This window comes from Streptomyces sp. NPDC032091 (assembly GCF_055580265.1).
Genome location: NZ_JBVILR010000039.1, coordinates 1 through 47,420, shown reverse-complemented (window position 1 = coordinate 47,420; position 47,420 = coordinate 1). Strand labels below are relative to the sequence as shown.

The following is a 47,420-nucleotide window of genomic DNA, read 5'->3' as shown; positions in this document are numbered from 1 at the left end:
CAGTCGCGAGGGTCTCCAGGTTTGTCGTCACAAACGAACCAACGAGACCCTCGCTTCATGCGCCCGAAGACTTCGGAATTACTCGTCTAGGCCGTGCTGCGAGCGAGGAGCAGCAGGACGTCGGCCGTCGCCACCGCCATCACCCCCAGGAACGGCGTCCGTCCCGGGGCCGCGGCCGTGCCCGCGAGCAGGGCGGCGGTCAGGGCGAGGAGGGTCCAGCCGTACGGGGTGACGTGCCCCGGCGGGCCCAGGACCAGGAGGGCCGCCGAGCCGGCGACGAGCAGCGCGGCCAGCGCCGCCGAGGGGCGGGCCCCGAGCCGGTGCGGCAGGCCGCGGACGCCGGTGGCGAGGTCGTCGGCCAGGTCGGGCAGGACGTTGGCGAAGTGGGCGGCGGCGCCGAGCAGCGCGGCGGCGGCGGTGAGCCAGGGCGGCGGCCAGGGCGCACCCGGCAGGCCGAGCGTGACGAAGGCCGGCAGCAGCCCGAAGGCGAGGGCGTACGGGAGCCAGGAGACGGCCGTGCCCTTGAGCCACAGGTTGTACGCCCAGGCGGCCGCGACCCCGGTGAGGTGCGCGGCGCCGGCCGCCGCGCCGGCCGCCAGCGACAGCGGGACGCACAGGGCCAGCGCCGTGAGGGCGGCGGCGGTCACCGCGCCGGCCGGTACCCCGCCCGTGGCCAGGGGCTTGTCCCGGCGGCCCGCGGCCCGGTCGCGCCCCAGGTCGACGCGGTCGTTGCACCAGCCGACCGAGAGCTGCCCGGCCGCCACCGCCCCTGCCGTGAGCGCGGTGCCCGCGGGGCCGCGCCCGGCGGCGGCCGCGAGGATCCCGGCGACCAGGGTGACGGCGGCCGCCGGGAGCGGGTGGCAGGCGCGCAGCAGGCCGCCCACCGGGACCGTCGGCAGGGGGAAGGCGGAGGAGGGGGCGGGCACGGCGTCACGCTACGCCGTGGCGGCAGGTTCCTCGGCCGCCCCTCGCGCGCTTCGCCCAGGTTTGCCCTGTTCTTCCCTATGTTGGGCCAATGACCCGTGTCCTGGCGGTGAGCAGCGTGTTCCCGCCCCACCTGTACCCACAGGCCCAGATCACGGAGGCGCTGGTCCGGTGCCTGCCACCCGGCGCCGACGCCGCCCTGCTGCGCCGGGTGCACGCCTCGGCGCGGGTCGGCTCCCGCCACCTCGCGCAGCCGCTGGAACGTTACGGCGGCCCGGACGCCGACTTCGGCACCACCAACGCCCTCTTCCTCCGCACGGCCCTGGAGCTCGGCGCCGAGGCGGTCGGGTCCGCCCTCGCGGGCGCGGGCGTCGCGGCGCCGGACATCGGTGTGGTGGTGTCCACGACCGTCACCGGGCTCGCCACCCCCTCCCTGGAGGCCCGGCTCGCGGAACGGACCGGGCTGCGGCCGCACGTACGGCGCGTCCCCCTCTTCGGGCTGGGCTGCGCGGCGGGCGCCGCCGGGCTGGGCATGCTGCACGAGCAGCTGGCCGGGCGGCCGGGGCAGGCCGCCCTGCTGCTGTCGGCGGAGCTGTGCTCGCTGACCCTCCAGCCCGCCGACACCTCGATGGCGAACCTGGTGGCGGGCGCCCTCTTCGGTGACGGGGCCGGGGCCCTGGTCGCGGTGGGCGCGGAGCACCCCCTGCACGACGGCCCCGGCGGGCCGTGGGTGGTGGACGCGCGCGGCCGGCTCTACCCGGGCACCGGGCACCTCCTCGGCTGGGACATCGGCCATTGGGGCCTGCGCATGGTGCTGGGCCGGGAGCTGCCCGAGCTGGTCGGGCTGCACGTGGTCGAGGAGGTCGAGTCCTTCCTGGCCGGACACGACCTCAAGCCCGCCGACGTCGACGTCTGGATCTGCCATCCGGGCGGCCCCAGGATCCTGGACGTGCTGGCCGGCTCCCTGGGGCTGCCCGAGCACGCCCTCGCCGCCAGCCGCCGTTCGCTGGCGGCCGTAGGGAACCTGTCCTCCGCCTCCGTCCTGCACGTCCTCGGCGCCGTCCAGGCCGCCGGGCCGCCCGCGCCCGGATCGGTGGGCCTGATGCTCGCCTTCGGTCCGGGCTTCGCCTCCGAACTCGTCCTGCTGCGCTGGTGAGGTGCCCATGCCGCTGATGCTTTCCGTCTCCGCCGCCACCCCGCTGACCTGGTACTTCCTCCTCCTCGCGCTGGTCGCCGCCGAACGGCTGGCCGAGCTGGCCACGGCCCGCCGCAACGCCGCCTGGAGCCTGGCGCGCGGCGGCCGGGAGTACGGCCGCGGCCACTACCCCGCCATGGTCGCCCTGCACACCGCGCTGCTCGCGGGCTGCGCGGTGGAGGCCGTGCACCGGCCCTTCCTGCCCGCGCTCGGCTGGCCGGCCCTCGCCGTGGTGGTGGCGGCGCAGGGGCTGCGCTGGTGGTGCGTCCTGTCCCTGGGCACGCGCTGGAACACCCGGGTCATCGTGGTGCCCGGGCTGCCGCTGGTGGCGGCGGGACCGTACCGGCTGCTGCGCCACCCCAACTACGCGGCGGTGGTACTGGAGGGGCTGGCGCTGCCGCTGGTGCACACGGCGTGGATGACCGCGCTCGGCTTCACCCTCCTCAACGCCCTGCTGCTGCGGGTGCGGATCCGCTGCGAGAACACCGCGCTCACGTACGCCCGTACCGCCGATCCGCTGCTGGGGCTGGTGCGGTGATCGACCTGCTCGTGGCCGGCGGCGGCCCGGCGGGGCTGGCGACCGCGATCCACGGGGCGCTGGCCGGGCTGGAGGCGGTGGTCCTGGAGCCGCGCCCCACACCGATCGACAAGGCCTGCGGGGAGGGGCTGATGCCGGGGGCCGTCCGGCGGTTCGAGGCACTGGGCGTGACGGTGCCGGGCCGCGCCTTCCGCGGCATCCGCTACGTGGACGGGGTGACGGGGCTGCGCGCGGAGGGGCTCTTCCGCGCCGGTCCGGGGCGCGGGTGCCGGCGTACAGAGCTCCAGGCGGCACTCGCCGAGCGTGCGGCGGGACTCGGCGTACGGGTCCTCGCGCGGCGCGCCGGGGAGGTCCGCCAGGACGGGCGGCGGGTGTGGGCGGCCGGGCTGACGGCCCGCTACCTGGTGGCGGCGGACGGGCTGCACTCGCCGGTGCGGCGCGGGCTGGGCCTGGCGGTGCCGGCCGCTCCGGGGCGGCCGGCCCGGTACGGGCTGCGCCGGCATTACGCGGTCCCCCCGTGGAGCGACCTGGTCGAGGTGCACTGGGCGCCCGGCGCGGAGGCGTACGTGACCCCGCTGGGGCCGGACCGGATCGGGGTGGCGGTGCTGACCTCGGAGCAGGCGCCGTTCGACGTCCAGCTGGGCCGCTTCCCGCTGCTCGCGGCCCGGCTGCCGGCGCCGCCGTCCGGGCCGGGTGCGGGGGTGCGCGGGGCCGGACCGCTGCGCCAGCGGACGCGGAGCCGGGTGGCGGGGCGGGTGCTGTTCGTGGGGGACGCGGCGGGGTACGTGGACGCGCTGACCGGGGAGGGGCTCACCCTGGCGGTGGCGGCGGCGGAGGAACTCGTACGCTGCGTGCGCGCGGGCCGGCCGCAGGAGTACGAACGGGCCTGGCGCAGCCTCTCCCGCGACTACCGCACCCTGACCACGGCCCTCCTGTGGGCCCGCCGCCGTCCCCCGCTGGCGACCCGCATCGTCCCGCTGGCGGCGCGGCTGCCGGGGGTCTTCACGGGCGCGGTGAACCTCCTGGCGGACTGACCCGCCGCCCTTCCGCCCGCCCCCGCGCGGGGGGCTCAGCCGGCCAGTGCGGGCCGGCACCCACCTGCGGCGTCGGCGACAGCCGGGCGTTGCCGACACGGCGCGCCCTTCGCTGCCGCGGCGGTGCGGGGTCCCGACGGCCGGTGCGGGCCGTCACCCACCGGCCCCGCCGGGCACAGCCGAGCCTCGCCGCGGCGACGCACGCTTGGATGCGGCGGCGGGACGCGGCCGTGCCTGGTCCCGCCGGCCGGTGCGCGACGCCACCCCACGGCCCCCTCGGGCACCGCCGAGCCTTGCCGTGCCGACGCGCGCTTGGATGCGGCGGCGGGGCCCGGGCCCGTGCGGGGTCCCGACGGCCGGTGCGGGACGTCACCCCCGGCCCCCTCGGGCACCGCCGAGCCTTGCCGCGGCGGCGCGCGCTTCGATGCGGCGGCGGGGCCCGGTCTGCGGGGTCCCGACGGCCGGTGCGGGACGCCACCCCCACGGCTCCGTCGGGGACAGCCGGGCGTTGCCGTGGCGTCGCGCGGGTACGGGGTCCCGCCGACCGGTGCGAGACGCCACCCCCGGCCGCCTCGGGCCCGGCCGGGCATTGCCGTGCCGGCGCGCGCTTCGATGCGGTGGCAGAGCGCGGCCGTGCGGGGATCCGACGGAGCTTTCCGCCCCGGTGCGGGGGGGAACCCCCGGGCGCCTGCGGAGGGCGGCCGGGGGTTCTCCGGCGGGGTCAGGCTCCTTCGTCCTCGTGGGGGCGGGACGGGCGGTACGCCAGTGCGAGGCCGGCCAGGACCGCTGTCGCGCCGGCGCCGAGCACCGCCGCCACACCGGCCCACGGGTACGGCGCGCCGAGGGTGCCGTCGAGGGGGTTGAAGAAGGCGACCCCTGCCACGATGTGCAGCGTCACCACGGCCAGCGCCGCCACCGCCGCCCCCCGCCACACCGCTGGGGTGTCCCGTACGGCCAGCAGGGCGCCGAGCGGCAGGCAGAGCAGTGCCACCGCGAGGGGCGCCAGCCGGCCCGGGGCGGGCGGCTCCGCGAGGTTGCCGGGAAGGTGCAGCAGCCCGCAGAACAGCAGGGCGGCGGCGGTCGGCCAGCGCAGCACGTGGCCGAGGACGCCCCCGCGCCGGGCCGCGCGATCCGCTATGGCGTCGGCCGTGGCCGTGGCGGGCACGGGCCGGGCCGCGCGGACCGGCGGGGGTTGCGGGACGGGGTCGGGCGCCGGGGCCGCCGCCCCGGTCGGGGGACGGTCGGGCCGGACGGCCACGTCAGCCGGATCCGCCGGGCCCGCCGACCGCGCCGCCGGACCGGAGGCGGGGTCGGACGCGGAGGGGTCGGCGCCGTCGGGGCCGGGCGTGGGGGCCGCGCCGGGCCCTTCGGGGTCGAGGATGGTGGCCAGCAGTGCCACGTCCTCGATGGGCCGGCCGATGGCGGCCGCACGCAGGGTGATGTCCGCCTCGGCCTCCTCGTCGGGGTGCTCGCCCAGCAGGGCGACCATCCGGCGGACCTCGTCGACCGGCCGGGCGACGGCGGCCGCGCGGAGGGCGTCGTGCCCGGGGTTCGCGAGCCGGCCCGATTCCTTCAGGAGGCCGACCAGGGCGGTCACCTCCTCGACGGGCCGGCAGGTGGCGGCCGTCTCCAGCAGGGTGCGCAGCGGCTCGGCGTGGGGAGGGGCCGGGGCCACGGGACCCGGTTCCGGGGCCCCGGGCTCGGGCCCCGCCGCGTGGGCCGCGTGGGCCGCGGGAGCGGGTGTCGGGGGTTCCGAGCCGGTCCCGGCACGGTCCCACTCCGCAGGCCGCTCCTGTGGAATCCGCTCCACGGGCGCCTCAGTGAGGGGCAGGGCGTTGGCGCGGAGCGCGGAGTCGGCCCGATCGACGGAAGCCTCCGCGAGGGGCCGGAAGTCGGCGTCGAACCCGCCGCCCGAGCCGGTCCGGTCCCCCGAGGGGTCCCGAAGGGGCCGGAGGCCGGCGCCGGAGCCGGGGTCGGGCCGGGCCGTGGAGGCCGCCGCGAAGGGGCGGTGGGCGTCGTGGGGTTCCGCGGGCCGGGGGGCATCGTGGGGCCCTGGGCGGTGGGGTACGGGCGCCGGGGGCTGTTCGAGGTCGGGCCGGGGCGACGGCTCCGGCCGGTCCGTGGTGGCCTCGGGGTACGGCCGGAGGCCGGCGTCGAGCGCGGGGTCGCGGGCCGGCCGGGCCGCGTGGGGGTCGAGGAGGGGGACGGGTGCGGGAGGTTCGGCGAGGGCTGGGGGCGGGGGTGCGGGAAGGGCGCCGTCGGTCGGTTCCGGGGTGGGGGCGTGGATGCCGTCGCGGTCGCCGGGGTCCGTCGCCGCGAGGGTACTGGGGTCATTCATGGAAAGCTCCGTCTCGCCGACGCGCGGGTCTACGCATCGCACGCCGGTCATCGTGCGTCATGGGACGCGCACGCTTGGTCACATTCAGCGGCACGGGCCCGCACTGCGCCATTCGGGGCGGGCAAACGGGGGGCTCCCCCGGCGTGTCCGGGGCGACCCCCCGGACACGCCGGGCCCAAGGCGGCACGCGAAGCGGTGGGCGGGGCACAGTGGCAGGGTCCCGGCCCCGCACCCCGGGGCCCGTCGTCCCGTTCCCGCCACCGCCCGCGGGCCGACCCCGTACGCGGCGCACCGCCGGCGCGCGCCGCCCGCCCGGCCCGTACGAGAAGCCGCCCCACTGCACCGGGCCCCGCAGGCCACGGGCACCGAAGCGGTCGGAGCGTGGCGGCGGGCCCGCTCCGCACGGGGCGCTCGCCGAGGAGGGCCAGCCTCCGGAAGGGACGTCAGCCATGCCGGATCCCCGCACCGACCCCACCCCCCACCACGACGACGCCACCCCCGGCATCCCCGCCCGGTCCGGCCCGGGGCGCCCGGGGCGCGGGGTGTCAGCGGTGCTGCCGGCCGTGCTGGTGCCCGTGGTGCTGCTGCTCTGCGCCGTGGGGTCCGGGCCCACCGGCGGGGGGCGGGGCGCCGGGACGGCCGGCCGGCCCGTCGTGGTGACCGCCGAGGGGCCGGTGCGGGGGCGGGCGCACGGGGCGTACGACACCTTCGAGGGGATCCCGTACGCCGCCCCTCCGACGGGCCCGCTGCGCTGGCGGCCCCCGCGGGCCGCCGCCCACCGCGGCGGCGTGCTGGACGCGGGGGCGCCCGGGGCCCGCTGTCCGCAGCTGCCGGCGGTCGGGCCGGGCGGGATCAGCGGCTCGGAGGACTGCCTGTACCTGAACGTGACCGCCCCGGCGGGCCGGGATCCGGGCCGCCCCGTGATGGTCTGGTTCCACGGCGGCGGCTTCCGCTTCGGCTCCGCGGACCCCTACCGGGCGGAGCCGCTGGCGGTGCGGGGCGACGGCGCCGTCGTGGTGACGGTCAACTACCGGCTCGGGATCCTCGGCTTCTTCGGCCACCCCGAACTGGGCGGCGCCCCCGACTTCGGTCTGGCCGACCAGCAGGCGGCGCTGCGCTGGGTCCGGGCGAACGCGGCGGCCTTCGGCGGCGATCCGGGCCGGGTGACGGTGTTCGGGGAGTCGGCCGGCGGACTCAGCGTCTGCGCCCACCTGGTCTCCCCCGGCTCGGCCGGCCTGTTCCAGCGGGCGATCGTGCAGAGCGGGTCCTGCTCGACGACGATGCCGCCGTACTCGGTGCTGCCGACGGTCGGGACGTACGAGCCCTTCGTGCCGCAGCGGCGGGTGGCCGGGGCGGGGGCCGCCGCGGCGCGGGAGCTCGGCTGCGGCGACCGGCCGGCCGGCCGGGTGCTCGACTGCCTGCGCGGGCTGGACACGGCCCGGCTGGTGACGGCCGAGCTGATGGAACGGTTCTCCACGGTCGCCTACGGCAACGCCCTGCTGCCCGTGGAACCCCGCAGGGCGCTGGAGGACGGCCGCTTCCACCGGGTTCCGGTGATGCAGGGCACCACCCTGGACGAGATGCGGCTGTTCATGGCGCAGACCCTGACCTCGTACCCGGTGGGCGGCGGGCGGGACTACGGCGAGCGGCTGCGCACCTCCTTCGGGGCCGCGGCGCCGGCCGTGGCGGCCGCGTACCCGGAGGCGGCCTTCCCGACGGCCGCGATCGCCTTCGCCACCGCGCTGTCCGACGCCTCGTTCATCTGCCCGACGCTGCGCGACAGCCGTGCGCTGGCCCGCCACGTGCCCGTGTACGGCTATCTGTTCAGCGACAGCGGAGCGCCGAACTTCACCGGCCTGCCGGAGCTCGCGGGCTTCCCGTTCGGCGCGGCCCACGGCTTCGAACTGCCGTACCTGTTCACGACCGTGCCCCTGACGGCCCCTCAGCGGGGGCTCGCGGGGCGGATGGCCGGGTACTGGACCCGCTTCGCCCGCACGGGCTCCCCGGCCGGGCCGGGAGCGCCGGCCTGGCCCCGGTTCGGGGGGAGCGGCCCGTCGGTGCTGAGGCTGGCGCCGGGCCCCGGGGGGACCCGGCCGGTGGACGCGGCGGCCGCGCACCACTGCGCCCTGTGGGACGGCCTGCCGGCGGGCGGGGCGGGCTCCTGAGCCGCCGCTACAGCCGGACGTCCCAGGTGACGGTGGAGGACAGGGCGCGGGCGAGCTCGGGGTCGCGGACGGCGGGGGTGCGGTCCTCGACGGTCACGGACAGCTTGTGGGTGCGCAGGTCCAGCAGCCACAGCTCGGCGACCTTGACCTGGGTCCGGCCGGCGAAGCGTCCCAGCTCGCGGCCGTCGAGGTACCAGCGGACCGTCGGCTGCCGCCCGTCGGGGGTGGCCAGGTGCGCGACGGCGGCCTTCGCGGTGCGGCCCAGCCGCAGGGTCCGGTCGGTGGGGGTGAGGGGGGTGACGAGGCGGGTGTGCCGCTGGAAGCCGGCGATCATCGCCTCGACGCCGGGGAGGTTGAAGGGCTTGCCCAGCACCCTCATGATCGAGTTGTCGGTGGGCCGGTAGAGGCCGGTCACGAAGTAGCCGCCGCCCTCGTAGGCGCCGACGGTGCCGCCGTCGGGAGAGGTCTCGCCCAGCCAGCGGTACCACTTGGCGTGCTGCGCGGCCATCGAACCGGCGTCCAGGGTGGAGGTGTTGGGGTCGGCCGGTTCGGGACCGGTGTACTTCTCGTAGTCGGGGACGCCGGGGTAGAAGTACTCGTCGGCCAGCTTGCCGAGGGAGTGTCCGGTCTCGTGGATGGCCACCTGGCCGGATTTGGGGTGGCCGGCGGAGGCCGTCGAGATGCCCTCGTAGCCCAGGGTGGGGCTGGGCTCGTTGTAGCCGGCGCCCCCGTACTTGGCGCTGTTGGCGAGGACGATGACAAGGTCGGCGGCGGGGGCCTTGGCCACGTACGCGTCCACCTTGGGCTGGTCCACGCAGAGCAGCCGCTCGATGGACCCGCACCAGAAGTACGAGCCGAGGGCGGTGTCGCGGACGGTGTCCGGGCCCGGGTCGCCGGAGACCCCGGACTGGGCGGAGACGGCGTCGACGGTCCATACGTTGAAGAGGTCGCGGTAGGTGGTGTACGGCTCGACGGCCGTGACCTCCGCCCATTTCGCGCGGACGTCGGCGTGGAAGCGGTCCAGTTCGGCGGCGGTGTAGCCGTCGCCGACGAAGACCACGTCGAGCCGGTCGGAGGTGGGGCCGTTGTCGACCGTCTTGGTGACCTGCCCGTCGGCGGCCCGCGCCGACTCGGAGAGGCGGCCCGCGGGCTTGCCCCGTCCGGCGGCCGGTACCCGGGTGCGGCCCGATCCGGCTTCGCCGCCGTGTTCCGGCCCGGGTATCTCGACCTCGACGCCCGGCCGGGCGGTCGGGCCGGGCGGCGGGGCCGCTCCGGCGGGTACGGCGGACGCGGCCAGGAGCGCGGCGCTCGCACAGGCGGCCGCGAGCGCCGCGCGCAGGGCCGATCGGACGGTTCTCTGCATGAAGTCCTCCGCCGGGGCAGGGAGTTGAGGGGGGTTAAGTGCTCAGTTAACTCGACTGAACCGGCTGCTTAAACTAAGGGGCGCCCCAGGGCGTGCGCAATGGCCGGCTCCCGCCGGATACTGGGGAGTTGGGAAAACCTCGTGGACAACAGGGGGAGTTCATGGACGAACCGGCCGAGATCGGACGCCGGGTTCAGCGGCTGCGCGGCGAACGCGGCCTGACGCAGCGCCAGTTGGCGGAGCCCGCGTACACCCCGGCGTACGTGTCCACCCTGGAGGCGGGCAAGGTCCGGCCCTCGGAGACCGCGCTGCGGTTCCTCGCCGGGCGGCTCGGCACCTCGTACGAGGAGCTGGCCACCGGGCGTCCGGCCACCCTGGCCACGGAGTTGCGCCTGGCCCTGACCGACGCCCAGCGGACCCTCGCCACCGGCTCGGCCCGGGAGGCGTCGGGGCACTTCCGGCGGCTGCTCGACGAGGCGGAGCGGCTCGGGCTGGCCGACGAGCGGGCCGAGGCCCTGCTGGGGCTCGGGGACTGCGCCTTGGAGGCGGGTGAACTGACCGAGGCGGCCGGGCACTTCGAGGCGGCGGAGCTCCTGCTGGCCGGCGAACCGCTCCCCCGCCGGGCCCGGCCGATCCGCGGCCGGGCCGTCGCGCACCTGCTGGCCGGGGAGCTGCGGTACGCCTGCTACCTGCTGGAGTCCGCGATCGACGGTCTCAACGCGGGCGGGCTCGCCGACCCGGAGGCGCTGGTGCTGCTGTACTCGGCGGTGATCGGCCCGTACATCGACATGGGCGCCCACGCCCGCGCGGCGCACGCGGCGGAGCTGGCGCTCGCGCTGGCCCCTCAGGTCGCCGACCCGGCCCTGGTGGCGGGGATGCACCGGCAGGTGGCCCGCACGTTCCTCGCCGAGGGGCGGGTGGCGGACGCCGACGCCTCACTGGCGAAGGCCCAGGCCGTCTACCGGCAGCTGCGGCTGCGCACCGATCTGGCGCACTGCCACTGGATGCGGGGCTACGTCCAGGCGCAGCACGGGGAGCTGGCGGCGGCCGAGCGCGAGCTGCGGATCGCCCGGGAGATGCTCACCGCCCGGCGGGCCGCCCTGTACACGGCGCAGGTGGAGGTGGAGCTGGCGGACGTGCTGCGGCGCCTGGGCCGGTACGAGGAGGCGGCCGAGCTGGTGTCGGGGCTGCTGGCGGAGGGCTCGGACCCGGGCGCGGTGCACGCGGGCGGGGCGCACCGGCTGCTGGGGCTGATCGCCGAGGAGCGGGGGGACGCGGAGGCGGCCGAGGAGCACTACGTACGGGCGCTGGCGCTGCTGGAGCGGAGCGGGGCGGGCGGGGACCTGGCGGACCTGTGCCGGCTGCTGGGGGACCTGCTGCGCCGGGCCGGCCGGACGGAGGCGGCGCTCGACGCCTACCGCACCGGGCTGGGTCACCGCGCGGCCCCCGGCACCACCACCCTGGGCCCGGCCCCGGCGGCCCCCGCGTTCCGCTGACGCCCGGTTCCGCCGCGCGGACGGGGGCTGGTCCCCCACCTGGGCCTCACACGCCGGCGGGACTTCACAGTCCCGCCGGCGTGTGGGGCGAGGGGCCCGGAGCGCCCGTCCTACGACTCCCCCGGCATGCGCGCGCGGGCGCCCTCTCGGGTGCGGCCCGACGCGGGGGCGCGGTGCGGGTGGCGCCGGAGGTACTCGTCCTCCAGCTCCTTCAGCCGCTGCGTGTGGGTCGCCAGCGCGTCGTCCGAGCCGTGGAGCAGGGTCTCGTGGCGGGTGCGGTGGATGGTCTCCAGTTCCTTCAGCAACCGGTCGTCCTCCAGCTTGCGCGGCGCCGCTCCGCCGGAGCGCTCTGCCATGGCAACCACCTCCACGTCCTACGGTAGACGCGTCGCGCCGGTTCAGCCGTCCGGCCCGGCGCCCCCCACGGGCGGTGGCTCCGGCGGCGGCAAGGGCAGCGCCGCAGCGGCGGCGTGGGCCCGCAGGGCGCACCGCACCGACCAGGTCACCGAGACCAGCGGCACGGCGACCACCGCACCGACGACCCCCGCCGCGATGGCCCCCGCGATCACGGAGACGGCCACGACGAGCGGGTGCAGCGCCACCGCCCAGCTCATCACCAGCGGATGCAGCAGGTGGCCTTCGATCTGGCCGATCACCACGATGAGCGCGACCACCACGCCCGCGATCACCGGCCCCTTCGCCGCCAGCGCGACGACCGCGGCGACCGCGAGGGCGACCGGCGAGCCGATCAGGGGCACGAACGCGGCGAAGAACTCCAGCAGCGCCAGCGGGAGGGCCAGCGGGACCCCCAGCAGGTGGAGCGCGAGCCCGACGAGGGCCGCGTTGGTGGCGGCCACCAGCACGATCCCGTGGGTGTAGCCGGTGAAGGTGCGCCAGGCCGCGCGCCCGGCGACGCCCACCCGCTCGCGCGCCGCCTCGGGCAGCTGGGCGCAGAACCAGGCCCACTGCCGGTCGCCGCCGTGCAGGAAGAAGACGGAGGAGAACACCGCGAGCGCCAGGACGGTGAGGGCCTCCACCACGTGCCCGGCGCCGCTGACGGCCGTGCTGAGCAGGGTCGAGCGGTGGGCCGAGAGGTACTCCCCGACGCGGGACTGGATGTGGGCGAGGGCCTCCGACTTCAGCCGGAACGGCGGCCGCTCCAGCCACTTCTGGATGCTGCCGAGCCCTTCGCGGAACTCCCGGACCAGGTTGTCGCTCTCCCCTGCCACCGCCTCGCCGACCAGCGCGAGCACGCCCAGCAGCAGGACCGTGCTGCCGATCAGGCTGACGGCCACCGCCAGTGAGCGGGGTACCACGCGCGCCAGCCGGCGCGACAGCGGCGACAGCAGGGCGGTGACGACCAGCCCGAGGAAGAGGGCGACGCCGATCTCGTGGAAGCGGCCCAGGACGACGAAGACCGCGTAGACGGCAGCCCCGACGACCAGCAGGCGCCACGCGTAGGACGCTGCCGAACGCAGGAACGGGGACACCGACGGCATGACCCATGGGTGCCACCGGGAGCGGCCCGTGCCACGCGCCGGGTCCCGTTTTGACCCGTCCGGGGAGAAAATGCGTTGCCGGGTGCGCGGCGGGCCCGCACGATGGCCCGTTGTGAGTGGCTCCCGTTTGTCTTCCGTACTGCCCGACCTGTCCCCCTGGCGTTCCAGCCGTGACTTCCGGCTCCTCTTCTTCCAGGGCACGGTCACCTACTTCGGCTCGTTCATGGCGATGATCGCCCTTCCGCTGCAGATCAAGCACCTGACGGATTCGCCGCTGGCGGTCGGTGCGATGGGTGCGGTGGAGCTGGTTCCGCTGGTGGTGGGCGGGCTGTACGGGGGCGCGCTCGCGGACGCGGTGGACCGGCGGCGGCTGATCCTGCTGACGGAGGCCGGTCTCGGGCTGCTGGCGCTGGTGCTGCTGGTGAACGCGCTGCTGCCGGATCCGATGCTGTGGCCGCTGTACGTGGTGGCGGCCGGGGTGTCGGCGCTGAGCGGTCTCCAGCGGCCGGCGCTGGACTCGCTGATGGCCCGGATCGTGCCGCACGACCAGCTGACGGCCGCCGCCGCGCTGAACGCCCTGCGCTACCAGTCCGGGGCGATCGCCGGACCGGCGCTGGCCGGCGTGGTCGTCGCGTACGCCGGCTACGCCTCGGCGTACGCGGTGACCGTGGCGGGTTTCGCCGTCTCGGTGGCCCTGTGCGCGCGGCTGCGCCCGGCGCCGCCCGCGGGCGGGGCGGAGCGGCCCTCGCTGCGTTCGGTGGCCGAGGGGGCGCGGTACGCGTGGAGCCGGCCGGTGCTGCTGGGCACGTACGCCGTGGACCTGGCGGCGATGTTCTTCGCGTTCCCGAACACGATCTTCCCGTTCCTCGCGGACGAGCTCGACGCCGAGTGGGCGCTGGGCCTGATGTACGCGGCGGGCGCGGTCGGCTCGTTGGTGCTCGGGCTGACCAGCGGCTGGGTGTCGCGGGTACGGCGGCACGGGCTGCTGGTGGTGTCCGGGGCGGCCGCGTGGGGTCTGGCGATCGCCGCGGCGGGCTGGTTCTCGAACATCTGGCTGGTGCTGGTGTGCCTGGCGGCGGCGGGCGCGGGCGACATGCTGAGCGCCCTGGGCCGCTCCACCATCTGGAACCAGACGATCCCGGAGGAGCTCCGCGGGCGGCTCGCGGGGATCGAGGTGCTCTCGTACAGCGTCGGGCCGCAGCTCGGCCAGGTGCGGGCGGGCACGATGGCGGGCTGGACGGGGACCCGGCCGGCGTTCTGGAGCGGCGGCCTGGCCTGCGTGGCGTCGGTGGCGGTGCTGGCCGCGCTGCTGCCGAAGCTGATCTCGTACGACGCGGACACCGACGAGGACGCGCTGCGCCGCCGGGCCGCCCGGGAGGGCTCCGCCGCCCAGGCGGACCCGGCGGGCGCGACGGCCTGACCGGAGCCGCCGTCCGGGCCTGCCATCCCGCGCCGCGCCCCGGGCCACCACGCGGCCCGCGCCCCGGCCCGGGACGCCCGAACGGCGGTCCTCGCGGTGCGCGGGACCGGCGTCACCGGGAGGGTGACGGCATGGGCGACTGGTGGTACCGCAACATCCTGGAGCCGGGGAAGCTCCCCCTGCTCCTGGCCCTGGCGGCGTTCGTCGTGACCTTCGTGGCGACCCGGGTGATCACCCGGATGATCCGGGCGGGGAAGGGCCCCTTCCGCAACGTCACGCCCGGCGGTCTGCACGTGCACCACTGCGTGCCCGGGGTGATCCTGATGACCGTCGGCGGTTTCACCGCGATCGGGGGCGGCCGTAACGGGTGGGGTTCGTGGGTGGCGGCCGTGCTGTTCGGGATGGGAACGGGCCTGGTGCTGGACGAGTTCGCGCTGATCCTGCACCTGAGCGACGTCTACTGGAGCGAGGAGGGCACGCTCAGCGTCGAGGTGGTGGTCATGACCTCCGCCCTGGCGGGGCTGCTGCTGTGCGGCTTCCTGCCGCTGGGCGTGGACGGCCTGACCGAGGACCAGCTGGAGAACCGTCTGTTCCTCGCGCTCACCGTGCTGTTCAACCTGCTGCTGGCCGTGGTGGCCCTGTTCAAGGGCAAGCCGCGGCTCGCGGTGTTCGGCGTGGTCGTGCCGCTGATCGCCCTGATCGCGGCGGTGCGGCTGGCCCGGCCGGCGTCACCGTGGGCGCGCCGGTTCTACGCCGGCCGCCCCAGGACCCGGGCCCGGACCCTGCGCCGGGCCTACCGGCACGACCGGCGCTGGAGCGGGCTCGAACGCCGGATCGGCCACCTGATCGGCGGGGCGCCCAGCCGGTAGGCCGGATCCTCCGGATCAGGCGGCGGGGGCGCCGTCCAGCTCCCACGCGTGGCGCTTGAACTCCCTGCGGAAGTCGGCGTGGTCCTCCCACTGGCGGGCGATGCCGCGCAGCACGTCCCAGTGGTGCTCCACCGACTGGTCGATGACCTTGCGCACGAGCGGCTCGGCCGTCTCGCGCGTCGCGATGAGCCCCTTGACCGCGGAGGCCTCCAGCACGCTGTTGCGCAGGGCGCGCAGGGCCCGGGAGGTGTCGTCCATGGCGAAGCCGCGCTCACTTCCGGTCTCCGCGTCGAACAGCGGGGTGAGCCGCGCCTCGATGAACGCGGTGATCCGCTCGAAGTGCTGCACGTCCATCAGGGGTCTCCCGTTCCCGCCGCGCCGGCGCTCGGCGCGCCGCGGCTCATCGACTCATCGAAGCTGCTCGTGGGTGAGCTCGGATGCAGGATACGAGGTCACGGGCGGTCTCCCGGCACGGGGCGGCGGAAGGGGGGTGACGGCGAGAAGGGGCGGGGCCGGCGAGGTGTGGCGGTGCCCGCAGGGCTCGAAGACCAGGACGACGGGCTCGCCGGGACGCTGGCGCCAGGAGATCCGCTGCGGCGGGGCGGCGCAGCGGGGGCACCCGGGCAGCGGGCCCGGGCCGGTCCGGGGCGCGGGGGCGGCCGTCGGCACCGGCGGCACGGTGTGCGGGTCAGGCATGGGGGCTCCCTGGTCCGGAGGTTGCGCTGCTGGCACTGTGCCATGCGCGGTGCCTCCGGCGCACGGGTGAACCGTCCCCCGTCCCGGCAGGTCAGAGCCGGGCCGGCCGGCGGAATGGGGCCGTCTGCGGGCACTTGGTGATCAAGTGCTCCTCCGTTCGGCCTCCACCAGGCCCGATTCGTACGCCGCGATGACCGCCTGCGCCCGGTCGCGGACGCCCAGCTTGCCGAAGACCCCGGTGAGGTGGTTCTTGACGGTGGAGACGCTGAGGTCCAGTTCCGCCGCGATCTCGGCGTTGCCGCGCCCGGTGGCGAGCAGCCGCCAGATCTCCAGCTCGCGCGGGGTGAGTGCGGTGGGGGGCGTCGGGGCGGGCCGCGGCTCGCGCGGCGCGGTCCGTACGTAGGCGGAGATCAGCCGGGTCAGCAGCCGGGGGGCGACGGCGGCCTCTCCGGTGTGGACCGTGCGGACGGCGGCGAGCAGTTCCTCGGGGGAGACGTCCTTGGGCAGGAAGCCGTAGGCGCCGGCGCGCAGGGCGGCGACCACGTACTCGTCCATGTCGAAGGTGCTCAGGGCGAGGACCCGGGACGCGGGGCGGACGAGGGCGAGTTCCTCGGTGGCGCGGACCCCGTCGAGGACCGGCATGCGGATGTCCATGACCACCACGTCGGGGTGGAGCTCCTGGGCGAGCGCCACCGCCTCGGCGCCGTCGCCGGCCTCGCCGACCACCTCGACGTCCGGGTGGGGCGCCAGGATCAGGCTCAGGCCGCGGCGCACCAGCGGCTGGTCGTCGGCTATCAGGACGCGGATCATCGGCGGGAGTCCTCTCGTTCTGCCCCGTCCGGGGCCGCCGCGGCGGCGGGGACCGGGAGGCGGGCGGCGACGCGGAAGCCGCCGTCCGGGCGGGGGGCGGCCTCCAGGGTGCCGCCGTGCAGGGCGACGCGTTCGCGCATGCCGATCAGACCGTACCCGCCGCGGCCGGTGTGCCGCGCCGCCGAGCGGCGCGGCGGCGCTTCGCCGGGCCCGTCGTCGCACACCTCGACGGCCACCTCCTGCGGCCGGTACGTCAGCCGGACGCGGGCGTTCGCGTTCCCGGCGTGCTTGCGCGCGTTGGTCAGGGCCTCCTGCACGACCCGGAACACCGTCAGGCCGACGGTGGGCGGCAGCGGGCGGACCGCTCCGTCCACGGTGAACTCCGTGTCCATACCGGCCAGCCGGGACTCCGTGATGATCCGCTGAAGGTCGTCGGTGCCCGGCTGCGGGGCGGTCGGGGCGGATTCCCCCTCCTCCCCGGTCCGCAGGACGTCGAGCAGCCGGCGCATCTCGCCGAGGGCCATCCGGCCGGAGTCCTCCAGGACGACCAGGGCCTCGCGGGCCGCGCCGGGGTCGTGCGCGAGGCTGACGCGGGCGCCGCCGGCCATCAGCTGCATGGTGGTGATGTGGTGGGCGACGATGTCGTGGAGCTCGCGGGCGATCCGACGGCGTTCCTCGGCCACCGCCCGTTCGGCGAGCAGCTGCCGGTTGGCCTCGACCTCCCGCTGCCAGCGGTTGGCCACGACGGCCGCGCCGACGACCAGGACGCCGGCGAGGGCGTTGGTGAGGACGTTCATGCCGGACGGGAGCAGGGAGCCGCCCAGGCCGACGGCGGCGAGCGGCACGGCGGCCGGACCGGCGACGGCGACCACGGCGGGCCGGCAGCGGCGGGCCACGGTGAACAGGGCGACGGTCAGGGCCAGGCCGAAGTGCGGCGCCGCCGGGGTGGCGACGTTCACCACGATCCCGAGGGCGAGCACGGCGCCGAGCACCGCGACCGGGTGGTGGCGCCGCAGCAGCAGGGTCAGGGCGGCGAGGACCAGTCCGAGGGCGGCGGTGACCGTGAAGGGGGTCCCGTCCACCACGGCGCTGAGGGACAGACCGGTGAGGTCGGTGGCCGCCGCCCCCGCCGCCACCAGTCCGTCGCCCCGCGTCCACTCCAGGCGCTCGGCGCGTGTGCCCATCGGTTTCCCGCCTCCTCCGCGGGCCGCTCCCGCCCGGCCGGTCCGGGGCGGCGCGCGGCCGTCGCGCGGAGCTCCATTCTGGCAAGAGTCCCTGGTGGGGGCACCGGCCGAGGGTCGGGACCCGGACCGGGACTCCCGTCCTGGTCGGGGCCGGGAGCCGGACCCGGGTCCCGGTGGGCGGATCCTCCCGTGCCCCGACGCGCGTCGCCGGGCCGGCTGATGGTCTGGAGTCCCGTCGGCGGCCGGCCGGCGGGAGACGTCGCAGAGACCGGAGGAGAGAAGTGATCCGCGCCCTGACGGGATGTTCGACGAGACACGCGTGGAAGGTGATCGCCGTCTGGACGGTGGTGGGCGTCGCGCTCGCCCTGCTGGGCCAGGCGTTCGTGTACCGGGCGACCGAGCCCGGCGACGCCGGCTTCCTGCCGCCGGGTTACGACTCGGCGGCCGCGCTGCGGATCGCCGAGGAGGACTTCGGGATCCGGCCGGACGCCGACCCGCTGACCGTGCTCGTGGCCCGTGCGGACGGGGCGGCGCTGACGGCCGCCGACGAGCGGCGGATCGGGGAGGTGGCCGGGCGGCTGGGCCGGCAGCGGGTGGTCATGCCGCGGTCGCAGGACGATACGCCGCTGGTGCAGGACCACTCGCAGGTGCCGCGGATCGGGGCGGGGGCGACGGCTGCGGACCGGGCCTTCCGGCTGATACCGGTGGAGCTGACGGGCAATCCGCAGGACCCCGGGGTGCAGGGCACCTACCGGGCGTTCCGGGAGCAGGCGCGCGGCGCCTTCCGGGAGGCGGGCCTGCGGACCGGGTTCACGGGCGGGCTGGCCACGACGGTGGACACCGCCGACGCCGAGGAGACCCGCACCGTGGTCGTCGGTCTCGCGATGACCGGGCTGATCGTGCTGCTGCACGTCCTGGTGTTCCGCAGCCTGGCGGCGGCCCTGCTGCCGCTGCTGACGGTGACGATCGTCGGCGGTGCGGCGGCGGGCGCGGTGGTCGGCGCGGCCCTGCTGACCGGGGTCGACCTGGCCCCGTCCACACCCGGACTGATCAACGTCGTGCTGATCGGCATCGGCATCGACTACTTCCTCTTCCTGCTGTTCCGCTTCCGCGAGCAGCTGCGCGCCCACCCCGGGCAGTCGGGCCGGGAGGCGGCGGCCGAGGTCGCGGGCCGGGTGGGGACGGCGGTGACCTCGGCGGCACTGACGATCGTCGCGGCGTTCGCCACGCTCGGCATCGCCTCCTTCGGCCAGTTCCGGGTGCTGGGCCCGGCCATCGCGGTGGCGGTGCTGGTGATGCTGCTGGGCAGTCTGACGCTGATGCCGGCGCTGCTGGCCGTGACGGGCCGCCGGATGTTCTGGCCCTCGCGGTCCCTGGAGCGGGCTCCGCGCGCGGGTGCGGCGGGCCGGCTGGGCGAGCGGATCGCCCGCCGGCCGGTGGCGCACGCCGTGGCGGCGGTGGTGCTCCTCGGTGCGCTGACGGCGGGGGCCGCCGGGGTGCGGATGGACTACGGGCAGGGCGGCGTGGGCGGCGAGCGGACCGCGGCGACGCGGACGGCGGAGGAGATCGCCCGGTCGATGCCGGCCGGGGCCTCGGATCCGGCGACCGTGTTCGTCAGGGCGCGCGACGGCGCTCCGATGACCGCCGAGCGGGTGGCCGGGCTGGCCGGGGCGCTGGCGCGGGTGCCGGGGGTGGGGCAGGTCGCCCCGACGGTGCTCAGCAACAACGGCGGGGCCGCCCGCATCGACCTGGTGCTGGCGGCCGAGCCGGGCGGGCAGCAGGCCCGCGACCTGGTGTCCGGCCCGGTGCGCGCGACCGTACGGGCGCACGTGCCGGCCGGGACCGAGGCCCACGTCGGGGGCACCGCGGCGGTCTTCGCCGACATCGCGGTGGCGGTGGGCGAGGACCTGGAGGTGATCTTCCCGGTGGCGGCGGCGCTCATCGCGCTGATCCTGCTGGTGCTGCTGCGCAGCCTGCTGGCGCCGGTGGTGCTGATGGTGGCGGTGGGACTCGGTTTCACGGCCACGCTGGGCTCGGCGACGCTCGTGTTCCAGCACGCGCTGGGGCGGCCGGGGGTGGACTTCACACTGCCGCTGGTGCTGTTCCTCTTCGTGGTGGCACTCGGCACCGACTACAACATCCTGATCGGCGACCGGATCCGGGAGGAGATGGAGCGCCCCGGGCCGGCGCGGGCCGCGGTGGCCCGGGCGGTGCGGCACACGGCGCCGGCGGTCGCGACGGCGGGCCTGGTGCTGGCCGCCTCCTTCGGCAGCCTGGCGGTGAGCCCGCAACCGGGCCTCCAGCAGACCGGGTTCGCGACGGCGGTGGGCATCCTGCTCTCGGCGTTCGCCCTGTCGGTGGTCCTGGTCCCGGCCGTGGCGGCCCTGCTCGGCCGCTCGCTGTGGTGGCCGGTGCGCCCGCGCGCGAAGGCGCCGGCCCCCGACGCGGCGCGGCACCCGCGGCCCGAGCGGACGCCGGTCGGCTGAACCCGGGGCCCCGGGGCCCCGGGGCCACCTGGCCACCGGGGCTCCACCGCCGGGGCCCCGGGCGGGATCCGGACGGCCGGGGGGGCACGGGGCCGGGGCCGCTCGTCACCCGGCCCCGTGCGGTCAGCCGACGCGGAAGGCGAGCGCCTCGGATTCCCGGTGGAAGGTGACCCGGTCCCAGCCGGGGAAGGCCAGGTCGGTGACGGCCAGCAGCCGGCCGGAGGCGTCGTGCACGGTGCGGCGTACGGAGAGCCCGCGGGCGGGGGACGCGGCGGCGGGGTGGCTGGTGCGGGTCATCGTGATGGTCTCCGCGGTGCGGCCCCGGGCCGTGGCCCGCTCCAGCCAGCGGTGCAGCGGCCCCAGGTCCTCCTCGCCGGCGGCGGCCGGCCGTTCCAGGTAGGCCGCGAGTTCCGGGGTACGGGCGACCGTGCGCGGGCAGAGGTAGGTCACGGTGTGCTGGAGGGTGCGCCCGTCGGGTCCGTACACCCGGTGGTGGTGGACCAGGGTGCGCTCGCCGCCGTCCATCCCGAGCAGCGCCGCGAGCGAGGGCGGCACGGTGACCAGGGCGAGCCGGGCCCGGGCCGAGCGGGCCCGGCCCCGGGTCTGTGGGGCGGCCCGGTTGCGCGGGGCGGCCCGGGTGCCCCGGCGGCCGGTGACGACCAGTCCGTCGGCGCGCAGCTCCTGGAGGGCGGCGCGGACGGTCTGCCGGTTGACCTCGTAGCGGGCGGCGAGGGTCCGTTCGGAGGGCAGTCTCCCTCCGGCGGTCCGGGCGGCGTGGTCGAGTTCGTCCCGCAGCGCTGCGGCGATGCGCTGGTACTTGGGCATGGCGGCCGGGCCGCCGCCCCGCGAAGGGGAGGGCATGGCTTCTCCTCTGACGGGTGGTCAAGGACTGCGCGGTCTGCCCCACCAACCTAGCATTGGTCTATACCTTTCTCCACGGGGTCCGTGCAGGCCGGCGCCACGTTGGCCGAATCCGGCACCGGCCCTCCGGCCGCCCCTATCCGCGCAGCGGGTTGGGCAGTTCCAGGTAGCGCGCGTCCGCCCCGTCCGCCCGGGTCCACCGGAGCAGCAGGTTCGTCTTGGCCGGAAGGGCGGGGGCGTCGAGGAGCCCCGCGATCTCCGGCAGGCCGTGCTCGGCGTCGTAGCGCAGCAGTTCCTCGCGCACCGCCGGCCACACCCCGTCGGCCAGTTCCGGGTGGTGCGCGGCCAGGGTCGCGGCCACCTCCGCCAGGTGGTTGACGACCAGGCAGTACACGAGCCGCTCCCAGGCCGCCGCGCGCGGCAGGTCCTGCGGGAGTTTGACGCCCTCCGCGTCGCGGAAGAGGGCCTGCACGGGCATCCCCCGGCCGTCGACGGCGACCAGGCAGTTCTGGAGGTGGGCCTCCAGCACGATCCCGTGCCGCGCGAACAGGTCGAGCACCGGAGGCACGACGTGGCGCAGGTACGCCCGCCACCACCCCGCCGGATCGGGCGCGCCCTCCAGCGGGCTGCCGGGGAAGCCCTCGGCGAGCGCCGCGCACAGCAGCGGCACCGCCCCGGGCAGCACCTGCCCGCGCAGCCCGTCGCGGACCAGCACGGCGAGCTCCTCGAAGGCGAACGCGGCGGTGCGGTAGCCGCGGTCGCACAGCCAGACGGCGCTCGCCCCGGTGCGGCGGCGCAGGTCGGCGAACCCCTCCTCGACGGCGGCGTCGGTACGGCGCAGCTTGAGCAGGTCGTGGCGCCACAGCCGGCGCACGTCGTTGGTGATGCGCACGTCGAGGCTGAACTTCGCGAAGAGGTCGGCGTCCGCGCCCGGCGCGTGCACGGTCCGGACCGAGGCGGTCGGCCACACCGGCAGCCGGGTCGGGCCGAGCCGCAGCAGGCGCCCGTCGGCGAAGGCCTCGCGCACCTCCCGCCGCCCGGAGACCAGGTCGAGCTGCCAGGGGTGGGCGGGCAGGGCCCGGTAGCCGGCCGGCGGGCGGGGGCCGTCGAGGATCCCGGCGAGGGCGTCGACCGCTTCGGCGGCGGCCGGGCCGCCCTCCTCGGCCACCTGGTCCTCGCGCAGGCCCAGCACGACGAGGGGGAAGCGCGCGTGCGCCTCGGGGGCGTACGGCAGCCAGCTCGCGGCGGGGCCGCCGCCGCGGGTCTTGGGCGCGGGGTGGTGCGGATGGCCCATGAGCAGGGCCTGCTCGGAGCGGACGTAGGGGTCCTCGGGCGCGTCGGCCACGGCCCGGGCGGCCAGCAGCGCGGCGACGGCGGCACGGCTGTCGGCCATCTCCACCGGCAGCTCGTCGTTGGAGACGCCGGTGTGGCGCAGCAGCTCGTCGGAGGTGAGCTTGACCAGTTCGGCATGGCTGAGCGGGTGCCAGCCGTCCGCGGTGCGCAGCTCGGGGTCCGCCGGCCGGCGGCCGCCGCCCACCCGCAGGAGCCGGCCGCTGCCGCGCAGCCGGTGGACGCGCCCGCCCTGGGCGTCGGCCACCTCCCGCAGCAGGCAGTTCAGGAGCGGGGCGGCGGCGTAGGCGTCCGCGTCGGCGGCGTTGAGGTCCACTGGGTCCATTCGGGGGATTCGGAGCTTCGGTACTTCGCTGCTGCGGTACTTCGCTGCTGCGGTACTTCGGTGCTGCGGTGCGCCGGGGTCCGCGGAGGGACCACCGGCCGTGATCTTCAGTATCCGGGATGATGACGTGATCATCGGGTAGACCCCTCAGTCGAAGCCATCCGAAAGGAACGGGACCCTGGACCGCAGCAGCACGCACCTTTCCCCGCCCGCCCCCGGCCCCTCCCCGGCGGGCGCCGCCGAGGAGGCCGTCGCCGCCGCGCTGGTCGGCGTACGGCCCGGGCTGGTGTCCGCGTACGAGGCCGCGCTGGAGGGCGCCCGCGCCGCCGTGCTGACCCGGCTCTGGCGGGGGCTGGCCTTCGAACCGCTGCCGTGGGTGGTGGGCCGGGAGGGCGGGCCGGACTCCCTGCGGCTGCTGCTGGCCGGCGGGGCGCGGCTGGAGGGGCCGCGCCCCGACCCGTACGCGACGGACGCCTACGTCACCGAGGTACGGCTCGACGGGCGGCCGTACCGGCAGGCGGCCCGGCTGGTCGAGGCGCTGCGGGTGCCGCACGGCGCGGCCGGGCCGCTGGGGGCGGCGTTCGCCTCCTTCGGCGCCGAACTGGACGACAGCACCGCCTCCCTCGCCCTGTCCCGGGCCGGACAGCCGGCCGGGGGGCGGCCCGAACCGGGCGCCGCCTGGGAGTGGGAGCAGCGGGTGGTCGACGGGCATCCGTACCACCCCAACTGCCGGTCCCGTCCCGGCTTCTCGGTGGCCGAGCAGCTGGCGTACGCCCCGGAGCACGGGCCGCTGGTGGAGCTCGGGCTGGTCCCCGTACGGGCGCGGGAGTGCCTGGTCACCGGGGAGTGGCCGCAGGAGCTGCGCGACGGGGACCGGATCCTGGTCCCCGTGCACCCCTGGCAGGCCGAGCACGTCCTCAAGGGCGAGGAGGTCCTGCCCGGTCCGGCGGCACACCCGCTGATGGCCCTGCGGACGCTGGCGCCGGCGACGGGGGGCGCCCATGTGAAGACGGCCCTGAGCACGCGGCTGACCTCGTCGGTACGGGACATCTCCGCCTACTCGGTCGAGACGGCCGCCGTGGTGTCGGCGTTCGCGCACGCGCTGGCCGAGCGGCTGGACGGCCGCCTGCACATCACCCGCACCCTCGGCGCGGCCACCGCGTACAGCCCGGACCTGGCGGCGGTGCTCCGCGAGCCCCCGGAGGCGTACGCGCGGACCGGGGAACGGGTCGTGCCGGTGGCGGCGCTGGCGGGGACCCGGCTCGCCCGGTCGGCGCGGTGGCAGGCGCTGTTCGCCCGGCTGGCGCTTTCGGTGTGCCTGCGGGTGCTGGAGCTCGGGGTGGCACTGGAGGCCCACGGGCAGAACCTCCTGGTGGTCCTGGCCCCCGACGGCACCCCGCTGCGGCTGGTCTACCGCGACCTGGCCGACATCCGGATCAGCCCGGCCCGGCTGGCCCGGCACGGCCTGCCGGTGCCGCCGCTGTCGGGCCGGCTGGTGACGGACGACGAGACGGTGCTGCGGCGCAAGACGTTCGGCTCGCTGGCGGCCGGGGCGCTCGCCTCGACGGCCGGCTCCGAGCGGGCGTTCGGGGCGGCGCTGGCGGCGGGGCTGGACGTGATCGAGCCCACCGCGGACTCGGAGGCGCTGCGGGGGCCGCTGCCGGTGAAGGCGCTCACCCTGATGCGGCTGAGCCCGGGGGTGCCGGGCGACCAGTGGACGGAGCTGCCGGCTCCGCCGGCCTCGGGGTGACGGGGGCTCCGCCGGGCGGGGGGCCCGTGAATCCGGCCGTCCGTCCTACTAGTGTGCAGGAGCATGACAGCCACCTCGCGTGAACCCGCCGTAGGGGCCGCCTACGACCTCGTCGCCGTGGAGCACGCCCGGCGGCTGCGGGAGGACCCGGCGGCGCGGCCGCTGGACCGGGCGATGCTGGACGCCTTCGCCGCGCACGCGCGCGACGCGGGCGGGGCCGTCGCCGACCTGGGCTGCGGTCCGGGCCGGGTGACGGCGTACCTGGCCCGGCGGGGGCTGCGGGCCTTCGGCGTCGACCTCTCCCCGGCGATGGTGGCGGTGGCCCGTCGGACGTATCCCGGGCTGCGGTTCGAGGTCGGACGGATGGCCGCGCTGGAGGTCGCGGACGGCGCCCTGGGCGGGGTGGTCGCCTGGCACGGGACGGCCCACCTGCCGCCGCGGGAACTCCCGGCCGTGTTCGCCGAGTTCGCCCGGGTCCTGGCCCCCGGCGGCCACGCCCTGCTCACCTTCGACGCCGGGGCCGCCCGGGACCGCCCGGAACCCGCCGCGCCCGCCCCCGAGCCGCTGGCCGACCTCCTGGCGGACGCGGGCCTGACCGAGGCGGCCCGCATGGTCCGGGAACCGTCCGAAGGCGACCCGGCCCGCCGAGGCTTCGTCCTGGCCCGCAAACCCCCGCCCCCGTAACGACCCGACCGAACGCCCCCCGGCCCGCCCCCGGGGGCGCCCCACCGCCCCGCCCAGCCACTGCCGCGCGGGACCACCCCCCTCACCCCGCCCGTCCGCGTCCGCACACCCCCGGCCCCGGCCGGGGCGGGGTCGCCGGGGGTGGGACGGGCGGGGCCGGCAGCAGGGGCCGGGCCCCGTGGGGCCGAAGCCCCGGCGGGGCGGCGCGGAGTGCCTGGCGTCCGGGGCCGCTTCGCGGAGGTCGGCGGCCGGGTTCGAACGGTGTCCGCCGTTCGGGGGACAACTCGGGTCCGGCGGGCCCGCCTTCGCCCCGATCGGGGCGGACGGTGGCAGGAAGGAAGTATGAAGATTCCACGCCGCCGGGTCCTGGCGGGCGCGGCCTCCGTCGTGCTCGGCGCCGCCGGGGCGGGCCCGTCGGGCGCCTCCCCGGGGGCCGCCACCGACCGTGCGCGGGGCCGGCGGGCGGGTGCCGCGGCCGGCCCCGACTTCGCGGCGCTGGCCCGGGCGGTGGACGGGCGGGTGGTCCTTCCGGGGGACGGGGACTACGCCGAGGCCCGGCAGCTGTTCCAGCCCCGCTACGACGCGGTCGCCCCCGGCGCCGTGGCCTATCCGGCGCACGCCGGCGACGTGGCCGTCTGCCTGGACTTCGCCCGCCGCTCCGCCGCCCCGGTCGTGCCGCGCGGCGGCGGGCACGGCTACGCGGGGTGGTCCACGGTGGAGGCCGGGCTGGTCATCGACGTCGGGGCGATGGCCGGGGTGGCGGTCGCGGGGGACGAGGCGCACATCGGCGCGGGTGCCCGGCTGGCCGGCGTACACGCCGCGCTCGCCGGGCGCGGCCTGGGCGTCCCCGCCGGGCTCTGCCCCTCCGTCGGCATCGCGGGGCTCGCCCTCGGCGGCGGCCTGGGCCTCGCCTCGCGGGCCCACGGCACCACCTCCGACCGGCTCACCGGCGCCCGCGTGGTCACCCCGGACGGGGTGGTCCGCGAGGTCGGCCCCGACCGGGACCCGGAGCTGTTCTGGGCGCTGCGCGGCGGCGGGGGCGGCAACTTCGGGGTGGTCACCGAGTTCCGGCTGCGCACCCATCCGGTCGCGGACGCCGCCTTCGCCGAACTGCACTGGCCCGCCGCGGACCCGGCGGCGGTGGTACGCGGCTGGCAGCGCTGGCTGGCGGCCCTCCCGGACCCCTTCTGGAGCCAGGCCGAGTTCACGGTGGAGGCCGGGACCGCCCCCGCCCTGGCCGTGCGGGCGGTGTGCCTCGACGGGCGGGCGGAGCTGGAGCGCGAACTGGGCCGGCTGACCGGCCTGGTGGGGCGGGAGCCCCGGGACTCCTGGACCGCCGTGCGCGGTTACGGGGACACCGTGCGGGCCATGGCGGGCTGCCCCGACGGCGGCCCCGAGCGGTGCCGGCTGCCGGGGCGGCTGCCCGGCCGGGATCCTCGGGGGAAGCTGGGCCGGGACTCGTACGCGGCCCGCTCCGACTTCTGGGACGGCCCCGGGCTCCCGGACCCGGCGGTCGGCGCCGTCCTGGACGCCCTCGGCCGGTACGGGCGGGAGGTCCCGCCCGGCGGGCTGGGCGTGGTCCAGTTCGACGGGGTGTGCGGCGGGGCCGTGAACCGGGTGCCGGCCGGCGCGACCGCCTTCGTGCACCGCGACAGCGCCTTCCTCGCCCAGTACCTCGCGTACTGGCCGGCGTCCGCGACCGCCGCGGCGGTGGCCCGGCACCAGCACTGGCTCGACGGGCTGTGGCGGGCGCTGCGCCCGTGGGCGGGCGGCCGGGCCTACCAGAACTACGCCGACCCGAAGCTGACCGGCTGGCGCGAGGCCTACTACGGGCCGAACCTGCCCCGCCTGGAGCGGGTCCGGCGCACCTACGACCCGGGCCGGCTGCTGCGTTTCCCCCAGGCCGTGTGAACCGGCGTCACCCCCCTTCCCCACCGTCACCGTCAGGCCCTCCGGGCCGTCACGAACAGGAACGAGACATGCTGCGTACGTTCACGTTGGCGGCGGCGACCGCCGCCCTGCTGCTGCCGGGCGGGCCGCTGCCCGGTCTGGGATCCGGGAGCGCCGAGGCCTCGGCCGGGCGCTGGACCGCCCGGGAGGCGGCCGCGTTCTGGACCCCCGCGCGGATGGCCTCGGCGCTCCCCGTCCCCGGCCCGCCGGCCCCGCCCGGGCCGGCCTCCCCCGCTCCCGCCACGGCTCCGTCCGCGGCCCCCGCGGCGGGGGACGCGCCGACCCCCGCACCGGCACCGGCCGCGGCCCCCGCTCCGGGCACCCTTCCGGCTTCCCCGGCGGAGCCTCTCCCCTCCTCCCCCGCCTCCCCCGCCGCCTCGGCCGCCGCCGCGTCGGCCGTCCCGGTGCCCGCACCGGCGGCGAGCACCCTGCCCGCCCCCGCGTCCGCGCCGACCCCGTCCGCCTCGCCACTGCCCGCACCGGCGCTCCCGTCCGCCCCGGCCGGAGTGGGCCAGGACTTCGACGGGATCCCGGTCGTCGGCCGGATGTTCGTCATGAAGGGGAGCGGAGCCTACTTCTGCACGGCCAGCGTGGTCTCCTCCCCCGGCCGGGACCTGGTGCTCAGCGCGGCGCACTGCCTGCTGGGCACCGACACCCGCCAGGTGGCCTTCGTACCGCAGTACACGCTCGCCAACCCGCGCCCGTACGGCATGTTCCCCGTCCTGCGGGACGCGGCGGGGAAGTCGAAGGTGTGGATCGCCTCCCGCTACCGCACCGAGGGCGCGGCGAAGGCCGCCACCCTCGACGTGGCCTTCGCCCAGGTCGGCCCGGACGCCGACGGCGAGGCCGTCGAGGACGTGGTCGGCGGGAACCGGCTCGTCACCGGAGCCACCTTCAACCACCCCAAGGTGGTGCTCATCGGCCACCCGGCACCGGCACCGCGCCCGCGCGTGTGCGTCAACAAGACGACCAAGTTCACCAGCACCGACCCGGGCAGCCCGGGATCGTTCCTGCGCATCGACTGCACCGGCTACCCGGGCGGGACCAGCGGCGGCCCCTTCATCACCCGCTTCGACGAGGACACCGCGACCGGCGACGTGGTCGGGGTGATCGGCGGCTGGGAGACCGGCGGGCCGACGGCCGACACCTCGTACAGCGCCTACTTCGGCGCGGAGATCAGGAAGTTGTACCAGTCGGCGGTCGCCGGGGTGCGGGCGGAGTGAGCACCCGCACCCAGCGGGTCCGGCGCGGGTTGCCGACCGTCCGGGGGGTCGCCGGGACCCCCTCGGCGCTCAGCGGGTCGGCCGGGGGCAGTTCGAGCTGACGGCGCAGATCGGCGAGGGCCGCGTGGACGGGCGCCAGGATGACCTCGGCGCGCGGGTGGATGCGCGCGAGGGCGTGCGCGGTGGTCTCGATCGTCTCGGCGGCGTCCTCGGCTGCGGCCCGGCTCCATCCGCCGGGCCCTCCGTTCCAGGGCGCGACGGCGTCGAAGAGGTGGCAGGCGGCATCGGCCGCGGCGTCGGCCCGTTCGCCGACGCCCGGCGCCGCGATCATCGGCAGCAGCTCCATGCCCGGCTCAACGAGCGGAGCCCCCCGGGGGGAACGAGCCGCGGGCCGGGGCGCTCCTGGCCGCGGTCACGGGCCGGGGGCAGGGGCGAAGGTCAGGAGGCGACGGTCTGGAGCCAGAGGGGCAGTAGGAGCAGGGAGAACACCGAGCTCTTGATCACGACGGAGGCGGAGAGGTCCACGCCGATGTCGTAGCGCTGGGCGAAGATGAACAGGTTCTGCGGGGTCGGCATCGCGGCGATCAGGACGAGGTAGGCGAGCCAGGGGCCCCGTATCCCGAAGAGCCCCGCGCACACCGCCCAGGCCAGCAGCGGGAAGGCCAGGCACTTGAAGGCGATCAGCGCGGCCTCCTCCCGGGTGGTGCCCCGCACGTCCAGGCCGGTGCCGCCGAGGTGCAGGCCGAGGGCGAACAGGGCCACCGGCGAGGCGCTGTCGCCGATGAACGCGGCCCCGTCGAGGAACACCTTGGGGACGTGCACCGAGAGCAGGTTGAGCAGGATGCCGGCGTTGCAGGCCAGGACGAGCGGGGTGGCGAGCGACGCGACCAGGGCCCGCCCGAGCCGGGTGCCGGGGCCGCCGGCGCCCGCGCGGCCCAGTTCCATGAGGGCGATGACCACGAGCGAGAGCACGCACACCTGGAACAGCAGCACCGGGAAGATCGGCGCGGCCGTCCCGAAGACGGTGATGAAGACGGGGACGGCGAAGTAGGCGGTGTTGACCTGGACACCGGCCATCACGCGCAGCGCCACGGCGCGGGGCTCCCGTACCCCGTACGCGGCGGCGCCGAGGGCCACGGCGAGCACGGCGAGGGCGGCGGCGGCCGCATAGCCCCCGATGGCCCGCCAGTCGAACAGGGCGCCGAGGTCGGCGGCGTAGATGTTGCCGAAGAGGTAGCAGGGGACGGCGAAGAGGAAGGCGTAGTCGGAGAACGCCTTGGAGGCCTCCGCCGGGACGGTCTTGCGCCGGGCGAGCAGGACCCCTCCGCCGAAGGCCAGCAGGACCGGGACCAGCTTTTCGAGTGCGGCTGCCCCGCCCATGCCCACCGGTCCCCCTTGTTCGACATCCGGACGGCGTGCAGCCTATCCGTCCGGCCGCCCGGGCTCTCGGGGCGCCCGGCGCCTACGCTGGCGGATCATGAGGTTCACACCGCGCATCCCGGGCCGCGTCCGGAAGACCCCGCCGGCCGGAGCGCAGGGCCCGGCCGCCGCTGCGCAGGGCCGGCGCGCCGGCGGGCGGGGCTCCGGCGGCCGGTTCGCCGGGCTGGCGGTGGCGCTGCGCACCCCGGCCCGGGCGGGCGAGCCGCTGCTGGCGCGGGCGCCGCGCCGCTGGCAGCGGCTGGCCCCCTTCGCCGTGGCGGCCGTCTTCGTGGTGGTGCTGCTGCCCGTGACCATCGCGGTGCTGACCAACGACTACCGGATGGGCGGCGGCTGGGCGGGGGCGCTGGGCGTGGCGCAGACGGTGCCGCTGCTGCTGGCGGTGACGCGGCCGGTGCCGGCCTGGGCGGTGGTGCTGGGGGCGGACGTCGCCGGGGCGGTGCTGCTGGAGTTCGCCGGCGGGGTGGCGGGGCGTTCGTGGCCGTGGCCGCCGATGGGCATCGTCGGCTACCTGGTGCTGATGGCCTGCCTGGGGCTGCGGGAGTCGGTGCGGACCCTCGTCGGGGTGTGGCTGGCGACGGGCGCGGTGGGCGTGGTGCTCGGCTTCTTCGCGCCGGACGGGGTGACGAACACCGTGGCCGTGCAGTTCGTGCTGGGCGGGGTCGTGCTGGCGCTGACCGGGGCGCTGCGGGGGCTGGGCGACGCCCGGCAGCGGATCGCGGAGCAGGAGAGCATCAGCGGGGCCGAGCGGGCGCGGCGCACCCTGCTGGAGGAACGGGCGCGCATCGCCCGGGAGCTGCACGACGTCGTGGCCCACCACATGTCGGTGATCACCGTGCAGGCCGACTCCGCGCCGTACCGGCTGGCGGGGATGGAGGAGCCGGTGCGCGAGGAGTTCGCGGCCATCGCGGCGAGCGCCCGCGAGTCCCTGGGCGAGATGCGGAGGCTGCTGACGGTGCTGCGCGGGGACGGGTCCGAGGGCGGGGAGGGCGCGGTCGGCGGGGAGCGGGCCCCGCAGCCCGGGGTCGGGCGGATCCAGCAGCTGGTGGAGGCGACGGTACGGGCCGGGCAGCCGGTGGAGCTGTCGCTGGCGGCGGGCGTGGCCGAGGCGGCGCGGGCGGTCCCGGCCGTGGACCTGTCGGCGTACCGCATCGTGCAGGAGGCCCTGGCGAACGTGGTGCGGCACGCGCCGGGGGCGCGGACCCGGGTGTCGGTGACGCGCGCCGGGGAGGACGGCGAGGTGCTCGTGCTGGTGGTCAACGGCCCGGCGCGGGACGCCGTGGTGGCGCTGGAGGGCGCGGGGACGGGGCACGGCCTCGTGGGGATGCGCGAGCGCGTACGGTTGACCGGCGGGACGCTGGACGCGGGCCCGCTGCCCGAGGGCGGTTTCCGGGTCGCCGCCCGGCTGCCGCTCGACGCCCGGACCGAGGAATCCAGTTGACCATCCGCGTGATCATCGTCGACGACCAGGCCATGGTGCGGGCGGGGTTCGCCGCGCTGCTGTCGGCGCAGGCCGACATCGACGTGGTGGGCGAGGCGCCCGACGGGCGGGAGGGCGTGCGGCTCTCGCGCAGCGTGCACCCGGACGTGGTGCTGATGGACGTGCGGATGCCGGAGCTGGACGGGCTGTCGGCGGCCCGGGAGCTGCTGGACCCGCCGCCGGGGGTGGTCCACCGGCCGAAGGTGCTGATGCTGACCACCTTCGACATCGACGACTACGTGTACGAGGCGCTGCGCGCGGGCGCGTCCGGGTTCCTGCTGAAGGACGCACCGCCCGCCGACCTGATCGCGGCGGTGCGGGTGGTGGCCTCGGGCGAGGCGCTGCTGGCGCCGTCGGTGACGCGCCGGCTGATCGCGGACTTCGTCCGGCAGCGGCCGGCGCCGCGCAAGGACCCGGCGCTGCGGCTGAACGGGCTGACCCCGCGCGAGACGGAGGTGCTGGAGCTGATCGCGCGCGGGCTGTCGAACCAGGAGATCGCCGCGCACCTGGTGCTGGCCGAGCAGACGGTCAAGACCCACGTCGGGCGGGTGCTGGGCAAGCTGGACCTGCGGGACCGGGCACAGGCGGTGGTCTTCGCGTACGAGGCGGGGCTGGTCCGCCCCGGCGACCCGGCGTAGCGGCGGGGCGGCCGGCGTCCCGGAGGCGTTCTGCCGGGGCCCGCTAGACTCGCGGGGTTGTGCCGAGCGTCGAAGGAGCCCACCGGTCATGACGGACGACGACCAGGATCACGGCGGCTCCGCGCGGCGGACGGCCGCGCAGCAGGAGAAGTGGAAGGCGAAGGGCGTCGCGCTGCGCGCCTTCTTCTACATCGCCGGCACGCACGTGTTCGCCGCCTTCGTGATGCTGCTGTTCTATCTGGGGCAGCACGCCCAGAAGTGAGGCGTCCGGCGGGGCGCCCGCGCGGCGACCGCCTCCTCCACCCCCTACCGGGGTATGACACGCGGCTTGGCTCTCCGGTCCGACGTGCGGCCGGGTACCGCCTTCCTACCTTCCTCTCCGTCACGAGGAGAGAGGGGACAGGGCATGCGCCGCTTCGGGAGGACGACCGCCACGGCCGCACAGGAGGCCGTCACCGCGCTGCGGCGCGCCGCCGGGCGGATCGACCGGAAGACGCCCGGCGACCGGGACCGGGCGGTCGACGGGCTGCGGGCGCTGGCCCTGCTCGGGGTGCCGACCGGGCACTGGCTGCTCGGCGGTTTCACCCTCGACCCGGAGGGCGGGCTGCACAACGCCAGTCCGCTGTCGTCCGTCGGCGCCCTCGCCCCGGCGAGCTGGGTGCTCCAGATGCTCGGGGTCTTCTTCCTCGTCGGCGGCTACGCCTCGGTGCTCTCCTTCCGCCGCCGCACGGGCTCCACCCGGGCCTGGCTCAAGGGGCGGATGGTGCGCCTGGGCCGGCCGGTGCTGGGGGTGACGGCGGTGTGGGCCGTGGCCGCGCCGGCGCTGTACGCGGCGGGGGTGCCGGAGGCCACGCTGCGGACGGCGGCGACCCTGGTGGTCCAGCCGCTGTGGTTCGTCGGGGTGTACGCGGTGGTGACGGTCCTGACCCCGTACTGCGTACGGGCGGCGGGGCGGCTCGGCGGCTGGGCGGCGGCCCCGCTGCTGGTGTCGGTGGCGGTGGTCGACTTCCTGCGGTACGGGCCGTTCGCCGGCTCGGTGCCGTCCTGGCTGTCCCTGCTGAACGTCCTGCCGGGCTGGCTGTTCGCCTATCAGCTGGGCGTGTCCTGGGGCGAGGGGCGGATCGGCCGGCGCGGGGCCCGGCTGCTGCTGGTGGGCGGGGCGGCGCTGTTCGCGGTGCTGCTGGCGGTGTTCCACTACCCGGCGTCGATGGTCGGGGTGCCGGGGGCGGCGCGGACCAACTCGCATCCGCCGTCGCTGCTGGTCCTGGCCCTGGCCTCGGCCCAGTCGGGCGCGGCGATCCTGCTGCGGGACCGGCTGGCGCGGCTGCTGGAGCGGCCGGCGCTGTGGGCGCCGGTGGTGGTGGTCAACCTGTCGGCGATGACCGTCCTGTGCTGGCACCAGACGGCGATGCTGGCGGCGGCGGTGCCGGCCTCGTTCGCGGGCGGCGGGGTGGTGGGGCTGACGACGGCGCCCGCCGGACCGGACTGGGTCGCGGCGCGGGCGCTGTGGCTGCCGGTGTTCGCGCTTCTGCTGGTGGGGATCGCCCGGTACGCGCGCCGGTTCGAGGCGCCGCCGGGTGCCCGGGGCCGGGGGTCTGCGGTCCGCGGGGCCGTGGCGGGGGCGCTGGCCGCCGGGTTCGGGGCGTTCGCGCTGGGTCTGGCATAGGGGCCCCGGTCGCGGAGCACCCGTACACGACGAGAGCGCCGCTCCCGGAGGGGAGCGGCGCTCTCTCGTCGGTGCGGCGCGGACGCCGGGGGTCAGGCGATGGAGGCGGCCACGATCGCGGCGACCGCGAGGTTGCAGCAGGCGGTGACCCAGACGGCCGGGTGCGGCTCCGGGTCGACCACGATGGCGCCGAGCTTGCCCGGGGTCACCAGGTCCAGCACCAGGAAGGCCACGGCCATCAGGACCAGGCCGAGCAGGCCGAAGGCGGCCGTGGACAGCAGCCCCTTGCCGAAGTCCTCGTACGTCGTCCAGATCGAGGTGAAGACGATGCCGCCGATGCCGAGGAGCGCGGAGCTGAGCAGCAGGGCCGCGTTGCGGTTGCGCTCCTCCCAGATCTGCCGCGGGAGCTTGCCCGGCGTCAGCACGTCCACGAGGACGATGCCGAGGATCAGCAGGACCAGCCCGACGGCGCCGTAGGCGGTCGTACGGCCGAGTCCGTTGACGATGTCGCTCATTCAGAAGCCTGCCTGACGCGGGGTGGGACGGGGGGCGAGGATGGTCCAGGACGGCCGGGGACGCGCCGCGGGGAGGCCGAATCTATCGCACGGCCCGGCCCCGGACCATGGGGAGGTCAGGAGATGGCAAAGGCCAGGCCCGCGCGGGCCGGTGAGGCGGCGGCACTGTCCGCGCTGGTCATGCGGTCCAAGGCGCACTGGGGGTACGGCGCGGAGTTCCTCGCCGCGTGCGCGCCGCAGCTGCGCGTCGGGGAGGGGGACCTGGCGGACCGGCGGATCACGGTGGCCGAGAACGCCCGCGGCGAACTGCTGGGCTGTGCCTCCCTGGAGGGCGACGGAGCGGACTCTTCCGGGCCGGCGCGGCTCGGGCTGCTGTTCGTGGAGCCCTCCGCCATCGGCCGGGGGGTCGGGCGGCTGCTGTACCTGGACGCCGTGCGCCGCGCGGCCGGACTCGGGTTCCGGCGGCTGCTGATCGACGCCGACCCCCATGCGGCGGGCTTCTACCGGGCGATGGGCGCCGTCCCGGCGGCCGGCTCCCCGCCGGGGCTGGTCCGGTTCGAGGTGGCCCCCGCTCCCCTCGCGGGGTGGGCGCGGGCCTGGACGGGCGGGGGTGCGGCGGTGCACGTGGGCAACGTCGCCGAGTTCAACGCCCAGTTCGCCGACGCCTCCCTCGACGGCGGGCAGCGGCCCGCGCACGACTACGCCTGCCTGGCCGCCTTCTACAGCCCGCTCCCGGCCGCGCTGGTCCTGCCGCGGCCGGTGCCGCGCTGGTGGACCGGCGCCGTCGGGCGGACGCTGGACTGGGAGCCGGAGGTGGAGGTGTACGACGGGCTGGCGGAGCGGGGCCCGGGCCTGTCGGAGGCCGTGCTGGCCCGGCCGGCGCTGGTCCGGCGGGTGAGGGGGTTCGGGCTGCCGCTCGTACCGTGGGGGCGGACGGAGCCGTACGCGCGGCTCGCCGGTCCATCGTGGCGGCCGGGCGCGCTGCGGTACGAGTCCAAGTCGCAGGCGCACGCCCTGTTCGCCCGGATCCTGGCGGGCGGCGGCCATCCGGCGGTGGTGCTGCCCGCGCAGTGGCGGGCCCCCACCCGCAGGGCGGCGGTCCGGCACGCGGCGGCGCGGGCCCGGGCCGGCGAGAGCACCGTTCTCAAATCGGAGCACGGCGTCGGGGGTTCGGGCACCGCCGTGGTGACCCCCGCGCGCCTGCGGGCGGACGGCGGCGCCCGGGCCCTGCTGCGCCGGCTGCCGCGCGGCCCGTTGCTGGTGGAGGAGTACGTGCACGGCCCGGCGGAGTCCGGCACTCCGCGGGACCTGACCTATGACGGCTTCGTGGACGGTGCCGGCCGCCCGCACCGGGTCGGCGCGGCCCTGATGGACGTGGCGGACGGCGGCTACCGCGGGGCCACCGTGGGCCCCGGGGTGGTGCCGGCCCCGCTGGAAGGCCCGCTGCTGGCCTTCGGCGAGGCGGTGGGCCGGGAGCTGGCGGAGGCCGGCCACCGGGGCTGGTTCGACGTGGACTTCGTCGTGGACGCGACGGGACGGCTCGCGCCGACCGAGGCCAACCTGCGGCTCACCGGCCCGTCGGCGGCGTTCATGGTGGCCGCCCGACTGGACGCGGTGCGGGGCGCGGGGCACCTCGTACGGATCGCGGACCGGGTGGAGCTGGGCGCCCGGCTGCCGGAGGCCCAGCTGGAGGAGGTGTGCGCCGCCCTGGCGCGGGACTGCGCGGCCCTGGGCGCCGTGTTCCTGCCGGCGATCCCGACGGGTGCGTTCGACCCGGCGCCGTGGCTGGGCGTGCTGGTGGCCGCGCACAGCCGGGAGGCTCTGGACGCGGCCGAGGCCCTGGTCCGGGACCGGGCCCGGGCACTGGGCGACCCCTTCGGCGCCGGGGAGCGGGCCTGGACAGAACCCTAGTCGGACGGTGGGGCGGGGGGCCTGCGGGTGAGGTGGACGGCCACGATGAAGCCCGCGACCATCAGCGGGACGTTGAAGGTGTAGACGAGGGCGGCCTGCCGGGGCCAGTCGTGCTTGGCCGCGAGCCGGTAGAGGTTGTCCTGCGGCCACCAGGCCAGCAGCAGGTAGGCCGCGGCCAGGTGGGCGGCGGCCGTCAGGCGCCGGCCGGGGCCCGGGCGGGACATCCTGCGGCGGCCCGCGAACAGGAACAGCAGGCCCGCGGCGAAGGCCGAGCACTCGAAGAGGTAGAGGACGAAGAAGAGGAACGACCACGGGCCGGGCACCCCGGTGAGGTCGGTGGAGCCGGGCCAGATCAGGTCGGTGGCGAGCAGGGTGAGCACGGCGAGCGGCACCGCCGCGCAGCCGAAGCCGAACCAGCCGGGCACCTCCCCGCCCGTCGCCGCCCCGTACTTGCCGCCGCCCGCGGGCCGGGCCCCGGGCTCGGCGGGCCGCGGCACGGCCTCCCGGTCCTCCTGGCCCGCCCGGGTGCGGGGCAGGGTGCGCAGGTGCACCAGGCGGGCCGGGCTCCCGGCCGGGGGCACCCGGCCCGCGAGGTGCTCGCGCAGCCCCTCGACGTCCAGGCGGGCGCCGGCGCCGTCCCGGCCGGGGTGGCCGGGGGGCGCGGCGACGTACGCGACGAGCCGGGTGTTGCGGCGGTTGCCGACGGGGGCCAGGACGGCCGCGCCGACGCCGGGGTGGGTGCGGATCGCGGACTCGACCGGATGCGGGTCGAGGGGGCTGCCGTCGGCGAGGGTGATCCGGTCGCGCAGGCGTCCCGCGAACTCCAGCAGCCCGTCCGGGCGGAGCACGGCCAGGTCGCCGGTGGCCAGGACGTCGCCGCCGCCCGGCGGGGTCAGGAGCAGTTCCCCCTCCCGCAGTTCGACGCCGCCGCCGGGGAACGGGGTCCCGAGCGGGCAGAGGCGTTCGGGTTCGTCCAGGAGGCGCGGCAGCTGCGGCAGTTCGAACCAGGTGCCGGCGCCGGCCGCCTCGGCGGGGGCGTAGACGGCCAGGACGCGGGCGCCGGGGCGGAGCCGGTCCTGCAGGGCGGTCTGCTGGTCGAGGTAGAAGCGGTCGCCGGTGACGGTGAGCAGGCGCAGGGCCGACAGCCGGGGGGCGGGTTCGCGGCGGCCCCGGGGGGCGGCGCCGGCCGGGTCGAGGCTGCGGTCGAGCAGGCGCAGGGCGCCCGCGGGGTCGGTGTGCAGCGCGCTGACCTCGTGCTCCGCCACCGCCTCCGGTATCTCCCCGGGTGTCCAGGCCGGGCCGTCGGGGAGGACGAGGGCCCCGCCCGCGCACAGGGCGCGGGTCCAGCCGGCGGCGAAGGGCGTGAGGTCGGGGCCGCCGGTGAACAGGTGGCGGTCCTCGGGGGTGAGCCCTGCCACCTGGGCCCAGGCCTCGTGGGCGGCGAGGAGCAGGGCGTGGCCGACGGGGACGGGGCGGGGCGCGGTGGTTCCGGTGAACAGGACTGCTGCCGGGCCCGGCTGCGGTGTGCGGGCCGGGGCGTGGCCGGGCCGGGCCGCGACCGCGTCGGCCTCCGTGTCCGTGAGCAGGGTCGGCAGGCCCTTGCCCTGGTCCAGGCGGGCGGCGCCCGCGGCGTCGGTGAGCAGCAGGCCGGGGGCCAGGGCGGTGAGCTGGAGCCGCGCGGTGCGGGGGTCGGCGGCGTCGACCAGGGCGTAGGCGGCGCCGGCCTTGAGGGCGGCGAGGAGGGCGACGACGGCGTCCTCGCGGCGGGCGGCGGCGATGGCGATCCGGGCGCCGGCGGGCAGGGGCAGGGCGAGGAGGTGGTGGGCGAGGCGGTTGGCGCGCGCGTCGAGCGCTGCGTAGGAGAGGGGGCTGCGGCGGACGATGACGGCGGGGGCTCCGGGGGTGTCGCGGGCCCACTGCTCGAAGCGCTCCAGGACGGTGTCGGCGGCGGGCCGGCCGGGGCCGGCGGCGTGCGGTGCCTGCGTCATTCCCCGATGATGCCACCGCGCCGTCAGCGGGCACGGGGTTCTCGTAAATCCGCTCCCGTCAGCGCGAGTTGACCGGCGGGCGCCCCCGCGGGTGGTCCCGCACCGTTCCCTTGACCTGAAGTTTGGTCGAGGTTCTACCGTGGGGGTCATGGACATGGAAGTCACCGCGTGGCACTCGCTGCACAGCGCGATCAACGCCCAGCAGGGCGGCCGGCCCCCGTTCTCGCGGGCGAGCCTGCGCCGGATCGCCGCCTTCGCCCGCCCCCACCGACGCGGGCTCACCCTTTTCCTCCTGCTCAGCGTGGTGGGCGCGCTGCTCGCGGTGGCCACTCCGCTGCTGGCCAGCCGGATCGTCGACGCGATCGTGCGCGGGGCGAAGGCCGGCGGGGACGGCGACACGGGCGGGGTCGTCCGGCTCGCGCTGCTGATCGCGGTCATCGCGGTGGCCGAGGCGGGGCTGGGCCTGCTGACCCGCAAGCTCTCCTCGACCCTCGGCGAGGGGCTGATCCTGGACCTGCGCCGGGCGGTCTTCGACCACGTGCAGCGGATGCCGGTGGCCTTCTTCACCCGGACCCGGACGGGAGCCCTGGTCAGCCGCCTCAACAACGACGTGATCGGCGCGCAGCGGGCCTTCAGCAACACCCTGTCCGGAGTGGTCTCGAACGTGGTGACCCTGCTGCTGACGCTGGGGGTGATGCTGAGCATCTCCTGGCAGATCACCCTGCTGGCCCTGGCGCTGCTGCCGGTGTTCGTGCTGCCGGCCCGCCGGATGGGCACCCGCATGGCCGCGATGCAGCGGGAGGCCGCGGCGCTGAACGCGGCGATGGGCACACAGATGACGGAACGGTTCTCCGCGCCCGGCGCCACCCTCGTCAAGCTGTTCGGGCGGCCCGCCGACGAGTCAGCCGAGTTCGCGGCCCGCGCGGCCCGGGTGCGGGACATCGGCATCCGGACGGCGATGGCCCAGTCGGCGTTCATCACGGCCCTGACCCTGGTCTCGGCGCTGGCCCTCGCCCTCGTCTACGGCCTGGGCGGCTACTACGCGCTGCGCGGCAGCCTGGAGGCCGGCTCGGTCGTCGCCCTGGCCCTGCTCCTGACCCGGCTGTACGCCCCGCTGACCGCGCTGGCCGGCGCCCGCGTGGAGGTGATGAGCGCGATGGTCAGCTTCGAGCGGGTCTTCGAGATCCTCGACCTGGAGCCGCTGATCGCGCAGAAGCCGGACGCCCGCCGGGTGCCCGACGGCCCGGTGGCGGTGGAGTTCGACCGGGTCTCCTTCGGCTACCCCTCCCCGGACAAGGTCTCGCTGGCCTCCCTGGAGGAGGTGGCCGTCCTCGACACGCGGGGCGGCACGCAGGTGCTGCACGAGGTGTCGTTCCGCGCGGAGCCCGGGCAGATGATCGCCCTGGTCGGCTCCTCCGGCGCCGGCAAGTCCACCATCGCCCAGCTGCTGCCCCGCCTGTACGACGTGGACGCGGGCGCGGTGCGCCTCGGCGGGATCGACGTCCGCGACCTCACCGCCGACTCGATCCGCGACACCCTCGGCATGGTCACCCAGGACGGGCACCTCTTCCACGAGTCGGTACGGGCCAACCTGCTGCTGGCCCGGCCCGACGCCGCCGAGGAGGAGCTGTGGGAGGCCCTGCGCCGCTCCCGCCTGGACGGCCTGGTCGCCTCCCTGCCCGACGGCCTGGACACCGTCGTCGGCGAGCGCGGCTACCGGCTGTCGGGCGGGGAGCGGCAGCGGCTGACCATCGCACGGCTGCTGCTGGCCCGGCAGCGGGTGGTGATCCTGGACGAGGCCACCGCCCACCTGGACTCGACCTCCGAGGCGGCCGTCCAGGAGGCCCTGGCCGAGGCCCTGGCGGGCCGGACGGCGGTGGTGATCGCGCACCGGCTCTCCACCGTGCAGGCCGCCGACCTGATCCTGGTCGTGGAGGAGGGCCGCATCGTGGAACGCGGCACGCACAGCACGCTGCTGGCGGCGGGCGGCCGCTACGAGGAGCTGTACCGCACCCAGTTCGCGACGCGCGGCGCGGCCGCGGCCGGCTGAGCCCCGGCGCGGCCCGCGCGGCCCGTCAAGGGGCGAGGACGTCGAGTTCCTCCAGGGCGCCGAGGGCGATCCGGCGGGTCAGGGCCTCGGCGCCGGCCGCGTCGCCCTCGCGGACCGCCTCGGCGACCCGGACGTGCAGGGTGACGGCGGCCGGGTCGGGGTCGTGGAACATCACGTCGTGCCGGGTCCGGCCCGTGAGGACCTCGGCGACGACGTCGCCGAGGCGGGCGAACATCTCGTTGCCGGAGGCGTCCAGCACCGTGCGGTGGAAGGCGACGTCGTGGTGCAGGTACTCCTCCAGCCGGTGGCCCCGGGAGGTGCTGACCATGCCGAGGGCCGCCTCCGTGAGGCGCGCGCACTGCTCGGGAGTGGCCCGGGAGGCGGCGAGGCCGGCCGCGACGGGTTCGACGGCCGAGCGAAGGACGGTCAGGGAGCGCAGCTGGCGCGGGCGGTCGGCGCCGGCGAGCCGCCAGCGGATGACCTGGGGGTCGTAGAGGTTCCACTCCTCGGACGGGCGGACGGTGACCCCGACCCGGCGGCGGGACTCGACGAGCCGCATGGACTCCAGGACGCGGACCACCTCCCGCACGACCGTCCGGGAGGCCCCGAACCGCGCGGCGATCCCGTCGGTGCGCAGCACGCTGCCGGGCGGGTGCTCGCCGGCCGTGATCGCGAGGCCGAGGGTGTCCAGTACCCGGGAGTGGAGTCCTTGGCCCGGACTGCCTTCGGTGGTCATGGCGCAAGCGTACGGTGGCGCCCCGCGCGACATTACATATGGTTTTTCGCCGACCAACTCTTGAATAAGTAGTACTTAATGCGGTTCAGTGGTGCCCGTCAACGACGACGGCACCGAGGAACGGCGAGGTACGAGGTGGGCTCCCAGCGCGTCATCGTGGTGATGGGCGTGGCCGGCACGGGCAAGACGACCGTGGGACGGCTGCTCGCGGAGGCGCTCGGCGTCCCCTACGCCGAGGGCGACGCCTTCCATCCGGCGGCCAACGTGGCCAAGATGTCGGCCGGCACCCCGCTGGACGACGCCGACCGCCGGCCCTGGCTGGACGCCGTCGGCGGGTGGATCCGCGGCCGGGGCGCGCCCGGCGGCGGCGTGGTCGCCGCCTCCTGTCTCAAGCGGGTCTACCGCGACCGGCTGCGGGCCGCCGCGCCCGGGGGCGTGGTGTTCGTCCACCTCACCGGTGACCGCGCGCTGATCGGGGAGCGGATGGCCGCCCGTACGGGGCACTTCATGCCCGCCTCCCTGCTGGACTCCCAGTTCGCCGTGCTCGAACCGCTCCAGGCGGACGAGCCCGGGGTCGCCGTCGACGTGACCGGCACCCCGCAGGAGATCACCGGGCGGGCGCTCGCCGCGCTGCGCGCGTTCGAGAGCTGAGGAACCCCCACCATGACCGGTTTCGGCCTCGGCGCCCTCGCGGCGGCCGCCCCCGCCCCCATCACCTCGGCCGGTGACGCCCGGCTCGGCGCCGCCGTCCTCGCGGGCATCGCCGTCATCGTGCTGCTCATCACCCGCTTCCGGCTGCACGCCTTCCTGGCCCTGACGGTCGGCTCACTGGCCCTCGGCACGCTCGCGGGCGCCCCGGTCGACAGGACGATCGCCAGTTTCACCGCCGGGCTCGGCTCCACGGTCGCGGGCGTCGGCGTCCTCATCGCGCTGGGCGCGGTCCTCGGCGGGCTCCTGGCCCACTCCGGCGGCGCGGACGAGATCGTCGACACGATCCTCGCCCGCGCCCGGGGCCGCGCCATGCCGTGGGCCATGGTGCTGATCGCGTCGGTGATCGGGCTGCCGCTCTTCTTCGAGGTCGGCATCGTGCTGCTGGTCCCGGTGGTGCTGCTGGTCGCCCGGCGCGGGGGCCACTCCCCCGTGCGGATCGGGATACCGGCCCTGGCCGGCCTGTCGGTGATGCACGGGCTGGTCCCGCCGCACCCCGGCCCGCTGGTCGCCGTGGACGCGCTGCACGCGGACCTCGGCGTGACCCTGGCCCTCGGGGTGCTGGTGGCGGTCCCGACGGTGGTCGTCGCCGGGCCGCTGTTCGGGCGGTTCGCGGCCCGCCGGGTGGACGTGCCGGTTCCGCCGGAGGCGGCGCCCGTGTCCCCGGCGCCCGCGGCAGGCGGCCCGGCCGTCCGGCGGCCCCGGTTCGGGGCCACGGTCTGCACCGTGCTGCTGCCGGTGGCCCTGATGCTGGGCAAGGCGCTGGCGGACATCGCCGTCGACGACCCGGCCGACGGGGTGCGGCGCGTCGCGGACGTCGCCGGCTCGCCGCTGGTCGCCCTCCTGGCGGCCGTGGTGGTCGGGATGTTCACCCTGGGCCGGGCGGCCGGCTTCACCCGGGACCGGCTGGCGTCCACGGTGGAGCGGTCCCTCGCCCCGATCGGGGGCATCCTGCTGATCGTGGGGGCGGGCGGCGGGTTCAAGCAGACGCTGATCGACGCCGGCGTCGGGCGGATGGTCCTGGACCTCTCCCGGGACTGGGCCGTGCCCACCCTGCTGCTGGCCTGGCTGATCGCGGTCGCGATCCGGCTGGCGACCGGCTCGGCGACGGTCGCCACCATTTCCGCGTCGGGCCTGGTGGCCCCCCTGGCCGCCGGCCTCCCGACGGCGCAGACCGCCCTGCTGGTGCTGGCCGTCGGGGCCGGCTCGCTGTTCTTCAGTCATGTCAACGACGCCGGGTTCTGGCTGGTCAAGGAGTACTTCGGGATGAGCGTCGGCCAGACCGTGCGGACCTGGTCGGTGATGGAGACGATCATCTCCGTGGTGGGACTGGGCTTCGTCCTGCTGCTGTCGCTGGTCCTGTGACCCGCCGTGGCCCCCGCTCGAAGACGGGGGTCACGACCGTCGCGGGTCCGGGCCGTCGAGCTGGGCCGCCGCGAGGGCGAAGCCGTCGGCCGCGCGGGCGCAGCGGTCGGCGAGGGCGGCCACCTCGGCGCGGAGGGCGTCGGCCTGCGGCCCGCGCCACTCCAGTGCCGCCGCCCCCGCCCGCAGCCGCCGGGCGTGGGCACGCAGGACGGCGCAGTGGCCGCGCAGGCCGTCGGCGGGTGCGGACGGGACGGGGCGCGGCGGGCGGCAGTCGCTCAACGGTTCCTCCAGGGGGTGGGGCCGGGACGGCCCGGCCGGCGAGCGGGAGCGGGCGGCCGCCCGTCACCCGGCCCCCGGCGCCGTCGGGTACGGGCGCGCCGTACCGGAGCCGGGCCCGCGCCGCCGTCCCCGCTCTCGCCGCGGGGGCCGCGCGCGCAGAAGGCCCGCAGGGCGGCGCCGAGGCCCAGCAGCGGTTCGGCGGTGACGGCCCGGCCGGTGGCGACCTGCCAGCCCGCGTGGTCGTTGAACGGGTTCTCGTCGGTGAGCGCGTGCCAGGCCAGGATGTCCGCGAAGGTCGGGGCGAGCAGGGTGAAGGCCTGCCCGGCGCCCCGCTCGCGCAGGATGTGCCGGAAGGCGCGGGCGGCTTCGGCCTGCCGGCCCCCGTCGACGGCCCGCAGGACGGCGGCACAGTCGGGATCCGCGCGGAGCTCGGGCCGGCCCGCGGTCGCGACGCGGATGCGCGCCTTCAGCCCGCAGACGGCCGCGCTGACGGCCAGGCTCTCCCGCCGGGCGAGGATCCCGGCGAACCATCCGGCCCGGGCCACGCCCCTGCCGCGCGGGGCCCAGCCGAGACCGGCCGGGTCGGTGAGGGTGCGCAGCAGGGTCCGCCAGGCGCGGCGCCGGCGGCTGCTGCGGGCCACGAGGGCCCCGGCCGGCAGGCGTGCGCCGAACGCGAGCCCGGAGGCGTACCGGGCGGCTTCGCCCACGGCGTCGGCGGCCTCGGCCAGTTCCCGGCACAGGGCGTCGAGCGTGTCGGCGTCCGGGTCGGCGGCCGGCGCGGTCACGGCGTCGGACATGGGCTCCTCGCGGGGGCTGCGTAGGGCGCTGCGCAGGGCGGCTTCGGGCGGTGACGGGATCACCGTACGTCGGCCCCGCGTGCGGCGCGCTCCGACTGCGCTACGAGGGTGGGCCGCCGGTCAGGGCCGGTTCGGTGAGGCTCTCGCGGGCGAAGGCCGCCTCGCGGAAGGCGGTGCGCAGCCGGGCGCCGGACCCGCCGCCGGGTCCGGGGACCAGGACGGCCCACCGGTCGTGGCGCGGGGCGAGCCACAGGGCGGGGCCGGGGCCGGACGGGGGGTGGTGGGCCCACACCCCGCCGGGCGCGGGGTGCCACAGGAGGCCCCGGGAGGGGGTGAGTTCGCCGGTGCGGATACGCAGGGACTCGGCGGTCCAGGCGCGGGGGACGGGGTGGTCGGCCGGGGAGAGCAGGTGGCGCAGGAACCGGGCGAGGTCGGCCAGGGTGGTGCGGAGGACGCCGTCGGCGAGGCGGGTGCGGGTCATGCCGAGGGGCTGCCAGATCCGGGTCGCGGCGCCGTCGCCGAGGGGGGCGCCGCCGAGGCGTTCGGCGAGACGGGTGAGGGCCGCGAGGGCGGCCGGGCCGTCCGCGCGGGTGAGGAGCTGGTGGGTGGTGGCTCCCGGGGGCGGTTCGGCGGCGGACGGTTCCCCGTAGGCCGTGAGGGGGGTGTGCAGGGTGAGTTCCCCCCGGGCCACGAGGGCGCCGAGGAGGGGCCAGAGCGCGAGGGCGGGGGTGAGGCAGGCCGCGTCGAGCGGGGTGTCCCAGTCGCCCGGCGGGCCGGGGCGGGCGGCGTGGACGCGGTCCGCCGAGCCCACCGCCCAGACCGCGTCCGGGTCGGCGGTGCGCATGAGGGCCTCGATCTGCGGCGTCATGCCGGGAACGGTACGGGGGCCCGCGCGACCCGCCGGGAAGTCGCGGCCCGCGCCGCGGCCCGCCACCCGAATGCCGGGGCGGGCGCGGCGACGCGGGTTACGGGGACACCGGGCGCGGCCCGGACGGGCTCGGCACCGCGTACCCGCCCCCGGCGGCGTGTACGCGGAGGCGACGGCGTGTGCGCGGAGGCGGCGGCGTAACCGCCCGCTGGACCTTCGGGGGCGGGCGGGTCAGCCTGGAGGGATGAGTGCGATACCCGGCGAACCCGTGCCCGGCCCCGGTACGTCGTCACCCCCGCCCGCCGATCCCGGGCCCGGGCCGGAACCGGCCGTGGTGCTGCGGTCCGCGCGGGGGCGGTGGGTGCTGCTGGCCACCGTGCTCGGGTCCGCGATGGCCCTGCTGGACTCGACCGTGGTCAACGTCGCCCTCCCCCGCATCGGCCGCGACCTCGGCGCCGACCTGGCGGTGCTCCAGTGGACGGTCAACGCCTATCTGCTGACCCTGGCCGGGCTGATCCTGGTCGGCGGGGCGCTGGGCGACCGGTTCGGACGGCGGCGGGTCTTCGTCCTCGGGGTGGTGTGGTTCGCCGTGGGCTCCCTGCTGTGCGGCATCGCCCCGAACGCCGGGGTGCTCATCGGCGCCCGCGCCCTCCAGGGGATCGGCGGGGCCCTGCTGACCCCCGGTTCGCTCGCCCTGATCCAGGGCTCGATCCGGGCCGACGACCGAGCCCGGGCGGTGGGCCTGTGGTCGGGGTTCGGCGGTGTCGGCGCGGCCGTGGGGCCCTTCCTCGGCGGCTGGCTGGTGGACGGGCCGGGCTGGCGGTGGGTGTTCCTGCTGAACGTGCCGGTGGCCGCGCTGTGCGTGCCGGTCGCGCTCCGGCACGTGCCCGAGTCGCGGGACCCGCAGGCCGGCGGGCGGTTCGACGTGCTCGGGGCGGTGCTCGGCGCGGCCGCCCTCGCCCTGGTCACGTACGCGCTGATCGAGGCCCGTTCCGCGACCGGGGCCGTCGTCGGGGCGGGGGTGGGCGGGGTGCTGCTGGCGGCGGCGTTCGTGTACGTGGAGCGGCGGCGGCCCGATCCGATGGTGCCGCCGGACGTCTTCGCCTCCCGCCAGTTCACCGCCGTCAACCTGGTCACGCTGTGCGTGTACGCGGCCTTCGGCGGGTTCTTCTTCCTCGTCGTGCTCCAGCTCCAGGTGGTGTCCGGGTACTCGGCCCTCGGCGCGGGGGCCGCGCTGCTGCCGACGACCGTCCTGATGCTTCTGCTGTCGGCCCGCGCGGGGGCGCTGGGCGAGCGGATCGGGCCGCGGATCCCGCTCACCGTCGGCCCGCTGCTGTGCGCCGCCGGGATGCTGCTGACGCTGCGGGTGGGGCCGCACGCCTCGTACGCGCGGGACGTGCTGCCCGCCATGGTGGTGCTCGGGGCGGGCATGGCGGCCCTGGTGGCCCCGCTGACCGCGACCGTGCTGGCCGCCCTGGACCCCGGCCGGGCGGGTCTGGCCAGCGGGATCAACAACGCCGCCGCCCGGGCCGCCGGGCTGCTCGCGGTGGCGGCGCTGCCGCTGCTGGCCGGGATGGGCCCCGACGCCTACCTGTCGGCCGGCGCCTTCGACGCGGCCTACGGGCGGGCCATGGCCTGGTGCGCGGGGCTGCTGGTGGCGGGCGCGGCCCTGGCCTGGGCGACCGTACGCTCCCCCTCGCCCGGGGCCTGCCACCCGGAGTGCCGGACGTCCTGCGCGGTCGGCTCCCCGCCGCTGGAGGACCCGCACGGGGCGCGGCACCCGCGGGAATCGGCTCCCTGACCGGCCCGGAGTCTCCCCGTGTGCTGGAGCGCGTCGGTGGACCTGGCGGCGGGGTCGGCCGTGGCCGCCGCCGGGGTGGTGTGCCTGGCGCGCGTGCGCGGGCCCCGGGACCTGCCCGTGGCGGCGCTCCCGCTGCTGCTGGGGGCGCACCAGCTGGTCGAGGCCGCCGTCTGGGACGCGGGCGGCGGCTGCGGCCCGGCGGCCACGGCCTGGGCGGTGATCGCCCTGCCCGTGCTGCCGCTGTGGGTGCCCCTCGGGGTGCTGCTCGCGGCACCGCCCCGGGCGCGGCGCCGGCTGTGGGCCCCCGCGGCGGTCGGCCTGGCGACCGCCGCGGTGCTCGCGTACTGCCTGGCCGTACGGCCGGTGGGCGCCGAGGTCCGGGGCCGTGTGATGGGCTACGCGGTGGACGTGCCGTACGCGCCGCTGGTCCTGGCGGGGTACCTGGCCGCCACCCTCGGCTCCCTGCTGCTCTCCGGCGAACGCGGGCTGCGGCTGCTGGGGGCCGTGCTGGGCGTGGGGGCGGTGGTGTGCGCGGCGGTGTGGCGGCTGGAGTTCGCCTCCACGTGGTGCGCCTTCGCCGCGGCGGCGTCGCTGCTGGTGCTGGGCTGGGTCCGGCGGGCGGTGCCCGGCGCCGGCCCCTCCGCTACTGGTTCCGGCCGCCCAGGACGAACAGCAGGTACACGAAGAAGGCGAAGAGGTGGCCGACGAACAGGTACGCGATCAGCCGGATGACCAGGCCGCGCGGGAACTTGGACTCGAAGCGGCGGAAGACGCCCAGCGGCGCCTGCCGCTCGGGGGCGGTGGACATGTTCTCTCCCTCGGACATGCGGGTGGGCTCCTCGGTCGGTCGGTGGGGCGGTCGGTGGGTCGGTCGGACCGGCCCGTCTAGGTCGTCTCTTTCGGATCTTGCCGGTCAAGCCCGCGTCTCCCCCAGCTACCGCTGGGAGGTGCCCCCAGGTGCCGTGCATCGGCGCCTTGGCGGGGCGCCGCCGTACTGGACGTACTTGGTGCCCCGCCAAGG

At 77.1% G+C, this 47,420-nt stretch carries 42 protein-coding genes; 22 read left to right on the top strand and 20 right to left on the bottom strand.

Annotation, left to right across the window (positions count from 1 at the left end; translation table 11 throughout):
- Positions 1-86: 86 nt before the first annotated feature.
- Positions 87-926, bottom strand: coding sequence for a UbiA family prenyltransferase (locus tag ACZ5NJ_RS36795; protein WP_468771007.1), 840 nt, complete (start codon positions 924-926; stop codon positions 87-89).
- An 89-nt stretch (positions 927-1,015) separates the two neighbouring features.
- On the opposite strand from ACZ5NJ_RS36795, the gene ACZ5NJ_RS36790 reads away from it, so the two are divergent.
- From ACZ5NJ_RS36790 to ACZ5NJ_RS36780, 3 genes are read left to right on the top strand one after another with little or no spacing between them, the layout of a single operon-like run.
- Positions 1,016-2,080 carry a type III polyketide synthase gene (locus ACZ5NJ_RS36790; RefSeq protein ID WP_468771006.1) on the top strand — a complete coding sequence of 355 codons (1,065 nt, stop codon included), beginning with the start codon at positions 1,016-1,018 and terminating at the stop codon, positions 2,078-2,080.
- Positions 2,081-2,123: 43 nt separating this feature from the next.
- Entirely contained in the window at positions 2,124-2,657 is a 534-nt protein-coding gene (locus ACZ5NJ_RS36785) for an isoprenylcysteine carboxyl methyltransferase family protein (RefSeq protein ID WP_468771011.1), read from the top strand.
- Entirely contained in the window at positions 2,654-3,691 is a 1,038-nt protein-coding gene (locus tag ACZ5NJ_RS36780) for an NAD(P)/FAD-dependent oxidoreductase (protein ID WP_468771004.1), read from the top strand. The genes ACZ5NJ_RS36785 and ACZ5NJ_RS36780 overlap by 4 nt, the downstream gene beginning before the upstream one ends.
- A gap of 721 nt (positions 3,692-4,412) precedes the next feature.
- On the opposite strand, the gene ACZ5NJ_RS36775 is transcribed toward ACZ5NJ_RS36780, so the two are convergent.
- Entirely contained in the window at positions 4,413-6,029 is a 1,617-nt protein-coding gene (locus ACZ5NJ_RS36775) for a hypothetical protein (RefSeq protein WP_468771003.1), read from the bottom strand.
- A 449-nt stretch (positions 6,030-6,478) separates the two neighbouring features.
- Here ACZ5NJ_RS36775 and ACZ5NJ_RS36770 point away from each other — a divergent pair, with 449 nt between their 5' ends.
- On the top strand, positions 6,479-8,194 hold the full coding sequence (locus tag ACZ5NJ_RS36770) for a carboxylesterase/lipase family protein (RefSeq protein ID WP_468771001.1): 1,716 nt from the start codon (positions 6,479-6,481) through the stop codon (positions 8,192-8,194).
- Between the two features lie 7 nt (positions 8,195-8,201).
- On the opposite strand, the gene ACZ5NJ_RS36765 is transcribed toward ACZ5NJ_RS36770, so the two are convergent.
- The gene (locus ACZ5NJ_RS36765; RefSeq protein ID WP_468770999.1) at positions 8,202-9,557 is read right to left on the bottom strand and encodes a M64 family metallopeptidase; all 1,356 of its coding nucleotides are present in this window, start codon (positions 9,555-9,557) and stop codon (positions 8,202-8,204) included.
- A 161-nt stretch (positions 9,558-9,718) separates the two neighbouring features.
- On the opposite strand from ACZ5NJ_RS36765, the gene ACZ5NJ_RS36760 reads away from it, so the two are divergent.
- Positions 9,719-11,053, top strand: coding sequence for a tetratricopeptide repeat protein (locus ACZ5NJ_RS36760; RefSeq protein ID WP_468770997.1), 1,335 nt, complete (start codon positions 9,719-9,721; stop codon positions 11,051-11,053).
- 110 nt (positions 11,054-11,163) lie between these two features.
- On the opposite strand, the gene ACZ5NJ_RS36755 is transcribed toward ACZ5NJ_RS36760, so the two are convergent.
- Positions 11,164-11,409 (bottom strand): DUF6158 family protein, encoded by a 246-nt coding sequence (locus ACZ5NJ_RS36755; RefSeq protein WP_468770995.1) that lies wholly within the window; start codon positions 11,407-11,409, stop codon positions 11,164-11,166.
- 42 nt (positions 11,410-11,451) lie between these two features.
- Positions 11,452-12,552 carry an AI-2E family transporter gene (locus ACZ5NJ_RS36750; RefSeq protein WP_468770993.1) on the bottom strand — a complete coding sequence of 367 codons (1,101 nt, stop codon included), beginning with the start codon at positions 12,550-12,552 and terminating at the stop codon, positions 11,452-11,454.
- Positions 12,553-12,622: 70 nt separating this feature from the next.
- On the opposite strand from ACZ5NJ_RS36750, the gene ACZ5NJ_RS36745 reads away from it, so the two are divergent.
- Both ACZ5NJ_RS36745 and ACZ5NJ_RS36740 read left to right on the top strand, forming a co-directional pair.
- A complete protein-coding gene (locus ACZ5NJ_RS36745; RefSeq protein ID WP_468770991.1) occupies positions 12,623-13,972 on the top strand; it encodes an MFS transporter in 1,350 nt (449 codons plus the stop codon).
- Positions 13,973-14,103: 131 nt separating this feature from the next.
- Positions 14,104-14,841: a hypothetical protein gene (locus tag ACZ5NJ_RS36740; RefSeq protein WP_468770989.1), complete on the top strand. Its 738-nt coding sequence runs from the start codon at positions 14,104-14,106 to the stop codon at positions 14,839-14,841.
- Positions 14,842-14,856: 15 nt separating this feature from the next.
- Here ACZ5NJ_RS36740 and ACZ5NJ_RS36735 read toward each other — a convergent pair whose 3' ends face one another.
- The 4 genes from ACZ5NJ_RS36735 to ACZ5NJ_RS36720 all read right to left on the bottom strand — a co-directional run bounded on the left by ACZ5NJ_RS36735 (position 14,857) and on the right by ACZ5NJ_RS36720 (position 17,531).
- A complete protein-coding gene (locus ACZ5NJ_RS36735) occupies positions 14,857-15,195 on the bottom strand; it encodes a hypothetical protein (protein ID WP_045951718.1) in 339 nt (112 codons plus the stop codon).
- 54 nt (positions 15,196-15,249) lie between these two features.
- The gene (locus ACZ5NJ_RS36730; protein ID WP_468770987.1) at positions 15,250-15,537 is read right to left on the bottom strand and encodes a hypothetical protein; all 288 of its coding nucleotides are present in this window, start codon (positions 15,535-15,537) and stop codon (positions 15,250-15,252) included.
- Positions 15,538-15,678: 141 nt separating this feature from the next.
- Positions 15,679-16,347, bottom strand: a complete 669-nt coding sequence (locus tag ACZ5NJ_RS36725; protein WP_468770985.1) for a response regulator — start codon at positions 16,345-16,347, stop codon at positions 15,679-15,681.
- Positions 16,344-17,531, bottom strand: a complete 1,188-nt coding sequence (locus tag ACZ5NJ_RS36720; RefSeq protein WP_468770983.1) for a sensor histidine kinase — start codon at positions 17,529-17,531, stop codon at positions 16,344-16,346. The genes ACZ5NJ_RS36725 and ACZ5NJ_RS36720 overlap by 4 nt, the downstream gene beginning before the upstream one ends.
- 326 nt (positions 17,532-17,857) lie before the next feature.
- Between ACZ5NJ_RS36720 and ACZ5NJ_RS36715 the strand changes: the two genes are divergently transcribed.
- Positions 17,858-20,017: an MMPL family transporter gene (locus ACZ5NJ_RS36715; RefSeq protein ID WP_468770981.1), complete on the top strand. Its 2,160-nt coding sequence runs from the start codon at positions 17,858-17,860 to the stop codon at positions 20,015-20,017.
- A gap of 123 nt (positions 20,018-20,140) precedes the next feature.
- Here the strand turns inward: ACZ5NJ_RS36715 and ACZ5NJ_RS36710 are convergent, their stop codons facing one another.
- Both ACZ5NJ_RS36710 and ACZ5NJ_RS36705 read right to left on the bottom strand, forming a co-directional pair.
- Positions 20,141-20,878 carry a GntR family transcriptional regulator gene (locus ACZ5NJ_RS36710; RefSeq protein ID WP_468770979.1) on the bottom strand — a complete coding sequence of 246 codons (738 nt, stop codon included), beginning with the start codon at positions 20,876-20,878 and terminating at the stop codon, positions 20,141-20,143.
- A gap of 136 nt (positions 20,879-21,014) precedes the next feature.
- The gene (locus ACZ5NJ_RS36705; protein ID WP_468770977.1) at positions 21,015-22,553 is read right to left on the bottom strand and encodes an IucA/IucC family protein; all 1,539 of its coding nucleotides are present in this window, start codon (positions 22,551-22,553) and stop codon (positions 21,015-21,017) included.
- Positions 22,554-22,839: 286 nt separating this feature from the next.
- On the opposite strand from ACZ5NJ_RS36705, the gene ACZ5NJ_RS36700 reads away from it, so the two are divergent.
- The 4 genes from ACZ5NJ_RS36700 (at position 22,840) to ACZ5NJ_RS36685 (ending at position 28,160) form a co-directional block, all read left to right on the top strand.
- On the top strand, positions 22,840-24,303 hold the full coding sequence (locus ACZ5NJ_RS36700; RefSeq protein ID WP_468770975.1) for an IucA/IucC family protein: 1,464 nt from the start codon (positions 22,840-22,842) through the stop codon (positions 24,301-24,303).
- Positions 24,304-24,366: 63 nt separating this feature from the next.
- On the top strand, positions 24,367-24,987 hold the full coding sequence (locus ACZ5NJ_RS36695) for a class I SAM-dependent DNA methyltransferase (RefSeq protein ID WP_468770973.1): 621 nt from the start codon (positions 24,367-24,369) through the stop codon (positions 24,985-24,987).
- 342 nt (positions 24,988-25,329) lie between these two features.
- Positions 25,330-26,898: an FAD-binding oxidoreductase gene (locus ACZ5NJ_RS36690; protein WP_468770971.1), complete on the top strand. Its 1,569-nt coding sequence runs from the start codon at positions 25,330-25,332 to the stop codon at positions 26,896-26,898.
- A 68-nt stretch (positions 26,899-26,966) separates the two neighbouring features.
- The gene (locus tag ACZ5NJ_RS36685; RefSeq protein WP_468770969.1) at positions 26,967-28,160 is read left to right on the top strand and encodes a serine protease family protein; all 1,194 of its coding nucleotides are present in this window, start codon (positions 26,967-26,969) and stop codon (positions 28,158-28,160) included.
- Here ACZ5NJ_RS36685 and ACZ5NJ_RS36680 read toward each other — a convergent pair.
- The gene (locus tag ACZ5NJ_RS36680) at positions 28,114-28,506 is read right to left on the bottom strand and encodes a hypothetical protein (RefSeq protein ID WP_468770968.1); all 393 of its coding nucleotides are present in this window, start codon (positions 28,504-28,506) and stop codon (positions 28,114-28,116) included. The two genes, ACZ5NJ_RS36685 and ACZ5NJ_RS36680, sit on opposite strands and share 47 nt — an antisense overlap.
- 92 nt (positions 28,507-28,598) lie before the next feature.
- The gene (locus tag ACZ5NJ_RS36675) at positions 28,599-29,540 is read right to left on the bottom strand and encodes an AEC family transporter (RefSeq protein ID WP_468770966.1); all 942 of its coding nucleotides are present in this window, start codon (positions 29,538-29,540) and stop codon (positions 28,599-28,601) included.
- 97 nt (positions 29,541-29,637) lie between these two features.
- Between ACZ5NJ_RS36675 and ACZ5NJ_RS36670 the strand changes: the two genes are divergently transcribed.
- From ACZ5NJ_RS36670 to ACZ5NJ_RS36655, 4 genes are all read left to right on the top strand, one after another.
- Positions 29,638-31,038, top strand: a complete 1,401-nt coding sequence (locus ACZ5NJ_RS36670) for a sensor histidine kinase (protein WP_468770964.1) — start codon at positions 29,638-29,640, stop codon at positions 31,036-31,038.
- Complete coding sequence (locus ACZ5NJ_RS36665) at positions 31,035-31,715, top strand: response regulator (protein WP_468770962.1); 681 nt, start codon at positions 31,035-31,037, stop codon at positions 31,713-31,715. Before ACZ5NJ_RS36670 ends, ACZ5NJ_RS36665 begins: the two co-directional genes overlap by 4 nt.
- An 88-nt stretch (positions 31,716-31,803) precedes the next feature.
- Positions 31,804-31,977 (top strand): DUF6126 family protein, encoded by a 174-nt coding sequence (locus ACZ5NJ_RS36660; protein WP_468770960.1) that lies wholly within the window; start codon positions 31,804-31,806, stop codon positions 31,975-31,977.
- Between the two features lie 144 nt (positions 31,978-32,121).
- Positions 32,122-33,381 (top strand): acyltransferase family protein, encoded by a 1,260-nt coding sequence (locus ACZ5NJ_RS36655; RefSeq protein ID WP_468770958.1) that lies wholly within the window; start codon positions 32,122-32,124, stop codon positions 33,379-33,381.
- 92 nt (positions 33,382-33,473) lie between these two features.
- On the opposite strand, the gene ACZ5NJ_RS36650 is transcribed toward ACZ5NJ_RS36655, so the two are convergent.
- A complete protein-coding gene (locus tag ACZ5NJ_RS36650) occupies positions 33,474-33,896 on the bottom strand; it encodes a DUF350 domain-containing protein (protein ID WP_468770956.1) in 423 nt (140 codons plus the stop codon).
- A 123-nt stretch (positions 33,897-34,019) separates the two neighbouring features.
- On the opposite strand from ACZ5NJ_RS36650, the gene ACZ5NJ_RS36645 reads away from it, so the two are divergent.
- On the top strand, positions 34,020-35,807 hold the full coding sequence (locus tag ACZ5NJ_RS36645) for a GNAT family N-acetyltransferase (protein ID WP_468770954.1): 1,788 nt from the start codon (positions 34,020-34,022) through the stop codon (positions 35,805-35,807).
- Here ACZ5NJ_RS36645 and ACZ5NJ_RS36640 read toward each other — a convergent pair.
- A complete protein-coding gene (locus ACZ5NJ_RS36640; protein ID WP_468770952.1) occupies positions 35,804-37,795 on the bottom strand; it encodes an AMP-binding protein in 1,992 nt (663 codons plus the stop codon). The two genes, ACZ5NJ_RS36645 and ACZ5NJ_RS36640, sit on opposite strands and share 4 nt — an antisense overlap.
- Before the next feature lie 148 nt (positions 37,796-37,943).
- On the opposite strand from ACZ5NJ_RS36640, the gene ACZ5NJ_RS36635 reads away from it, so the two are divergent.
- Positions 37,944-39,845, top strand: coding sequence for an ABC transporter ATP-binding protein (locus ACZ5NJ_RS36635; protein WP_468770950.1), 1,902 nt, complete (start codon positions 37,944-37,946; stop codon positions 39,843-39,845).
- A 25-nt stretch (positions 39,846-39,870) separates the two neighbouring features.
- Here ACZ5NJ_RS36635 and ACZ5NJ_RS36630 read toward each other — a convergent pair whose 3' ends face one another.
- Positions 39,871-40,581 carry a FadR/GntR family transcriptional regulator gene (locus ACZ5NJ_RS36630; protein WP_468770948.1) on the bottom strand — a complete coding sequence of 237 codons (711 nt, stop codon included), beginning with the start codon at positions 40,579-40,581 and terminating at the stop codon, positions 39,871-39,873.
- Positions 40,582-40,743: 162 nt separating this feature from the next.
- On the opposite strand from ACZ5NJ_RS36630, the gene ACZ5NJ_RS36625 reads away from it, so the two are divergent.
- Complete coding sequence (locus ACZ5NJ_RS36625; RefSeq protein WP_468771009.1) at positions 40,744-41,232, top strand: gluconokinase; 489 nt, start codon at positions 40,744-40,746, stop codon at positions 41,230-41,232.
- A gap of 12 nt (positions 41,233-41,244) precedes the next feature.
- Complete coding sequence (locus ACZ5NJ_RS36620) at positions 41,245-42,654, top strand: GntT/GntP/DsdX family permease (RefSeq protein ID WP_468770946.1); 1,410 nt, start codon at positions 41,245-41,247, stop codon at positions 42,652-42,654.
- A gap of 30 nt (positions 42,655-42,684) precedes the next feature.
- Here ACZ5NJ_RS36620 and ACZ5NJ_RS36615 read toward each other — a convergent pair whose 3' ends face one another.
- The 3 genes from ACZ5NJ_RS36615 to ACZ5NJ_RS36605 all read right to left on the bottom strand — a co-directional run bounded on the left by ACZ5NJ_RS36615 (position 42,685) and on the right by ACZ5NJ_RS36605 (position 44,598).
- On the bottom strand, positions 42,685-42,933 hold the full coding sequence (locus ACZ5NJ_RS36615; protein WP_468770944.1) for a hypothetical protein: 249 nt from the start codon (positions 42,931-42,933) through the stop codon (positions 42,685-42,687).
- Positions 42,930-43,730 carry a hypothetical protein gene (locus tag ACZ5NJ_RS36610; RefSeq protein WP_468770942.1) on the bottom strand — a complete coding sequence of 267 codons (801 nt, stop codon included), beginning with the start codon at positions 43,728-43,730 and terminating at the stop codon, positions 42,930-42,932. The genes ACZ5NJ_RS36615 and ACZ5NJ_RS36610 overlap by 4 nt, the downstream gene beginning before the upstream one ends.
- A 100-nt stretch (positions 43,731-43,830) precedes the next feature.
- Complete coding sequence (locus ACZ5NJ_RS36605) at positions 43,831-44,598, bottom strand: serine hydrolase domain-containing protein (protein ID WP_468770940.1); 768 nt, start codon at positions 44,596-44,598, stop codon at positions 43,831-43,833.
- 244 nt (positions 44,599-44,842) lie between these two features.
- Between ACZ5NJ_RS36605 and ACZ5NJ_RS36600 the strand changes: the two genes are divergently transcribed.
- The gene (locus tag ACZ5NJ_RS36600) at positions 44,843-46,399 is read left to right on the top strand and encodes an MFS transporter (RefSeq protein ID WP_468770938.1); all 1,557 of its coding nucleotides are present in this window, start codon (positions 44,843-44,845) and stop codon (positions 46,397-46,399) included.
- 18 nt (positions 46,400-46,417) lie between these two features.
- The gene (locus ACZ5NJ_RS36595) at positions 46,418-47,131 is read left to right on the top strand and encodes a DUF6629 family protein (RefSeq protein ID WP_468770936.1); all 714 of its coding nucleotides are present in this window, start codon (positions 46,418-46,420) and stop codon (positions 47,129-47,131) included.
- Here the strand turns inward: ACZ5NJ_RS36595 and ACZ5NJ_RS36590 are convergent.
- Positions 47,043-47,225 (bottom strand): DUF6126 family protein, encoded by a 183-nt coding sequence (locus tag ACZ5NJ_RS36590; RefSeq protein WP_468770934.1) that lies wholly within the window; start codon positions 47,223-47,225, stop codon positions 47,043-47,045. The two genes, ACZ5NJ_RS36595 and ACZ5NJ_RS36590, sit on opposite strands and share 89 nt — an antisense overlap.
- Between the last annotated feature and the right edge of the window lie 195 nt (positions 47,226-47,420).

Bases quoted from the DNA above. Each gene is read 5' to 3' on its own strand.
- ACZ5NJ_RS36745 (WP_468770991.1), top strand. From the start codon at position 12,623: ATGCGTTGCCGGGTGCGCGGCGGGCCCGCACGATGGCCCGTTGTGAGT.
- ACZ5NJ_RS36675 (WP_468770966.1), bottom strand. From the start codon at position 29,540: ATGGGCGGGGCAGCCGCACTCGAAAAGCTGGTCCCGGTCCTGCTGGCC.
- ACZ5NJ_RS36660 (WP_468770960.1), top strand. From the start codon at position 31,804: ATGACGGACGACGACCAGGATCACGGCGGCTCCGCGCGGCGGACGGCC.
- ACZ5NJ_RS36710 (WP_468770979.1), bottom strand. From the start codon at position 20,878: ATGCCCTCCCCTTCGCGGGGCGGCGGCCCGGCCGCCATGCCCAAGTAC.
- ACZ5NJ_RS36755 (WP_468770995.1), bottom strand. From the start codon at position 11,409: ATGGCAGAGCGCTCCGGCGGAGCGGCGCCGCGCAAGCTGGAGGACGAC.
- ACZ5NJ_RS36645 (WP_468770954.1), top strand. From the start codon at position 34,020: ATGGCAAAGGCCAGGCCCGCGCGGGCCGGTGAGGCGGCGGCACTGTCC.
- ACZ5NJ_RS36635 (WP_468770950.1), top strand. From the start codon at position 37,944: ATGGACATGGAAGTCACCGCGTGGCACTCGCTGCACAGCGCGATCAAC.
- ACZ5NJ_RS36790 (WP_468771006.1), top strand. From the start codon at position 1,016: ATGACCCGTGTCCTGGCGGTGAGCAGCGTGTTCCCGCCCCACCTGTAC.
- ACZ5NJ_RS36655 (WP_468770958.1), top strand. From the start codon at position 32,122: ATGCGCCGCTTCGGGAGGACGACCGCCACGGCCGCACAGGAGGCCGTC.
- ACZ5NJ_RS36605 (WP_468770940.1), bottom strand. From the start codon at position 44,598: ATGACGCCGCAGATCGAGGCCCTCATGCGCACCGCCGACCCGGACGCG.
- ACZ5NJ_RS36725 (WP_468770985.1), bottom strand. From the start codon at position 16,347: ATGATCCGCGTCCTGATAGCCGACGACCAGCCGCTGGTGCGCCGCGGC.
- ACZ5NJ_RS36760 (WP_468770997.1), top strand. From the start codon at position 9,719: ATGGACGAACCGGCCGAGATCGGACGCCGGGTTCAGCGGCTGCGCGGC.
- ACZ5NJ_RS36620 (WP_468770946.1), top strand. From the start codon at position 41,245: ATGACCGGTTTCGGCCTCGGCGCCCTCGCGGCGGCCGCCCCCGCCCCC.
- ACZ5NJ_RS36735 (WP_045951718.1), bottom strand. From the start codon at position 15,195: ATGGACGTGCAGCACTTCGAGCGGATCACCGCGTTCATCGAGGCGCGG.
- ACZ5NJ_RS36670 (WP_468770964.1), top strand. From the start codon at position 29,638: ATGAGGTTCACACCGCGCATCCCGGGCCGCGTCCGGAAGACCCCGCCG.
- ACZ5NJ_RS36730 (WP_468770987.1), bottom strand. From the start codon at position 15,537: ATGCCTGACCCGCACACCGTGCCGCCGGTGCCGACGGCCGCCCCCGCG.
- ACZ5NJ_RS36650 (WP_468770956.1), bottom strand. From the start codon at position 33,896: ATGAGCGACATCGTCAACGGACTCGGCCGTACGACCGCCTACGGCGCC.
- ACZ5NJ_RS36765 (WP_468770999.1), bottom strand. From the start codon at position 9,557: ATGCAGAGAACCGTCCGATCGGCCCTGCGCGCGGCGCTCGCGGCCGCC.
- ACZ5NJ_RS36630 (WP_468770948.1), bottom strand. From the start codon at position 40,581: ATGACCACCGAAGGCAGTCCGGGCCAAGGACTCCACTCCCGGGTACTG.
- ACZ5NJ_RS36720 (WP_468770983.1), bottom strand. From the start codon at position 17,531: ATGGGCACACGCGCCGAGCGCCTGGAGTGGACGCGGGGCGACGGACTG.
- ACZ5NJ_RS36685 (WP_468770969.1), top strand. From the start codon at position 26,967: ATGCTGCGTACGTTCACGTTGGCGGCGGCGACCGCCGCCCTGCTGCTG.
- ACZ5NJ_RS36775 (WP_468771003.1), bottom strand. From the start codon at position 6,029: ATGAATGACCCCAGTACCCTCGCGGCGACGGACCCCGGCGACCGCGAC.
- ACZ5NJ_RS36600 (WP_468770938.1), top strand. From the start codon at position 44,843: ATGAGTGCGATACCCGGCGAACCCGTGCCCGGCCCCGGTACGTCGTCA.
- ACZ5NJ_RS36625 (WP_468771009.1), top strand. From the start codon at position 40,744: ATGGGCGTGGCCGGCACGGGCAAGACGACCGTGGGACGGCTGCTCGCG.
- ACZ5NJ_RS36680 (WP_468770968.1), bottom strand. From the start codon at position 28,506: ATGGAGCTGCTGCCGATGATCGCGGCGCCGGGCGTCGGCGAACGGGCC.
- ACZ5NJ_RS36695 (WP_468770973.1), top strand. From the start codon at position 24,367: ATGACAGCCACCTCGCGTGAACCCGCCGTAGGGGCCGCCTACGACCTC.
- ACZ5NJ_RS36750 (WP_468770993.1), bottom strand. From the start codon at position 12,552: ATGCCGTCGGTGTCCCCGTTCCTGCGTTCGGCAGCGTCCTACGCGTGG.
- ACZ5NJ_RS36610 (WP_468770942.1), bottom strand. From the start codon at position 43,730: ATGTCCGACGCCGTGACCGCGCCGGCCGCCGACCCGGACGCCGACACG.
- ACZ5NJ_RS36690 (WP_468770971.1), top strand. From the start codon at position 25,330: ATGAAGATTCCACGCCGCCGGGTCCTGGCGGGCGCGGCCTCCGTCGTG.
- ACZ5NJ_RS36590 (WP_468770934.1), bottom strand. From the start codon at position 47,225: ATGTCCGAGGGAGAGAACATGTCCACCGCCCCCGAGCGGCAGGCGCCG.
- ACZ5NJ_RS36740 (WP_468770989.1), top strand. From the start codon at position 14,104: ATGGGCGACTGGTGGTACCGCAACATCCTGGAGCCGGGGAAGCTCCCC.
- ACZ5NJ_RS36705 (WP_468770977.1), bottom strand. From the start codon at position 22,553: ATGGACCCAGTGGACCTCAACGCCGCCGACGCGGACGCCTACGCCGCC.
- ACZ5NJ_RS36640 (WP_468770952.1), bottom strand. From the start codon at position 37,795: ATGACGCAGGCACCGCACGCCGCCGGCCCCGGCCGGCCCGCCGCCGAC.
- ACZ5NJ_RS36770 (WP_468771001.1), top strand. From the start codon at position 6,479: ATGCCGGATCCCCGCACCGACCCCACCCCCCACCACGACGACGCCACC.